Origin of the sequence: Pseudomonas sp. NFACC25 (assembly GCF_900100935.1) — a bacterium.
In the GTDB taxonomy this organism is placed as follows: Bacteria; Pseudomonadota; Gammaproteobacteria; order Pseudomonadales; family Pseudomonadaceae; genus Aquipseudomonas; species Aquipseudomonas marginalis.
In genome coordinates, this window is record NZ_FMUC01000001.1 from 230,494 (window position 1) to 286,115 (window position 55,622).

Consider the following 55,622-nt stretch of genomic DNA (forward strand, 5'->3'; position numbering starts at 1 on the left):
CATGGATGGCGCGTGGCGGCGGCCCCCCACATCACTGTCGGATTACGGGCACACCGAGCCTAGGCGAGGTGCCGAGTGGTGGGGCGAAGCGTTTTGCTTACTTTTGCGCTGTCCAAAAGTGAGCCGCCGTAAGGGCGGAACCCATAGCGGCCGTTACCGCAGCAACGGATATGTACCCGGTCCAATCCAAAAAAATGGTCGGCCCAGAGGCCGCCATCGGGGGCAAGTCGAATCGTCGCACCGCCCCTCCCACATTTCAGTTAGCCGGCTTCAACAACTGCATCTGCTGGCGATAGTCATCCGTCACCTGCCGCGCCTGGCTGCTGCTGGTAATCACCCTAGGGGTAATCAGCACAATCAATTCCGTGCGGTCCTTGGACTTGCTGGTATTGCCAAACAACCAGCGCAACCCCGGAATTTTCCCAAGGTAAGGCACCGCACTGACACTCTCCGCGTTGTCCTGCTTGATCAACCCGCCCAGTAGCACTGTCTGCCCGCTCTGCACCGCGACCTGGGTGGATACCGAACGCGTGGAGATACGCGGGTTGGCCTGGGTGTCGTTGCTGGACGCCTGCTGGTCCTGGGCATCGCTGACCTGCTGCTGGATGTCCATGTACACCAGTCCACCCGGATTGATCCGCGGCACGACGTCGAGGATCACCCCGGTCTGCACGTATTCAACACTGCTCAAGGTGGTGTCGGAGGTGCCGGTGTTGACCGTGGTCTGGCTGATCGGGATGTTGTCGCCCACCTGGATCTGCGCCGGTTGGTTGTTCATCACCACCAGCGACGGCGCCGACAGCACCTGGGTGCGGCCGTTGGTTTCGAGGGCGTGCAGGGCCACTTGCAGGTTGGAGCTGACGAAGGAGTAGAACAACGAATCCGTCGCGCCCAACCCTGCCCCGCCGCCGCCCAACGCGCCCTGGCTGCCGGCGGTGTTGGCTACGGTGGTGCTGGTGGAATTACCAGCCAGGCGGCCGAGGTACCACTGCACGCCCAGGTCCAGTTCACCGGTGAGCTTGACCTCGAGGATGCGCGTTTCGATCTGCACTTGCAGCGGTGGGTTGTCGAGGCGTTTGATCGCCGATTCGATCTCTTTCCACTGCACCGGGCGGGTGCGGACCAGCAGTTGGTTACTGCTTTTTTGCGCGGTGATGCGGGTGCCGGCGTCGAGGCTTTTGGCCGGGGCGTCTTCGCTCGCGCCCTGCTCGGCGGTGTCCTGCTCGGCCTCGGGCTCCTGCTCCTCATCCTCGGCGGCGGGTGGGTTGCCATTGAGGTTGTTGCTCAGGCCACCGGGCGTGCTGCCGGAGGTGCTGTTGGTGCCCGGCGAGGACAAGGTCGCGGTGCGCAAACCGGGGGCGACCTTGGCCGGGGTATCGTCCTTGATCGCGCCCGTGCCGTAGATCTGGCGCAGGTACTTGGCCAGGTCGGTGGCCTTCATGTTGCGCACGTCGTAGACGTACATCTGCGGCTCGTTGCCGCCGCCTTCGTCGATGGTGTGGATCCAGTCGCCGACTTCACTGAGGTACTGCGGCTGCGACGAGATCGCCACCACCGAGTTGGTCCGCTCGATGGGCAAGAAGCGCACCATGCCGGCCAGGGGCATGCCGCTGTCGGGGCCGAACATTTTTTGCAACTCGGGCATCAGCTCGGCCACCGACGCCCGTTGCAGGCCGAACACGCCCACCGACATGCCCTTGAGCCAGTCCACGTCGAAGGTGTCGATGGTGTCCTGGTAATTGGCCAGTTCCTCGGGGGTGCCGGCCAGGCTCAACACATTGCGCGCCGGGTCCACCAGCAGGAACGCATTCTCGCGGGCGAACGGCTTGAGCAGTTTCTGCATCTCGGTGGCCGAGATATAACGCAACGGAAACAGGCGTGCCGACAAACCGCTGGAGGGCTGCGACACGCGCATCTCCGGCACCAGCTTGCCCGCCACCGCCTGGTTGGCCGGCAGGATCACATAGCGGTTGCCCTGTTTGATCATGGCGTTGTCGGTCCACGACAACAGGGTCTCCAGGATCGACAAGGCCTGCTGCTTGTTCACCGGCTTGGACGTGGAAAAGCTGACATTGCCCTTCACGCCCTGGGCGATGCTGTAGTTCTCGTGCAGCAGGTCGCCCATCACGCTGTTGATCACCGCTTCGATCGGCTGGTCGGCGAAGTTGAACACGATGTCGCCGCTGCCCTCCTCCTTGGCGGCCGAGACTGCTGCCGGTTGGCGCACGAACTGCTGGTTGCCGCGTATCAACTGGCGCTGGGGCGGTGTCTTCGCCTGGGGTTGGCCGCTGTCGACCGGCGCCTGTTCGCTGGCCGGGTCCACGGGTGGGCGTTGCGAACCGGTGCCCTGCATCGCCTCATGCAGCAGGGCCTCGTCCGGGTCGAGATGCTCGGGGAAGGTGCCGCAGCCACCGAGGGAAACGGCGGTGGCCAGGCACAACACGGTGGTGCGCAAGGCGCCAGGGAAGGTATCGATCAAGGGGTGGACTCGTGAGGAAGGGTAATCGGGGGTGTGGTGGACGGCGGCGGCAAGCGCAGGGCCCGCAGGCTCAGGGTTTGCGTACGGCCGTCGAGGACAAAACGGGCATCGCGGGGCGTCAGCTGTTCCAGGCGCCAGCCGTTGGGCAGGGTCTGGCCCTGCTGGACTTTGAGCGGCGGGCCATCGGCACGCTTGAGCAGCGCCACGCGCAGGTCGCCGTCGAGAACGATCCCGGTCAGCACCAGGCTCGACAGGCTGGAAACACCGGCCTGGCCCACGGCACGGTCGGGGCTGCGGTCGGGGCTGAACAGCGGCGCCTGCCAGGTGCCGGCCAGGCTTTCAAGGGTCGCGCTCGGCGCCACCAGCACCTTGGCGGCGGTGTTGGCGCGCGCATCGGGCTCTGGCGCCGGCAACCATTGCGGCGCATCGCCGATGCTGCTGAGGATGCCGACCATCAGCAGGCCCAACAGCCCGGCCACGCCGAGCAACAGCCATTCCAGGGGACGCAATGCATGGATCATCGTTGCACCTGCCGGGCGGCGGCCGGTTGCAGGTAACCGCGCACCAACAGGTGCACCACCAGTTGCCCGGCGCCGCCACTGGCCGGTGCGTTCGGTGGGCGGCGAATGCTCATCTCATCGACAAACAGAAACGGCCGCTGGTACTCCAACTCATGCAGGATCGCAGTCAAGGGCTCGATGGCGCAGTTAAGGGTCAGGCTGACCTTGACCTGACGATAGGGCTCGGCGTCGTCCTGCTCCGGGGTGATGGGCATGCGCTGGGTCAGGCTGCAACCGCCACCGAGGCCGGCGCGGCTGTTGATCAGGTCGGCGATGCGCTGCATCAGGTCCGCCGCCACCGCGCTTGGGTCGTCGCCGGGCAACAGGCTGGTGCTGCTGGCCGGGTCCTGCCGCGCCTGTTCCAACTGTTGGCGCAGGCTGTCGCCCTGGCGCAACACGCCGGCGTAGCGTTGCTGCTGTTCACGCAGCTGCTCGGCCTGCTCGCCCATGCTGCGCAAGGGGCCGGCGAACCAGCTGTCGATCAACAGCCAGTAACCGGCGCCGAGCACCAGGGCCAGGGCGATCAGGGCCGCGCCACGGCGCTCACGGGGTGTCAGTGGTCGGCGCATCGGCGGCCTCCTGGTGCAGGTGGGCGCGCAAGGAAAATTGATCCTTGCCGGTTTGCGCATCGGGTTGGATCACCCCTTCGAACTGGGCGTTTTCCAGGCTGCGGCAGCCCTTGATCCGAGTGATCAAGGCACTGGCCTTGGCGCTCTGCCCGGAGAAGGACACGTCGGCGCCGTCGTTGACTTCCAACTGGTCGAGCCAGGTGTCCGAGGGCAGGCACGCGGTCAGCTCGCTGAGCAGCGCCGCCAACGGCGGTTGGGCGGCCTTGCGGCGAATCAGGTACTGGGCGGCGCCACGGGTATTGAGCAATTGCTGGCGCAGGGCCTGGATCTCGGCGACCTGGGCTTTCTGCTCGCGCACGCTGTGTTGCATGGCATCGAGCACGCGCTGGCGGTCGTTGAGCCACAGCAGCATCGCCGCGATCAGCAACGCGCCGCACAACCACGGCAGGCTGCGTTGCAGGCCCTTGCCCTGGGGACGCTGACGGGGACGCAACGGCGCCGGCAGCAAGTCGATGCCCATGGGTTTGCCTGCGCTCTCTGCGACATCCACGGCATGGGGCTGCAAGCCGAGGACCGCGCAGTCATTGAGGATCTGATCGAGGCGCTCACGCAGGATCGCTACCAGCGTGACGTGCAGGTGCGTGGGGGTGCGGCGCTCCTGGCGCGCGACAAAGTACAACTGGGCGGCGTCGAACGGCGTGAAGCGGTCCAGTTCATAGCCCACCACTGTCGACAGGTTGCGCGCCGCCGCCGGGGGCAATTGCAGGGTTTGCACCAACACCGTTTCAGGCGGCAGCACCAGCACCTGACGCGCTTCGCCAGGCAGCTTTTCCACCGCGTCGGTCAGCGGCCAGGCGTAGGCATGCTCGGGGATCTCGGCAAAAGACAACCATGCCGGCAGGCAGCCACGCAGCTCCTTGAGCCACAGGCGCCAGCCCAATTGCAGCAGGCTGCCGCGCCAGCGCTGGGTGATGGGCTGCGCCAGCGCCTGAAGCCGTGCGGTTAACTGTTCGTTCATTCTTGCCAACGTAAGACTCGATAAGGTTGTGCGCTGCCTTGCGCGGGGCTCAATAACACGGTGGCCTGCACCTGGGCGTGGTAACCGCCGGGACGTTGGGCGCGGCTACTGACCACCAGCACGTCGCCGGGATCGGCCCCCACCGCGTTCTGGTGCGGCAGGTTCAGTGCGCGGCGCATCAAGGCACTGGCGAATGCCGGATCGGGCCGGTCCAGGCCGCTCCACAGGCTGATCTCGGGCACCAGTTCGCTGTACAACGCCTGGGTCATGCCCGGCAGTTGGCGCACCTCTTCCACCACCCGAAACGGCGCCAGGCCCTGGTTACGCCGCACCTCCAGGGCCCTGGCGAGGTGGTTGGCCTGGGCCTGGGTCGCACCGCAGGCCAGGGCCAGGCGGGCAAAATCACCCACTTCGGCGCTGTTCAAATACAACTTGCCGCGCTCGCTGTGCAGGCTGACGCGCAGCTGCGCATCGTCGAACACCAGCGGAATTTCACGCCCGTCGGCAATCCACTGCTTGCGCTGCAACGGGTCGGCGACGGCCTGCATCGCCAGCGCCACCCCGGCCTCGGCCGCCAGCACCGCCTGGGTATGCTGGCGGTGCCAGGCGGCCTGGCGTGTTTCCAGTTGCACCCAGCCGGCCAAACCGCCGAGCAACAGGCTGAGCAAGGCCAGCACCCACAGCACCAGCAGCAGGGCTACACCGCGTTGATGGCGGATCATTCGGGTGCCCCGCCGGACAGGTTCAGGCGCAAGGCAACCACCTGGGTCACCCACGGCACCGGCCCGTTCACCCGTGCGTCAATCCGCACTGCGTAAGGCAAGCGTTTGGTCCACGGCCACTCACTGATCCAGCCGGTGGCCTGGCCCTTGGGCGACACCCCGCGATAGCTGAATTGCAGGTCCTCGATATCCTTCAACAACACCTGCGGCTCACTGCGCGAGGCCGGGACGCTGACTTGCGCGGGGGACTCAAACCGCGCGAACGCCACCTGCAAATCGCGCTGCGATTCAGGGCCCACCAACTGCAAGGTGAAGCGCTGAATCCCGCCGCCGAGCACACCCGGCAAGGTCGCGACAAACTGCATGCGCTGGGGCCCACCGGCGAAAAAGCCATCGGTCTGGCTGTCGTCCTCGGTCACGTCCAGCGGCAACGCCTCGCTGATGGCGGTACGCAAAAACTGCTGCGCGGCACGCATTTCATCCAGGCTGACCGTGTAGCGCTGGGCCTTGAGCACGGCGCGATTGGCGCCCAGCAACGCACCGCCGACCAGGGTCAGCAACACCCCGAGCAGGCTCAGTACGATCATGATCTCAAGCAAGGTAAAGCCCTGCTGACGCGCCTTCACAAGCCGGCACCGACGCCGGCAGCGCGCAGTTTCAAGGTGCTGAAACGGGCCTGGCGCGGGCCTTCGCTGACGGTGAGGTCCAGGCGAAACAGATGGGCCTGGCCGATCCGGCTGGGCTGCTGGGCGATACGCAGTTGCCAGGCGATGCCGTCCAACTCGCCCTGCCGTGTACCGCTGGCCAAAGGGCCCATGCCTTCCTGATCCATCACACTCAAGGCGGCATGGGTCAAGCGGTCGCTGTGGGCCACCTGCAACAACGAGCGCGCGCTCTGGCCGAAGGCAACCAGCAGCACCGTGCTACAGATCGCCATCAGCGTCAGCGCGGCGAGCATTTCCAGCAGGGTGAAACCCGCCTGGCGCTTCATGGCAGGGCCTTGGATTCGACGCTGCCGGTCAGCCAGCCGATGTCGATGCGCCAACGCCGACTGCCGTTGGCCAGCAACACGTGGCCGCCGGTGGAGCTGCCATCGGGGTAGAAATCCACCGCCGCGCCGGCTTGCTCGGCGGTGTGCAGGGTCACTTGCAGCCCGGCCGGCCAATACTTTTTCGGACGGCCCGGCGCCTGCACGCTGAGGTTGCGCAAATCGAACACCGTGCTTTCGGTAGTGCCACTGACAATCGACCGCGCCCGCGTGCTGCGCAACGCCTCGACCACCTGCCCGACGGCCTGGCGCTCTTTGGCCGCGCGCAGGCCTTGTTGCAGGCCAAACCCTACCAAGCCGGCCGCGATGCTGATCAAGACGATCACCACCAGCATTTCCAGCAAGGTAAAGCCGCGTTGGGCGTTGGCCATGGTCGTGGGTTATTCCCAGTTGCCCAGGTCGGCGCTGTAGCCTTCGCCGCCGGGCTGGCCGTCCTGACCGTAGAAAATCAGGTCGAACGCACCGTGCTCACCGGGGAAGCGATAGCCGAAGGCATGGCCGAACGGGTCCTTGAGGTCCGACGGCTTGGCATACGGCCCGGCCCAACCGGCGCTGTTGCCCGGCTTGTCGACCAGTTGCTGCAGGCTCTTGGGCGGCGAGCCGACGTCCAGGCCGTAGCTTTCGATCTTCATGCTCAGGCTGGCCAGCTGGGCCTTGCCCGCGCCGTACTTGCCCTTGTCCACGTTGCCGCCGACCTGGCGTACCACGATGGTCGCGACAATGCCCAGCAGCACGATCACCGCGAGCATTTCCAGCAAGGTAAAACCGCCCTGGCGGCGGGCGGGCTTGAATCGGGTATGGCGCATCAGCGTGTTTCCTTAAGGGTTCATATATTGCTGGTCAGGCTCATCAGCGGCAGCATGATCGCCAGCATGATCACCGCCACCAGCACCGCCATGACCACGGTCAGGGACGGCACCAGCGCGGCGAGCAGGCGGTCGATGCCGCGTTTGGCCTCGACGTCGAACACCTCGGCGACCTTGAGCAGCATGCTGTCGAGTTCGCCGGCCTGTTCGCCGACTTCAATCATTTGCAACGCCAGATCCGGCAGCAACGGCTCGCTGCCGAAGGCGCTGGCCAGGGTGCCGCCGCCCTTGACCGACTCGGCGGCCTGGGCGACCTGGGCTTGCAGGGCGCGGTTGGTGCAGACCTGGCGGGCAATCACCAGCGCTTGCAGCAGCGCCACACCATTGCTCAGCAAGGTGCCGAGGGTGCGGGCCAGGCGGGCGGCTTCGACCCGTTGCAGCAACGGGCCGATGATGCGGATGCCCAGCACGCGGCGGTCATAACGTTCGCGGCGCTGGGGATCGCGCAGCCGCGCGGCCAGGGCCCAGGCGCCGACAATCAACCCGGCCAGCACCGCCAGGCCGTAGGCCCCGAGGAATTGGCCGAGGCCCAGGATCACCTCGGTAATCAGTGGAATCGGCACGCCCAGGTCCTTGAAGATCGGCACGAACTGCGGCACCACATAGGCCAGCAGCAACGCCAGCGAACCGAGCACGCCGACCACCAGAAACGCCGGGTAGATCAGCGCGTTGATCACTTCGCCCCTGAGCAGTTGGCTGCGCTCCAGGTAGTCGCTGAGCTGGCGCAGGGTGTCTTCGAGGGCGCCGCCCGCCTCGCCGGCGCGGACCATGCTCAGGTACAGCGGCGAAAACTGGCTGCCCTCCGCCTCCAGCGCCTTGGATAACGGCTGGCCGGCCTTGACCTGTTCGCGGATGCGCTCGATCAGCGCGCGGGTCTGGGGCTGGCCGGGCTGCTTGAGCAGGATGCCCAGGGAGCGTTCCAGCGGCTGGCCGGCGCCCAATAGCGTGGCCAATTGTTGAGTGAAACTGACCAGCGCCGCGCCATTCAACTGACCCCGGCCAAAGGCCTTGCGCAGGCCCTGGGCGCCCGCCACCTCGATCTGCAACAGCAGCAAACCGCGCTTGTGCAGCGCGGCGACTGCAGCGTCCTGGTCCTTGGCTTCGAGGGTGCCGTTTTGCGCCTGGCCCTGGCTGTCGAGGGCGCGGTATTTGAACAGGCTCATGCGCCCTCTCCCCGGGTGACGCGCAGCACTTCTTCAAGTGAGGTGACACCGGCCACGGCCTGGCGCAGGCCTTCTTCATGCAAGGTCCGCAGGCCGCCACGGCGGGCGGCCTGTTCGAGGGTGGCGGCGTCGGCCTGGCGCATCAACAGGCTGCGCAGTTCGTCGTTCATCACCAGCAGTTCAGTGATCGCACTGCGGCCGTGGTAGCCACCGCCCGGCGCATCGGCGCGGGGGCGATAAAGCATGATCGGACGCTGCTCGGTAAACCGGTCGAGGCCGTGTTCGGCGATCAACTCCGCGGGTGCTTCGAAGGCTTCGCGGGTGGCCGGGTCCAGGCGCCGCACCAGGCGCTGGGCGAGGATGCCGTTGACGGTCGAGGCAATCAGGTAGCTTTCGACACCCATGTCCAGCAAGCGCGTGATACTCGCCGCCGCGCTGTTGGTGTGCAGGGTCGAGAGCACCAGGTGGCCGGTGAGGGACGACTGGATGGCGATGCGGCAGGTTTCCAGGTCGCGGATTTCACCGATCATGATCACGTCCGGGTCCTGGCGCACGATGGAGCGCAGCGCGCCGGCGAAGTCGAGGCCGATGGCCGGTTTCACCTGGATCTGGTTGATGCCCTCAAGCTGGTATTCCACCGGGTCTTCCACGGTGATGATCTTGCGCTCGGCGGTATTGAGCCGCGACAGCGCGGTGTACAGGGTGGTGGTCTTGCCCGAGCCGGTGGGCCCGGTGACGAGCAGGATACCGTGGGGCCGTTCGAGCACTTCGAGGAAGGCTTCCAGGCGCTGGCCATCGAAGCCCAGGCTCTGAAAATCGAACTGCACGGTCTGGCGGTCGAGCAAACGCATGACCACCGATTCGCCAAAACTGGTGGGCACCGTGGACACCCGCAAGTCCAGCTCCTTGCCCTGGATGCGCAGCATGATGCGCCCGTCCTGGGGCAGGCGCCGCTCGGCGATGTCCAGGCGCGCCATGATCTTCACCCGCGAAATCACCGCCGCTGAAGAGCTGGACGGCGGCGCCTCGGCTTCATGCAGCACGCCATCGATGCGGTAGCGCACCTTGAGCTGGTTTTCGAAGGGTTCGATATGAATGTCCGAGGCGCGATGTTCCACCGCGCGCTGCAGGATCAGGTTGACCAGGCGAATCACCGGCGCTTCGGAGGCCATGTCCTTGAGGTGCTCGATGTCTTCCAGGGCACCGCCCTGCTCGTCGAGGTTTTCGATCAGGGTGCCCATGGCCGAACGGCCCTGGCCGTAGTAACGCTCGATCAGGGATTCGACTTCGTTGCGCGGCCCCACCGCCAGCCACACCGGCACGCCACAGGCATAGGCCATGGCCTGGAACGGATACACTAGCGACGGGTTGGCCGCCAGCACCCGCAGGCCGCCCTGGCTCCAGCCCACGGGCACCACCTGGTAGTGGCGCATGAAACGCTCGGTCAACACCGGCAACGGGTCCAACAGCGGCGGCGCGGCATCAGCCAACAGCAGCGGTGCGCCGAGCAGGTCGGCCCAGGCACGGGCCAGTTCCACTTCGGAAACCAGCCCCAGGCGCGTGAGCAGGCCCAGTAATTCGGTGTCACCGCCCTCCTGGGACAAGCGTCGGGCGCGCTCCAGGTCAACGGTTTTCAAGCCGGCATGTTGCATCAGCCACGCGCAGACCTGTTCGGTGTGCGGGATGTGCAGTTGGCAGGCATTGAGAGGTGTTGAGGAGCTGGGCATGGGTAAAAATCTGAGGGGCTATATGAGCCCCCTGTAGGAGCGAGCTTGCTCGCGAAAAAGGTACATCCGACGCCGCGATGCGCTTGGAATACTTTCGCGAGCAAGCTCGCTCCTACAGGGCGTCAGGCTTACTTGGTTGGCGCTGTTTTAGAGGTAGCAGATTGGCTCAGCGGCCGCCCACCCTTGGTGGTTTCAGCCTTCTGTTTTTTGACGGCCTTGGCATCGTGGGCCTGGGTCAGCACCGTGGAATCGGCGGCGCCGGATTTCGCATCGGCGTCCGTAGACTCCGCCGCCATCGCCGCGCCACTTAGCGCAACGCCCAATACAACACCGGCACCCAACAGGGAAATCTTCATCAACTTTCTCCAGATCAAAAACAGCAGATAGCCCAAGTGGCGCCTTGAACTCGATCAAGACCCTACACCAAAGCGTTGTGTATGACAGCTTGTGTAAACATGGCACTTTAGAACTACCGAGCAATGCCACTAGTTAGCCACGACTCGATAAATTTTCTTAAACCAATCGACTGGTAGGTTTAGCCTTAGTTCCGAAAGGTAAGAAAATATTTCTTATTTCACGCAAAAATTAGCTTTCGTTTGACTTATAACCGCAAGAATTGCCTTAATTATGCGGTTTTTGCGGTTCAAAATGCCATCTCGTGATATCGCTTAGACACTATCCACAACAATAACTAATACAATTATTACACTTATAAAACTGCGAAATTCGCCAAATAGTTGCAATTAGCCATCGCTTAAAAATTGCGATCACGGGCAACTATTGCCCGAAAAAAGTGACGAGGTGCAGTGCAACACGCACTTCTCGGCGCGCCCTGTTTACTGAACTGTTGTCGGAGAGACCCATGAATAAACGCAAAATGATCGGTGCACAGTCGGCTTTCGCCCTGCTGGCACTGGCCGTGTCCCAGGTGCATGCAGCCACCAGCCCGGCCCTGGATGAAGGTCGGGTCAGCCGCGCGGAAAAAGCCGCGGACAAGACCCTGGCGAAGATGACCCTGGAAGAAAAACTCGCCTACATCGGCGGCACCGGTGGCTGGGACGTCAAGCCACTGACCCAGTACGGTATCCCGCAGATCCACGGCGCCGATGGCGGTGTGGGCGTGCGCTACACCAGCGAAGGCAACGCCCAGGGCGTGGTCTACCCGTCGGGGCCGAACCTGGCCGCCAGCTGGAACCCACGGCGCGCCATCGACCTGGGCCGTGCCCTGGGCTATGACACCGCCAGCGGTGGTTATCAGTTCGTCACCGGCCCTGGGGTGAATCTGTACCGCATGCCGTACAGCGGCCGGGCGTTCGAGTACCTGTCCGGTGAAGACCCGTTCCTCGGCGCCAGCCTGGCGCCGGCCGTGATCAACGGCATTCAGTCCCGTGGCGTGTGGGCCAACGCCAAGCATTTCGCCGCCAATGACCAGGAAAGCAACCGCTTCCACCTCAATGAAATCATCAGCGAACGCGTGCTGCGCGAGATGACCCTGCCGCCGTTCGAGTCCGCCTCGAAGAACAGCAAAGTCGCGATGATGATGTGCGCCTTCCAGAAGGTGAACGGCGAGTTCGCGTGCCAGAACAAGCACCTGATGCGTGACATCCTCAAGACCGAATGGGGCTACCCGGGCTTCGTGCAGAGCGACTACAACGCGGTGGTCGACGGTTTGCCGGCGGCACAGGCGGGTACCGACCTGGACATGATGGGCTACCAGATGAACAGCACCATCCTCAAGCCGTACCTGGACAGCGGCGAGCTGAGCAGCGCGACCATCGATGACAAGGTGCGCCGCATCCTCAAGCAGATCTACCTGTACAAGTTCGACAGCAAGGCGCCGCTGACCAGCCACAACATGAACAGCGCCACCAGCAACCGCGTGGCCCTGAACGCCGCCCGCGAAGGCATCGTGCTGCTGAAAAACCAGAACAGCCTGCTGCCGCTGGACGCCAGGAAAGTCAAGCGCATCGCCGTGGTCGGCACCCTGGCCAAGTACGCGCCGCCTACCGGTTTCGGCAGCGCCAACGTCATGGCCGCCAACTACATCAGTGAGCTGAGCGGCTTGCAGCAACTGGCGCCAGGCGCCAAGGTCGAGTTCATCGACGGGCTGTCCCTGGACCCGGCCACCTCGACCTGGACCCATGCCGACGGCAATGGCAACAGCGTCAAAGGCCTGAAGACCGAGTTCTTCAGCAACACCAATTGGTCCGGCGACCCGGCCGCCAGCCGCACCGACCCCCATGTCGACCTGGACTGGTCCACCGACAGCCTGCCGGTGAACGGCGATACCGCCGCCACCTCGATTCGCTACAGCGGCCAGATCACCCCGACGGTCAGCGGCGAGCAGGTGTTCAAGGTGCGTGCCGACGGCGCCGTGCGCCTCTACGTCAACGGCAAGAAAGTCCTCGACAACGGCGACGGCAAACCGCTGCCGAACAACAGCATTCCGCCGACCATCCCGGTGTTTGCCAAGGTCAACCTGGAAGCCGGCAAACCGGTCGACATCAAGCTGGAATATTCACGCCGCAACGGCTACCTGTCGACCATGGGCGGCCTCGTCGGTGTGCAGATGAGCTGGGCGTCGCTGGTGGCACCGCAGGACCTGGCCAAGTACGACGCGGTACTGGTCGCGGCCGGTAACAGCAATGAGTACGAAGGCGAAGGCTTCGACCACAGCTTCGACCTGCCCGAATACCAGAACCTGCTGATCCAGAGCATCGCCAAGGTCAACCCGAATACCGTGGTCACCCTGCACGGCGGTACCGGCCTGAAGATGAGCGACTGGATCGATCAGGTACCGGTCGCGCTGCATGCGTTCTACCCTGGGCAGAACGGCGGCCAGGCCCTGGCGGAGATCCTGCTGGGCAAGGTCAACCCGTCGGCCAAGCTGCCGATCAGCATCGAGCGCAACATCGAAGACAACCCGATCTACGCGACCTTCCCCAAGTTCGACAACCAGGAAACCCTGGCCGAGATGAGCTACAAGGACGATCTGTTCCTGGGCTATCGCGGCTACGAGAAAAAGGGCATCAAGCCGCTCTACCCGTTCGGCTACGGCTTGTCGTACACCACCTTCGGCTACAGCAATATCAGCGTGACCCCTGGGGTGGCGGTGGCCGGTGCGCCGATCAAGGTGTCGTTCGACCTGGCCAACACCGGCAAGGTCGCGGGTGCCGAAGTGGCCGAGTTGTACGTGGGCCAGAACAACCCGAAAGTCGAACGCGCGATCAAGGAACTCAAGGGCTACAAGAAGGTGTTCCTCAAGCCGGGCGAGAGCAAGCGCGTGACCATCGAGCTCAACGATCGCTCGCTGGCCTACTACGACGTAGCGAGCAAGCAATGGGTGGTGGATGCCGACAGCTTCAACCTGTCGGTGGGCGCGTCGTCCCAGGATATTCGCCTGAACGCCAAGCTGGTCAACCCGTTCCGCCAGGAACTGTCGACCACCACCAGCAACCCGCTGCCGCGCTCGGCGCTCAACTCGACGCTGCGTGAATCGACGGTGAAGACCGGCGGTGTGCTGCATCAAAACGAAGGCGACAGCGGCACCAGCGACGGTGATGGCTATGACATGAGCGATGACAGCAGCCAGGGCAGTGCCACCGGCAACTGATCCCTGTGGAAGGGGGCTTGCCCCCGATGAGCATGGGTATCTACACAACTGTGTAGCAGCCAACGCTAACCACGATGCGAAGCGAGCCGCCCTTGATCTTGATCTTGCTTTTGATCTTGATCTCAGGCGCCCCGTTAACCACGCTGGCCGGAATTCGATAGTGATTTGGGGGGTAAACCGGCAGGGATGCCGGTTTAGCCGCCCCGCGCCATGGATGGCGCGTGGCGGCGGCCCCCCACATCACTGTCGGATTACGGGCACACCGAGCCTAGGCGAGGTGCCGAGTGGTGGGGCGAAGCGTTTTTGGTTACTTTTGGCGCTCTTCCAAAAGTGACCCGCTGTAAGAGCGGAACCCTAAGTAGCCGTTACCGCAGCAACGGATATGTACTCATTCCAACCCCAGCACATGGTCGGCCCAGAGGCCGCCATCGGGGGCAAGCCCCCTCCCACATGTTGACTGTGTTCGACTCAGGTTCTGATGGCTGCCTCGACCCGCGCGATGTAGCTGTCAAACCGCGCCACCAGGTCCACCTGCTCGGGAAACCGCAGCCACTGGATCTGCAGGCCATCCATCATGGCCAGGATTTCTTCCACCAGCCCGGCGATGTCCACATCGCTGCGCACCTCCCCCGCCGCGACCAGGTCGGCAAACTGCCCCTGCATGCGCTGGTGAATCGCCGCATAGCGCGCCTGGAACCAGGCCCAGGCCGGTTGGGTGTCCAGCAGGCTTTCGGCATTCAAGATGGTAAACGCGCGCACCACGCCCGGTGCCGTGGCATTCGAACGATTGATCGCACGCAGGCTGCCGAGCAGGCCATTGAGGGTTTTCTCCGCACGTACCTCATCGGCAATCCGTTGATTGACCTCATCGCGACGCTGCAACACCCCCATCAACAGCGAGATCTTGCTGGGAAAATGATGCAGCAGCCCGGCCACCGAAATACCCACGATCGCCGCCACCTGGGCCATCGAGGCGCCGCTGTAGCCTTCCAGGGAAAACACCTGCAGGGCCGCGTCCAGCAGCTCTTCGCGGCGTTTTTCACCTTTGGGGGCGCGGCGGGTCTTGGGGGCGGGTTCGGTCATGGGCAGGTCCTAGTGGGCGATAAAAAAGCTCAGGCGCTTTCCCGTTCGATCAAGCGGCAATCCAACAGGTTCAAACGCTGTACGGCATCCGGCAACACGCCGAGGCTTTCCAGCACGCGGGTTGCCGCCAGTACGCCGATCTCCAGGGCCGGCGGTTTGATTGTACTCAGGCTGGGCAACAGCATTTCGGCAAACGGGTAATCACCGAACCCGAGCACCGCGCACTTTAACCCGGAACGCTGCCCGGCCAGCAAACCACCGGCGGCGAGGTTGTCATTGGCGAAGAAGATCGCGTCAGGCGGGGTGGCGTGGTTCATCAGGGCTTGCATCGCCTGCTTGCCGGCCTCGAAAGGCGCGCTGTCGGCGTCCGGGACGAAGACCCGGGGCTGTACACCCAGTTCGATCAGGGTCGCGGCAAACCCATCGCCCCGCTCCAGCGCGCTGAAGTCGCCCGTGGCGCTGTTCTGCACGAAGGCCATGCGCCGATAGCCCTTGCCATGCAGGTAGCGCGCGGCCGTGACGCCGACGTCGTAGTGGGAAAAACCGATCTGCACCGGCGCGCGTTCGGGCACGTAGTCCCAGGTTTCCACCACCGGGATCTCGGTGTCGGCGATCATCTTTTCGGTGCCTGCACTGTGGAAGCGGCTGGTCAGTACCAGCGCCGCCGGCGACCAGCCGAGGAACGCGCGCACCGCGCTTTCTTCCTGCTCGGCGCTGAAGTAACTGGACGCCAGCAACAGCTGATACCCATGGCGACTGAGGGTGTCGCTGAAGCCCTGGATCGTGTTGGCGAAGATCGGCCCCGAGATGTTCGGGATCACCATCGCCACGATCCGCCCCCGCGCCGACGCCAGCCCGCCGGCCACCAGGTTGGGCACATAACCCAGCTCGGCCACCACCTCGGCGATGCGCTCGCGACGCTCGGGCGAGACCTGCTCCGGCTGGTTGAAATAGCGCGACACGGTGATCGCCGACACCCCGGCCTGGCGGGCCACGGTGTTCAAGGTGACGCGCCCGGCGCCACGGCGTTTACGCGGTTTGTCTTCGCTCACGGGACCATCCTGCTAACAACAAAAAAGAATATAGGAATAATTTTTAAGTCTTTGACGCTCTAAACCCGAGCTACCAATAATACCGATGTTAGCGCTAACAAAGCGCGCTGTCTGCTACTCGCTCAAGCGAATGCCCACGACAGTCTTACAGGCGCTGACGGTCGTGAGAGCCGCAGCGGTCCAGGGCATTTTTTCGAGCGAACACACCATGCACAGGCACACGCACTTATTCCTTCTCGCCGGTCTGACCGCCCTCCCCGTGCCCGGCGCCTTTGCCGCCGACGAGCAGGAACCCACGCTCAAAGCGGTGACGGTCACCGCCACCCGGCGTGAAGAATCCCTGCAAAAAGTCCCGGTGGCGGTCTCGGTGCTGGACGGCGAACAACTGGAGCGCGACAACCGCAACGGCGTGGCCAGCATCGCCCAGCAAGTGCCGTCGCTGAACTTCCGCACCGGCGCCTCGAACAAGGACACCTCGCTGTTCGTGCGCGGCGTGGGCACCATTTCCACCTCCCCTGGGGTGGAGCCGACGGTGGCCACGGTGATCGACGGCGTGGTCTATGCGCGCCCCGGCCAGGCCACCCTCGACCTGCTGGACCTGGAACGCATCGAAGTGCTGCGCGGCCCGCAAGGCACCTTGTTCGGCAAGAACGCCTCGGCCGGCGTGCTCAACATCACCAGCAAGGCGCCCACCGCCGAGACCCACGGCTATATCGACCAGGCGTACTACAGCGGCAACGAAAGCCGCACCCGTTTCGGCATCGGCGGCAGCCTGGTGCCGGAGGTGCTCAAGGGCTCGATCAGCACGCTGTTCGGCAGCTACGACGGTAACGTCGATAACCAGCACAACGGCCAGGAGGTCAACGGCTACAACCACAAGGGCATCCGCGGCAAGCTGGAATTCACCCCCAACGATGACGTGAAACTGACCCTGATCGCCGACTACATGCAGTCCCACGACGATGCGCCGAATGGCGTGGTCAGCAAGTCCCTGAGCCCGGCCTTCAGCAATGCCTTGAGCCCGGTGCGCGCCTCCGGCGACAACCGCGACATCAACACCGATACGCGCAGCCATGTCGAGGACACCAACAAAGGCTTGTCCGCTCAGTTGGACTGGAACCTCGGCGACTACACCCTGACCTCGATCACCGCCTGGCGCGGCTGGGACAACACCCAGTACCAGGACGGCGACCGCCTCGGCACAGTGACCGCCGCCTTCCCCGGCACCGCCGACAAGGGCGAGCTGGCTTTCGACCAATACTCCCAGGAACTGCGCCTGGCCTCGCCCAAGGGTGAGTTCCTGGAATACGTCGGCGGCCTGTTCTACATGCACGGCAAGGACGAGGAAACCTATCAGCGCACGCTCACGACCACCACGCGCACCGACCGTGGCATCGCCGACTACAGCACCACCAGCGACAGCTACGCGGTGTTCGGCGAGACCACGCTGAACTTCACCTCGCGCTTTCGTGGCATCGCCGGCCTACGCTACACCCACGATGAGCTGAAATACGATCACCGCCGCGTCTCCACCTCGGCCACCACGGTCAGCGGGATTCAACCGGCCACCTCCAGCTCCGGCTCGGTGGACGAAGACGGCTGGTCAGGCCGCCTCGGGGTGCAGTACGACCTCAGCGACAGTGTCACCAGCTACCTCACCTACTCGCGCGGCTACAAGGGCCCGGCCTACAACGTGTTCTTCAATATGCAGCCGCGCGACACCGACGCGCTCAAGCCGGAAACCTCCAACACCTGGGAAGCCGGGATCAAGGCCACCGCCTGGAACAACCGCCTGACCACCAACCTGGCGATATTCCGCAGCGACTACGACAACTACCAGGCGAACTTTTTCGACACCGTCGCCGGCCAGGTCGTGACCCGCCTGATCAACGCCGGCAGCGTCAGCACCGAAGGCGTCGAGCTGGATTACGCCCTGCAGGCCACCCAGCAACTCAAGCTCTCCGGCGCCCTGGCCTACACCCGTGCGCGCATTGATGAGTTCGCCTGCCCGGCCGGTGCAGCGGCGACGTGCAACGTGAATGGCAAGCCACTGCCCTTCAGCCCGGACTGGAAAAGCTACGTGCGCGCCGACTACACGATCCCGCTGGATAACGGCCTGGACATCGAACTGGGCACCGACTACAGCTGGCAGAGCGAAGTACAGTACGACATCAGTCAGAACGTCGACACCAAGCAAGGCGCCTATGGCATCTGGAACGCCAGCGTGGCCCTGGCCGACTACACCAACGGTTGGCGCGTGGCGTTGCTGGCCAAGAACCTCGCCGACAAGTCCTACTCACCGCTGCTGGCCAGTGGCGGCAACTACATCTACCGCGCCGTACCCCGTGACGATGAGCGTTACTTCGGCGTGCAACTGCGCAAGGATTTCTAGCATGAGCCGTCAACTGAAACTCGGCGCCTTTCTCATGGCCACCGGGCACCATGTCGCCGCCTGGCGCCACCCGGACGTGCCGGCGGATGCCGGGCTGGATTTCGCCCAATACAAACACCTGGCACGGGTGGCCGAAGCGGCGAAGTTCGATGCGCTGTTCGTGGCCGACAGCATCGCCGCTGCCACTGGTGAGATCGCCAGCCATATGGCGCGCTCGGATCATTTCGAGCCGCTCACCCTGCTCTCGGCACTGAGTGCGGTGACCGATAACATCGGCCTGATCGCCACGGCGACCACCAGCTACAACGAGCCCTACCATGTGGCGCGCAAGTTCGCTTCGCTGGATCACCTGTCCGGCGGGCGTGCGGGCTGGAACCTGGTGACCTCGGACAACGCCGCCGAAGCGCAGAATTTTGGCCGCGACGAACACCTCGGCCATGGCGAACGCTACAGCCGCGCCAGGGAGTTTCATCAGGTGGTGACCGGGCTGTGGGACAGCTGGGAAGACGATGCCTTTGTGCGCGACAAGGCCAGCGGCAACTATTACGACCCGACGAAACTGCATGTGCTGGACCACGTGGGCGAACACTTCCGGGTCAAGGGCCCGCTGAATGTGGCGCGCTCGCCCCAGGGCCAGCCGGTGATCGTGCAGGCCGGCTCGTCCGAAGCCGGCCGTGAACTGGCCGCGCAGACCGCCGAGGTGGTGTTTACCGCACAGACCTCGCTGGCCAATGCCCAGGCGTTTTATGCCGACCTCAAGGGCCGCTTGAGCCGGTACGGGCGCGGGTCGGATTCGCTGAAAATCATGCCCGGCGTGTTTGTGGTGGTCGGGGCGACCGAGGCCGAGGCCCAGGCCAAATTCGAGGCGTTTCAGGATCTCGTCGAACCTGAGGTGGGCGTCGCGTTGCTGGGGCGCATGCTGGGCAATTTCGACCTGTCCGGCTACCCGCTGGACGGGCCGTTGCCGGCGCTGCCGTTGACCGACAGCGGGCAACGCAGTCGCCAGCAACTGCTGAGTGACTTGGCCGATCGTGAGCAACTGACCCTCGCGCAATTGGGTCGGCGAATTGCCGGGGGCCGCGGGCATTACAGCCTGATCGGCACGCCTGCGCAGATTGCCGATGAGCTGCAGAACTGGTTCGAAAACGGCGCGGCCGATGGTTTCAATATCCTGGTGCCGCACTTGCCGGGTGGGTTGGAAGACGTCGCGCAAGGGGTGGTGCCGGAGCTGCAGCGGCGCGGCCTGTTTCGCACTGAATACAGCGGTTCCACCTTGCGCGAAAACCTCGGCCTGGCGCGCCCGGCCCATCGTTTTACAGAGGCTAGAGCATGAAAATCCCCGCACTGATTCTGGCCCTGCTGGCGGTGACGCAAACCGCCCTGGCCGCCGACCCCGCCACCCTGCGTATCGGCTACCAAAAAGGCTCCATCGCCCTGGTCCTCGCCAAGCAACACGAACTGCTGGAAAAGCGTTTCCCGAAGACGGAGGTGAAGTGGATCGAATTCCCCGCCGGCCCGCAGATGCTTGAAGCGCTGAACGTGGGGGCACTGGATGTGGGTTCCACCGGCGACATCCCGCCGCTGTACGCCCAAGCCGCCGGGGCCGACCTGGTCTATATCGGCGCCGAACCGCCCAAGCCCAGCGCCGAGACGATCCTGGTGCGCAATGACAGCCCGCTGCATTCGGTGGCGGACCTCAAGGGCAAGAAAGTGGCGTTCCAGAAGGGTTCCAGCTCCCACAACCTGATCCTGCGCGCGCTGAACAACGCCGGCCTGAGCTACAAGGACATCCAACCGGTGTACCTGCCGCCGGCCGATGCACGAGCGGCGTTCGAACAAGGCAGCGTCGATGCCTGGGCGATCTGGGAGCCCTACTCGTCACTCGCCTTGAGCCAGAGCCCCAGCCATGTGCTGGCCAATGGCGAAGGCTTGGGTTTGTCGGGTCCGGTGTACACCGCCCGGCGCGCGTATGCGCGGGACAACGGTGCCTTTATCCATGACCTGCTCGACGAACTCACCGCCGCCGAAGCCCTTACCCGCAGCCAGCGCGAAGACAACCTGAACGTACTGACCGAGTTCATGGGCCTGCCCGCCGAGGTGGTTGCGCGCTACATGGACAACCGCCCGCCTTCGCCGATTTTGCCGATTGATGACAAGATTATTGAGGCGCAGCAGGCGACGGCGGATCTGTTTTTCCAGAATCGGTTGTTGCCCAAGGCCATTGAGGTGAAGAAGGCCATGTGGAATTCCCAAGCCAACTGAGATCCAAATATGGGACGGGACTTGCCCCCGATAGCGGTGTGTCAGTCAAGGATGCTCCAACTGAACCGCCGCAATCGGGGGCAAGCCCCCTCCCACATTTTTAATCCGCGTCTAAAAGTCGACGGTGGCAGACAGCAGATAGGTGCGCGGGGTCGACAGGGTCAGCCCCGGCTCGCTGTCATCCGATGCGCCGGCCGAACTCCAGTAGCGCTTGTCGGCGACGTTTTCCACATTCGCCCGCAGGGTGATGTGCTTCTCATCGACCTTGAACGCATAGCGGGCGCCGACGTCGATGCGGTTCCAGGCGTCGATTTCCTTGACGTTGGACTGGTCCAGGTATTGAGAACTGGAGTGGATGCCACGGCTGGTCAGGGTCAGGCCTTCGAGGGTCGGGACATCCCACTCGGCACCGAGGTTGACGTTGTACTTGGGCGTGGCCGGCGCGCGGTTGCCGTCCCAGGCGCCATTGGTGGTGTCCTTCAATTTGCTGTCGATGTACATCACGCCGCCGAGCAGGCGCACGCCCTTGAGGGGTTCGCCGAACACGCTCAGCTCCGCACCGGTGTTCTGGCGCTTGCCATTGGGACCGAACAGCCGCGACGTGGCGTTGGTCTCGTAGGCCGGTTGCTTGATGCGGAACACCGCGGCGGTGACGGCGAAGGCACCGGCGTCGTACTTGGCGCCGACTTCCACCTGGCGGCTGATAAACGGCGGGAAGATCTGGTCTTCGTTTCTCGACGTGGACGGTGCGATCTTGCCCTGGCTCAACCCTTCCATGTAGTTGGCGTACAGCGACAGCTTGTCGGTGGCTTTGAACAGCAGGCCGCCCGAAGGCGAGATCTTTTCTTCGTCGTAGTTGGTCTTGCCTTTGATGCCGTTGCTCCAGTCATCCACGATCACGCGCTGCCAGCGCGCACCGAGGGTGAGCAACAGGCGGTCATCGAAGAAACCCAGGGTGTCGGACAAGGCCACGCCACTGAACGTGTTCTCGGTATAGACCTTCGCATCCTGGCGCGTGGCCACCGACGGCGTCGGGGTTTGCACGGGGTTGTAGAGATTGCTCGATGCGTTGGCATAACGCGCACCGCCGTTGGTGAAGTCCATATAGAAGTAGCTGGCGGCCAGGTTGACCTCATGGCTCACCGGCCCGGTGTGGAACCAGTTACGCACGCCGGCCGTGGCGGTACGGACGTTTTCATCGCGGGTGAAGTCCCGGGGCTGCACGGTGAAATCACCGGCCGCATTGGTCACCGAAACAGCATGGCGCAGGAACTCGTGGTTGCTTTTGCGCGCGCCGACACCGCCGTAGAGCATCACCGAATCGCTGAGGTCATATTCGGCATTCAGCGTACCGAAGGTGTCCTTGGTGCGGGCCTTGCTCCAGGACTGCGCATAGTTGCGGCGCACATCGTTGGCGCTGGGCACCGGCGCGGCAGCCGCGACTTGCACACGCTCCTGCGGCGCATCGGTGTCGCGCTCGGTGCGGCCGATATCGGTGGAAAGGCGCAGGCGCTCGCCACGAAAATCCAGGCCCAGCACGGCCATCTCACGGTCGACGCTCTGGTGGTCCCATTCGGTATCGCCGGACTGCTTCACGCCGTTGAAGCGCAGGCCGAACTTGTTGTCCTCGCCAAAGCGCCGGCCCACATCCACGGCGCCACCGGCCTGGCTGTCGGAGGCCCAGGTGCCGGTGAACGAGGTGATGTCCTTGTCGGTGGCGCGCTTGGGCACCACGTTGATCCCGCCGCCCACGCTGCCGCGCGGCGAGATGCCGTTGATCAACTGGGTGGGGCCTTTGAAGATGTCGACGCGGTCGGCCATCTCCATGTCGATGGTGTAGGTCGGCAGCACGCCGTACAGGCCGTTGTACGACACATCACTGTTGAACAGGCTGAAGCCGCGAATGGTGAACTGCTCATACCGCCCGCCGGCCGGGTTGGTGGCGCGTACCGACGGGTCGCTGGCGATCAGGTCGCCAAGGGTGCGCGCCTGCTGGTTTTTCACCGCGTCCTGGGTGTAGGTGGTCATGCTGAACGGGGTTTCCATGAAGTCCCGGGTGCCCAGCAGGCCTTGCGAGCCACGCCGCGCCACCTGGCCACCGGCGTAGGTGTCGCCGTCGTACAGGCCGGTGGTACCGAGAATCGACGTGGGCGCCAGCTCCAGGCTGCCGCCCTCCGGCACCGGCACCAGCATGTAGGCCTGCTCCCCCATGGGCTGCAATTGCAGGCCGGAGCCTTGCAGCAAGCGGGCAAAGCCCTCTTCCACGCCATATTCGCCGGATAAACCGCTGCTGCTGCGCCCGCTGACCAGCGCCGGGTCCACCGACAGGTTGACCCCCGACAGCCCGGCAAAACGGGTCAACGCCGCACTCAGGCTGCCGGCCGGCACCTGGTAGCTGCGGCGCGCGGCGCTGTCTTCGGCATAGCTGACGGGGACGAACAAGGGGCTGGCGCTGAGGCTCAGCATCAGGCTCAGTTTGAGCAACGGGCGCAAGCGCAAGGTGTGGACTGCGGGCATTGGAAGAAGCTCTCGATTTTGTTCACTTGCCTGGAATGACAGGCGAGGTGAAAAAAGGGGACAGGCTTCGACCAACTTTTTTCAAAATGGCAGGGCAATGGCGGCGCCATGCCCTGCCCTGGTTACCATACCGCGATATGGGAATCCGCACGCGGTTCGGTGCCGCCGCACAGCACGCCGCTGACCGGGTCGCGCAGGATGATCTGCCCACGGCCGTAGTCGGTGAGGTCGCTGGCGATCTGCACCTGGTGACCACGCCGGGCCAGGGCATTGGCCAGGTCGCGGGAGGCACCCTGCTCGATGCCGACCTTCATGTCGCCCAGCCATTGCCAGCGCGGCGCATCCAGTGCGGCCTGGGGGTTGAGGCCGAAGTCCACCAGGTTCATCACCATCTGTACGTGACCCTGGGGCTGCATGTAGCCGCCCATCACGCCGAACGGGCCCAGGGCCTGGCCGTCCTTGGTGAGGAAACCGGGGATGATGGTGTGGAAGGTTTTCTTGCCTGCTGCCAGGCAGTTGGCGTGGCTCGGGTCGAGGCTGAATTCCTGCCCACGGTTCTGCAACGCAATGCCGCTGTCGGGCAGTACCACGCCGGAGCCGAAGCCGTGGTAGTTGCTCTGGATGAACGAGACCATATTGCCTTCGGCGTCCGCCGTGGCCAGGTACACCGTGCCGCTGGCGTGCGGGTCACCGGGCTTGGGCGCCTGGGCCTGTTCGCCGATCTGGCTGCGACGGCGCGCGCTGTAGTCGTCGCTGAGCAGGTCGGCCACTGCCACGCGCATGTGCAGCGGGTCGGTGATGTAATGCAGGCCGTCGCTGTAGGCGAGCTTCATGGCCTCGAGCTGGCGGTGCCAGGTCTGTTGGCTGTCGCGGTGATCGAAGGTGAAGCCTTCGAGGATGTTCAGTGCCATCAGCGCCACCAGGCCCTGGCCGCTCGGCGGGATTTCCCAGACGTCGACACCGCGATAATTGATGTGGATCGGGTCCACCCACTGTGCGCGGTAGTCCTTGAGATCACTGGCGCGCAGGTAACCCCCGGTGGCCCGTGAGTGGGCGTCCAGGCGTGCGGCCAGGGCACCGCGATACAGGCTTTCGCAACGGCTGGCGGCGAGTTCTTCCAGGGTGCGCGCCTGGGCCGGGTTGCGGAAAATCTCGCCCGCTTGGGGTGCGCGCCCATCGATGAGGAACGTGTCGAACCAGGCTTGCAGCACTTCATCGCGGTGCGGGCTGAATTCGTTCAAGGAGATCTGCCATTGGTGGGCAACCACCGGTGACAGCGGGAAACCCTCGCGGGCCAGGCGGATGGCCGGTTGCAGCAACTCGGCAAACGCCAGCTTGCCGAAGCGTTGCGACAGCTCCGCCCAGGCCGATGGGCAGCCGGGCACGGTCACCGGGGTCCAGCCGTACAGCGGCATCCGATCGTGCCCGGCAGCCTTGACCGCCTCGACACTCAAGGCGCCCGGCGCATGGCCATTGCCGTTCAGGCCATGCAACTGGCCCTTGCACCACACCAGGGCAAACGCATCGCCGCCCAGGCCGCAGCCGGTGGGCTCCACCACCGTGAGCGCGGCCGCCGTGGCGATGGCCGCGTCGATGGCGTTACCGCCCTTTTGCATGATCTCGATACCGGCCTGGGCAGCCAGGGGCTGGGACGCGGCGACCATGCCACGGCGGGCAAATACGCTCTGGCGCTGCGATGGATAGGGATACTCGTGAGCAGAAAATTTCAACATGGCAAAGGCTCTTCAAAAAAAGTCATAACACACGGCTGAGAAACGCCCGGGTCCGGGGATGACTGGGGTGGCTGAAGATCTGTTCCGGCGGCCCTTGTTCGATGAGTTCGCCCTGGTCGAGAACCACCACGCGGTCTGCCACTTCCCGGGCAAAGCCCATTTCATGGGTGACCACCACCATGGTCATGCCCTCCTCGGCCAGCTCTTTCATCACCTGCAGCACTTCGCCGACGGTTTCCGGGTCGAGGGCGCTGGTGGGTTCGTCGAACAGCATGGCCTGGGGTTTCATCGCCAGGGCGCGGGCGATGGCGACCCGTTGCTGCTGGCCGCCGGAGAGCATCGACGGGTAATGGCTGGCCTTGTCCGCCAGGCCGACCCGCGCCAACAGGCCACGGGCCTGTTCCAGTGCTTCGGCACGTGGCGTGCCGAGGACCTGGATCGGCGCTTCAATGATGTTTTCCAGCGCCGTCATATGGGGGAACAGGTTGAAGCGCTGGAACACCATGCCAATGTCGCGGCGCTGGCGGGCGATGTTGCGCTCCGAATCACGCACCAGGCTGCCGTCGCTGCGCTCGCGATAGCCCATGGCGCGGCCGTTGACGCGGATGCGCCCGCCCTGGATGTCTTCCAGCAGGTTGATGCAGCGGATAAAGGTGGTCTTGCCCGAGCCAGAGGCGCCGATCAGCACCACCACTTCGCCGCGCCGTACTTGCAGCGAGATACCCTTGAGGATCTGCAACGCGCCGAACGACTTCTGAATATCCAGTGCCTCAATGATCAGCTCTTCACTTTGGTGCGCCATGGTTATCGTCCCCTCAGCAGTTTCAGGGTGCTGCGCCCGAACATGCGGCTGGCTGCCGGTGGTGGCGCGGAAGGCCGGTCGGACTGGCTGAAACGGGCTTCGAGCCAGCGCTGGAAAAAGCCCCAGAGGGTGGTCAGCGTCAGGAAGTACAAGGCAACCACCAGGTACAGCTCGAACACCCGGAAGGTGGCCGAGGTGATCATCTGGGTGCTGAGCAGCAGTTCCTGCACACCGATCACGCTGACCAGGGTGGTGTTCTTGAGCATCACGTTGAACTCATTGCCCAGCGGCGGCACGATCACCCGGAACGCCTGGGGCAGCACGATGCGCCGCATCAGCTTGGCGAAGCCCATGCCCAGGGAGCGCCCGGCTTCATATTGGCCCTTGTCCACCGCGCCGATGCCGGCACGGATGATCTCGGCCATGTACGCGCCTTCGTTGAGCCCCAGGGCAATGATCGCCGCCTGGATATTGCCGGGGACGATCAAGCCGAACAGCTCGATATCCTCAAAGCGGAAAATCCCGCCCGCCGCCAGTGCCGTGTACAGAAACACGATCTGCACCAGCAGCGGCGTGCCGCGCATCAGCCACACGTAAAAACGCACCGGCAGATGCAACAGCGGGTTCTTCGACAAGCGCAACAACGCCGCCGCCAGCCCCAGCGCGCAGCCCAGCAGCATCGCCAGTACGCTGATCAGGCAGGTCAGCCACAGCCCCGTGAGGTAAACCCCGCTGGGCTGCAGCAGGTACTGCCAGAACACATCCCAATTGAAATTCATCGCAGGTACGCCTCAGTCGAGTGTGTCGCTGCTGACATGCCATTTGTCCAGCAACTGCACATAGCTGCCATCGCTGCGCATATCGCTGATCACCTGCTGCACGGCGGCGGTCAGTTGCGGGTCGTCCTTGCGTATGCCCAGGCCGGTGAGGATGCGGCTGAACGCCGGAACGCCTTCCTGGAACAGGTCCGGGGCCATTGCTGCGTAGTAACCGGCGGTTTCCACGGTGGTGCCGTAGGCGTCGACCTGGCTGATGCGCAGGGCCTGGAACGCGTCGGTGTCGGTGTTGTAGACCACCAGTTTCATCGGGGGCTTGCCGGCCTTGGCCAGGCTTTCATTGTGGGCATCGAGCAGGGTCTTGATGGTGGAGCCGTTGAGCACCGCGACCTTGTGCGCGGACAGGTCATCCAGCGCCTTGATGCCCTTGGGGTTGCCCTTGGGCACCACCACCGACTGGCTGGAATACATGTAGTTGACGATGTCGATCACCTGGCGCCGCTCGGGTTTGTCGAACAGCTGGTCGACGATCATGTCGCACTGCTGGGCGAGCAGCGCCGGCACCAGGCCAGAGAACGGAATCACCCGCCATTGCACTTGCTTGTCGCCCAGGCGCCTGGCGATTTCCAGGCCCAGGTCGACGGTGAGCCCGCGGGGTTTCTGGGCTTCGTCGAAGGACACCAGGGGCGGGGAATCCATCCCCGAGCAATAGACAAGTTTGTCGACTTTTTGCAGACGATCCGGCACTTGAGGCGCAGCAAAGGCCCCTTGTGCGCAGAGACCGAAGGAGACAGCCACCAGCAAGGCGCGGCATTTATGCATGACCAGACACTCCAGTTCGTTGAATAACGGGGCAGGACTAAAGTCAAAACACAGCGGGTGTTTCTTATTGTTCGGTTTGCAGGAACTGGATCAGCGCCGGCACGGTGCCTTCGATGTGTTCGCGCACCACGGCTTCGGCGCGGGCGGCGTCGCCGGCGCGGATCGCATCGAGGATCACCGCGTGTTCCTGGCGGGCACTGAGGGGTTTTTCGCCGTGCTGCAACCACAAGCGCATGGGCGCCTCGACCAGCGAGTACAGCGCCGAAATCTGCTTCATCAAGCGTGGGCGGCCGCTGAGGCTGCACAGGTATTCATGGAACGCGCGATGGCGGCTGACCCAGGCGGCGCTCTCATCGCGGTAGTCGTCCATCGCGTCGAGCATGCGCTCCAGGGCCGCCAGTTGACGCTCACCGATACGGCCGACGGCCACGCGCACCGCCAGGCCTTCGAGGGCGCTGCGCATCTCGAACACTTCGTGCAGCTCATCGATATCCAGACCGCTGACGATCGCGCCACGGTTGGGCCGCAGGGTCACCAGGCCCTGGGCATCAAGGCGGCGAAAGGCTTCGCGCACCGGCATGCGGCTCATGCCGATCTCGCTGGCGATGTCTTCGGCGATCAGCCGGTCGCCCTTGCGGTAGCGGCCGCCGCAAATGGCATCGAGCAGAAAGTTGTAGGCCTCCTCCTCGGCGGTGAGGGGCTGGCGGTCAACGTAAGCGGGAGCGAATTGCATCGGCAGCACCTTTTGAATTTTTGTATCCAATTATCCACGAATACAAAAAAGCAGAATGCGTGCCAACGGCCTGGGCCAGGAGCCAAGTGATTGATTCAGATCGGATAGAAGGGAAAAAGCTGGCGCTGGCGTTGAAAAGTCGCGTGGGAATTTGCTACCCAATGGCGCAGAAGATGCCCCATTGGTGGGCGGAAGTAACAAGCAGGACGTGGGTGAGATGCTTTTGCTTGAGGCGAATCCAGCCCACCGTTGGCGTTATGGCTCGGCCGAATAGATGACGGTTTGCGCGCTGTTTTCGCCGACCGCCTGGCGGGTGAAATAGGTGTCGCCTTCGTCGGTGAGGATCTCGTAGTCGGCCTTACGGGCCGGGCTGGCGTGCTTGATGATTTTCAGCACGCGCTGGAATTTCACGCTTAGCGTGCCGTTGTGGCTGGGCCCGGTGAGCACATTGACGCTTTGAAACCAGCCGGCGTGCCGCTGGTTGCTCACCAACGCGTGGCTCATCGCCTCAAAACGTTCCAACCGAGTGAAGCCCCACAGGGTCTGTTCTTCGACGGTGGCGCCCGGCGTAGCGGCGCCGGTAAACACAAACAGATTGATCGCCGGGCTGTCTTCGCAAAAGAAGTCGTAAGGGACCAGGCCGTCGACCATTTTCCTGCCGGGCACGAAGCCCTTTTTATGCACCTGAAACATCGCCACCTCCACTCAATCAATGGCGACAAGTCTAATGAGGCGCGACGTACAGGGCGGTCAAGCCAATGTAATGTCGTGTAAAGATCGCGCGCTGTGCAGGGTGATCTCCACTGTCAGCCCGCCGCCCGGCTCGTTGCGCGCGAGGATGTGGCCGCCGTGCATCTGGACGGCCCTCGCAGCAATGGCCAGCCCCAGGCCAAACCCCACGCTGGCATCGCCCACACCACGTTCGAACGGCTGGAAAATGCTGTGCAGCCGGTCATTGTCGACGCCCGGCCCTTGGTCGGTGATCTGTACCGTGAGGCGGTTCGCATCCTGGTTGACCTGCGCCGACACGCACACGGTGGTGTCCGGCCGGGTGTAGCGCACGGCATTGCGAATCACGTTCTCGAAGCAGCGGTACAACAACTCACCGCTGACGCAGGCGATAAACGGCGGGCACGCCTGCAGGTGCACGCGACAGCCTTTGATGCCGGCTTCGAACTGCGCATCTTCAACGATCATCGCCAGCAATTCGACAATATCCACGGGCTCGCGCTCGATACTTTCCGGGCGGCCTTGCAGGCGCGCCAGGGTCAGCAACGCCTCGATCAGGGTGTCCATGCGCTCGGATTCGCGCTCGATGCGTTCGAGCATTTCCAGGCGGGCGGCGTCCTGGCGCAACAGGCCGATGGCCGCCTGCATGCGCGTCAGCGGGGAGCGCAGTTCATGGGAGATGTCGTGCAGCAGTTGCTGCTGGGCCTCCACCAGCCCCTTCAACTGGTTGGCCATGCGGTCGCAGTCTTCCGCCAGGTCGACGATCTCGTCGCGACGCTTGCCCATGGCCGGCTTGACCCGGGTTTCGAAGCGTCCCTGGGCCGCGTCGCTCATGGCGCGCTTCAGGTAAGCCAGGGGCCAGGCCAGGTAATAGGCCATGTAGCCGCTGAACAGCGCACTCATCAATGTGCCGATGATCAACGGAATCTGGTGCCAGGGCCGGCCGGGCGGGTTACCGGGCGCGTGGGTCGACCTGATCGACAGCGCCAGGCCTTCCTTGCTGACGACCGCTCGCTCATAGGCCGGCTGCGTCACCGGCCCACCTATCAGCAATTGCCCGGCACTGTTGTAGACACCGATGGCCTCATCCGCCGGGCGCTCCCACACCGCCAGGAGCTGGCCGCCCGCCTCGACACCGAACGTTTGCAGCAGCTTGTCTTCGGCCGCCAGCATGGCTTCCACATGCGGGTCATTCGGCTGGAAACGGCCCAGTTCAAGCACGCCGACGCCCACCAGGAAGGTCAAGGTGGTCGCCAGCCAGAAGGCCAGGAACAGTTTCCAGAACAGCAGGCTGGGCCTGGTCATTCGGCAATCAACAAATAGCCGAGGCCACGTACGCTCTGGATCCAGGCCTTGGCGTCCGGGCGCGGCCCGAGTTTTTGCCGGATGCTGCTGATATGCACGTCGATGCGCCGGTCGTAGCGGGTCAGCGGGCAACCGAGGGCATTGAGTGACAGATCCTTTTTACTCACTACCTGGCCGGCACTGCGGGCCAGCTCTTCCAGCAGGCTGAACTCGGTGCTGGTCACACCCAGCTCGAGGCCGTTCCACAGGGCCTGGCGCCTGCCGGGCCACAACACCAGCGCGCCGGTCTTGATCACTTCGGTGGTCGGCTGGCCCACCGGCTGCACCCTGCGCATGATGGCGCGCAGGCGCGCGACCAGTTCGCCGGGGGAGCTGGGCTTGGGCACGTAATCATCGGCGCCGAGTTCCAGGCCGGTGATGCGGTCGATGTTGTCACCACGGGCGGTGAGCAGCACTACGGGTACCTGGCTGACGACGCGGATGCGCCGGAGCACTTCGATGCCCGAGCGCTGGGGCAGCATCACGTCCAGCACCACAATGCTGTAGCGCCCCGACAGCGCCTCCACCTCGCCCTCCTCCCCCGTGTGCACGGCCGCGGCCTCAAAGCCTTCGCGCGCGAGGTATTGGCTCAGCATGTCAGTCAGTTCCTGGTCGTCGTCGACCAACAATACGCGGATCATCTCGGGCTCGTCGGTGGGGGGTTGCGCATTATCGGCCCGGCATCGGCATCCCAGGCCAAACTTTACCTAACTTGACATTCGGTTAACCGCACCAAACGCCCCTCGCTCGTATGCTGGATGTTCACCAGTCCGGCCGCGCGGCGAGTTGTCCATGCGTGCCGGCGCTGCTTGTCGATGTGTTCTGGAAAAGATCTTGATGAATTTTTCGCGCCTGCTCTGCTCGGTTGCGCTGCTGCTCAATGCCTCACTGGCACTCGCCCAAGGCTTCAAAATCTCGGATATTCGAATCAACGGCCTGCAACGGGTCTCTGCAGGCAGCGTGTTCGGGGCATTACCCCTGAACGTCGGCGACGAAGCGGATGACCGGCGCCTGGTGGACTCGACCCGCGCGCTGTTCAAGACCGGTTACTTCCAGGACATCCAACTGAGCCGCGAAGGCGATGTGTTGATCATCAATGTAGTCGAGCGTCCTTCGGTTGCCAGTATCGAGTTCGAGGGCAACAAGGCGATTGCCACCGATGACCTGATGAAAGGCATGAAGCAATCGGGCCTTGCCGAGGGCGAGATTTTCCAACGCGCCACCCTGGAAGGGATACGCAACGAGTTGCAGCGCCAGTACGTTGCCCAGGGCCGTTACTCGGCGTCGGTCGACGCGCAGGTGGTGGCTCAGCCGCGTAACCGCGTGGGCTTGAAAATCAAGATCGACGAAGGTGAAGTGGCATCGATCCAGCACATCAACGTCGTGGGCAACACGGTGTTCGCCGACGACGCCCTGATCGACCAGTTCACCCTCAAGACCAGCAACTGGCTGTCGTTTTTCAAGAACGACGACAAATACGCACGGGAGAAGCTGTCGGGCGACCTTGAACGCTTGCGCTCCTATTACCTGGACCGTGGCTATATCAACATGGATATCACCTCGACCCAGGTCTCGATGACCCCGGACAAAAAGCACGTCTACATCACCGTGAACATCCAGGAAGGCCAGAAATACACGGTGCGCGAGGTGAAGCTCAGTGGTGAGCTGAAAGTCCCGCAGGACCAGGTCCAGTCCTTGCTGCTGGTGCAGAAGGGCCAGGTGTTCTCACGCAAACTGATGACCACCACCTCGGAGCTGATTACCCGTCGCCTGGGCAACGAAGGCTACACGTTCGCCAACGTCAACGGCGTGCCGCAGGCCCACGATGAAGACCACACGGTTGACGTCACGTTCTCCGTCGACCCCGGTAAGCGGGCCTACGTCAACCGTATCAACTTCCGTGGCAATACCAAGACCGACGACAAGGTGCTGCGGCGGGAAATGCGCCAGATGGAAGGTGGCTGGGCGTCAACCTACCTGATCGATCAGTCCAAGGTGCGCCTGGAGCGCCTGGGGTTCTTCAAGGAGGTGAACGTCGAGACGCCTGCGGTGGCCGGCCTCGATGACCAGTTGGATGTGAACTACGCCGTGGAAGAACAGGCGTCCGGTTCGATTACCGCCAGTGTCGGCTTTGCCCAGAGTTCGGGGCTGATCCTCGGCGGCTCGATCACCCAGAACAATTTCCTCGGCACCGGCAACTACGCCAGCCTGGGGCTGACCCGCTCGTCCTACCAGAGCAAGTACAACATCGGTTTCACCGATCCCTACTTCACCACCGACGGGGTGAGCCTGGGTTACAACGCGTTCTACAGCAAGACCGACTACAACAAGTACTACGATGACGGGGTTTCCTATTACGCCATCAATAGTTTTGGCCTGGGCACCACCCTCGGTTACCCGATCAATGAAACCTCGCGCTTGAACTTTGGCCTGACCGTACAACACGACAGCATCGAACCGGGCACCTACAGCGCCGACGAGATCTACGACTTTATCGAGCGCGAAGGCAAGGAATTCACCAACTTCAAGGCCAACCTTGGCTGGTCGGAGTCGACCTTGAACAAAGGCGTGCTGGCGACTCGCGGGCATTCGCAAAACCTCAACCTGATGGTGACGGTGCCCGGCAGCGACCTGAGTTTCTACAAAATCGACTACACGGGGCAGACGTTCCTGCCTGTCAGCAACACCACATCACTGCGCTTTCACACCAAGCTCGGCTACGGCAGCGGCTACGGCTCCACGGACGGGCTGCCCTTCTATGAAACCTACACCGCCGGCGGCGAAGGCACGGTGCGCGGCTTTGAAAGCGGCACCCTCGGCCCGCGCAACACCCCGGCAACCGGTGCCTACGCCAGTGCCGGGCAGGCGTACTACTCGGACCGGGACACCGAGTCGCTGGGCGGCAATATCCTGATAACCGGCGGCGCGGAGTACCTGTTCCCGGTGCCGTTCATCAAAGACAACAAATCCGTGCGAACCTCGTTGTTCTGGGACGTAGGGACGGTGTATTCGGACAAGTGCTACCTCAGCACGACCCAGGGCTGCGGCAGCGTGGACCTAAGCCAGATGGCCAGTTCGGTGGGAGTTGGGGTGACATGGTACAGCCCGCTGGGGCCGCTGAGTGTGAACTTGGCCTACCCGATTCGCACGCCGGAGAACGCGGACAAGCAGGTGTTTCAGTTCTCCATGGGGCAGACGTTTTAAAGGTTGCGGCGTGTTGATGCGTTTCCCCCTTCTCGGAAAGGCCCTACACAAATACCGGACGTCTGGCGAAGCCGCGTTTATGTATTGTTTTTTATAAAGGAACTCCGCTATCGAGCCTTGGTCGGCTGATGTGTGGATTTTCCTTTCACTACGCGGATAGATCGGATGAAACAGATGCCCTTCGTCGAGGCCAAGCCTGTTGCCGACAAAAAGCTGGCTTTGTTTGCACCCGTGCCAGCGCCATGGCGTTCAAGCGCACACCCGCTGCACCTGCACGATTTTGCTGCCTGTCGGAATGTCGAATCAGGCGCGGTTTTTATTATCGCTTCCGGCCTGTCAGCCAAATCATTCCCCCTCGAAAAGTTCGCGCACGTGCCCATGATCACCATGAATGGCGCGATTTCGATGTTTATGAACACCGACATCAAGCCGAGTTTTTACGCCTGCACGGACAGAAGCTTTTCCAAACAGCAGCCGGATTTATTCAACTACGCCATGGCTGTCAGCCAAAGGGTCGCGCTGTGGGAAGACCATGCGCAATCCTCCCATGCTCGTCCAACCGGGCAGCTCTACCCGCTGTCCAAGGCGCCAAAACCGTCGTGGATCGATGTGGCGCTCGGAAGATCAAAAGAGCTGGTTACTGATCACTCCTTGATCGCCTTTCGGAAACGGTCCATCGGGTTCAGCAAGGACATGAGCCAGGGCTTTTTTGATGCCCGAACCGTGGCCTACCTGGCCATCCAGCTGGCATTCCACGTCGGGTTCTCCAAGGTTTTCCTGGTGGGCGTCGACCTGGACGAAAAGTCGGGGAGGTTTTACGAAACGAAGGACTCCATAAACTCCCCCTGCGGGCTCGACCAGCACTATTACACCCGCATACTGCCGTCGTTCGAGTTGATGTCCAAGAAAGTCATCGGGGATGACTTCATGGTTTACAACTTATCCGATATTTCGAAGATTCCGGCGAGTGTGATTCCGCGTATCAGCGTCGCTCAAGTGGAAGCGATGCTCCACCAGTAGACACACAGTCGGCCTGGAGGCCTTCGCCAACTCCCTGCACTACACACATTGGGTGTCGGCAGCTGAGGGCCCTTCTCAAAAAATCCGAATATCAGCCCGGATACTTCAGTCTTTTTTAGCAGGAGATTGAAGGAGTTATCTGGATTGGGTTCCACGGCCAGCGAGAAGAATGGCGGGGGCCTTCTGTTGCATAGTGAGCACTATGCCCTGGGCCATTTGGGGCTTACGCTGAAGCGTATGCGCTGATCGTACTTCAGATCTGCCTATGCTCAATGAACCTGTGTGGGTTTAAAAAGAATTTTCAGAATCAGCAGACGTAACTCATCCAGGACCTTGATGGCCGGAAGCTTTCAGTGCATTGGCTGGATCCAAGCGTGGGGCGGTGACGATCTTGAGGAGGAAGTTGGGATGATCCCCCGCAAAAGTCCCTATGCGTAAAAAAGCCGAACTGGCTGGAGTTCGGCTAAGTCACTGAAAAATATGGTCGGGACGGAGTGATTCGAACACTCGACCCCTAGCACCCCATGCTAGTGCGCTACCGGACTGCGCTACGCCCCGACTAGGCGTGTTACTGGGTTCGCTTCGCAACGAAGCGATCAGGAATATACCGCAAGCTTTTGAAATGTGGAAGTATTTTAAAAGCCTGAATCATTTTTTCAAAACCACCAGCACATCTTCCAGTTCGGAGATCATCTGGCGGATCAGTTGCTTGTACTGGGTGGTGTCGTCTTTGGCTTCATCACCGGACATACGCTGGCGCGCGCCGCTGATGGTGAATCCCTGATCGTAAAGCAACGCACGGATCTGTCGGATCATCAGCACATCCTGGCGCTGATAATACCGACGGTTCCCGGTGCGTTTGACGGGGTTGAGTTGAGGAAACTCCTGCTCCCAATAGCGCAGCACGTGCGGTTTTACCGCACAAAGCTCGCTGACTTCACCAATGGTGAAGTAGCGTTTGCCTGGGATGACGGGTAGCTCGTCGTTATGACTTGGTTCCAGCATAAGCCTCAACTCGGGCCTTCAACTTCTGCCCTGGACGAAAGGTGACCACACGGCGAGCCGTGATCGGGATTTCTTCTCCCGTTTTTGGATTGCGGCCAGGCCGCTGGCGTTTGTCCCGCAGATCAAAATTGCCGAAACCGGACAATTTGACCTGTTCGTTGTCTTCCAGAGCGTGTCTGATCTCTTCAAAAAACAGCTCGACCAATTCCTTGGCCTCGCGCTTGTTCAGACCCAACTCTTCGTACAGACGTTCCGCCATCTCAGCTTTCGTCAAAGCCCCCATACGTCACTTCCTTAACGTGGCGTTCAACCTTTGTTCGAGCGAGGTGAGGATATTTTGTGTCGTGGCATTCACCTCATCGTCATTAAGAGTGCGCGATGGATGCTGCCAGGTCAAGCCAACTGCAAGGCTTTTTCTATGCGGATCAATGCCTTTACCCTGATAGACGTCAAATAGCCTGAGGTCTGTCAGCCATTCCCCTGCATTTTCACGGATTACATCCAGAACAGCAGTAGCGGCGACTTCACGATCGGCGATCAGGGCCAGGTCACGACGCACTTCAGGGAAGCGCGACAACTCGCTGAATTTAGGCATCTTGCCCGAGGCCACCTCGGCCAGCACCAGTTCGAAGACGAAGACCGGGCGGTCGAGACCAAGGGTTTTCGACAGTTCCGGGTGGATGGCGCCGACGAAGCCCACCAGACGACCCTCGCGCTCGATACGCGCAGTCTGACCTGGGTGCAGCGCCGGGTGGTTGCCTGGCACAAATGTGAAGTCGTCCAGTGCACCGGCAAAACCCAGTACCGCTTCCACGTCCGCTTTAACGTCGAAGAAGTCCACGGCATCCCGGCCTTGCGCCCAGCCTTCCGGCAAGCGGCTGCCGCAAACAACACCGGCCAGCATCGGCTCTTGCTTCAGGCCGTCGAGTTGACCGACAAACCGCAGGCCGCTTTCGAACATGCGCACGCGGTCTTGCTGACGGTTCAGGTTATGGGAAAGGGCTTTCACCAGGCCTGGCCACAGGGATGAACGCATGGCGGCCATGTCGTTGGAGATCGGGTTGGCCAGCACCAGCGGCTCGACGCCCGGGTTGAACAGTTCGAACTGCTTCGGATCGATGAAGCTGTAGGTCACCGCTTCCTGATAGCCACGGGCGACCAGCAGACGACGCAGCTCAGGCAGGTGCGCACGCGCTTCTGCCTTGGGTTGCGGCGCCAGGCGCGCTTGCGGGTAACGAACCGGCAGGCGGTTGTAACCGTACAGGCGAGCCAACTCTTCGATCAGATCGACTTCCAGGCTGATATCGAAGCGATGGCTTGGCACTTCAACATGCCACTGCCCTTCCCCACCCGCAGAAATGTTCAACCCGAGGGCCGACAGCAGTTGTTCGATTTCAGACGGGGCGATGACCAGGCCAAGCATTTGCTCAACGCTTTTGGCGCGCAGGGTGATCGGCGCAACGGACGGCAGATGCTGTTCGCTGACAATCTCAGTGATCGGGCCGGCTTCGCCACCGGTGATTTCCAGCAGCAGGCCAGTGGCGCGCTCCATGGCTTCACGGGCGAGCTTCCAGTCCACACCGCGCTCATAGCGATGTGACGCATCGGTGTGCAGGCCGTAGGAGCGGGCCTTGCCAGCGATAGCAATCTGGTCGAAGAACGCACTTTCAAGGAATACGTCTCGCGTGGTCGCGGACACACCGCTGTGCTCGCCCCCCATCACACCGGCAATCGCCAGGGCGCGGGAATGGTCAGCGATCACCAGGGTGTCGGCGCGCAGGCTGACTTCCTGGCCGTCGAGCAGAACCAGCTTCTCGCCTTCTTCGGCCATGCGCACGCGAATGCCGCCATTGATTTCAGCGAGATCGAAAGCGTGCAGCGGCTGGCCCAGTTCAAGCATCACGTAGTTGGTGATATCGACGGCCGCGTCGATGCTGCGCACGTCGGCGCGACGCAGGCGCTCAACCATCCACAGCGGGGTTGGCCTGGACAGGTCGACGTTGCGGATCACACGCCCCAGGTAACGCGGGCAGGCGTTTGGTGCCAGTACTTCGATCGGTCGCACTTCATCGTGCACCGCAGCCACTGCGGCCACCACTGGACGAGTGACTGGCGCGTTGTACAGCGCGCCCACTTCACGTGCCAGGCCAGCCAGGGACAGGCAGTCGCCACGGTTCGGAGTCAGGTCGACCTCGATGCTGGCGTCTTCCAGCTCCAGGTAGACGCGAATGTCCTGGCCCACTGGCGCATCGCCCGGCAGTTCCATCAGGCCGTCGTTGCCCTCGCCTACTTGCAGCTCCGCCTGGGAGCACAGCATGCCGTTGGACTCGACGCCACGCAGCTTGGCTTTCTTGATCCTGAAGTCGCCCGGCAGTTCGGCACCGATCATGGCGAACGGGATCTTCAGGCCCGGGCGCACGTTAGGCGCTCCGCACACGACCTGGAACGTTTGTGCGCCATTGCTGACCTGGCACACACGCAATTTGTCAGCATCGGGGTGTTGCTCGGTGCTCAGCACCTCGCCCACCACCACACCACTGAAAACACCGGCGGCCGGCGTAACGCTATCGACCTCAAGACCGGCCATCGACAGACGCGCAACCAGCGCATCGCGATCTACCTGCGGGCTTACCCAGCCGCGCAGCCATTGTTCACTGAATTTCATCCTGCTCTCCTAAAGATTCGTTACGACTAGCGAAATTGCGCGAGGAACCGCAAGTCGTTGTCGAAGAACAGACGCAAGTCGTTCACGCCGTAACGCAGCATGGCCAGACGCTCAACGCCCATGCCGAAGGCAAAGCCCGAGAACTCTTCCGGATCGATCCCGGACATGCGCAGCACGTTGGGGTGAACCATGCCGCAGCCCATCACTTCCAGCCAGCCAGTCTGCTTGCAGACGCGGCAGCCTTTACCACTGCACATCACGCATTCCATGTCGACTTCTGCGGATGGCTCGGTGAACGGGAAGAATGATGGACGGAAACGCACCGCCAGCTCTTTCTCGAAGAACACTCGCAGAAACTCTTCGATGGTGCCCTTGAGGTCGGCGAAGTTGATGTCGCGATCAACCAGCAGGCCTTCGACCTGGTGGAACATCGGCGAGTGGGTGATATCTGAGTCGCTACGGTACACACGGCCTGGGCAGACAATGCGGATCGGCGGCTTGTTCGCTTCCATGGTGCGGACCTGTACCGGCGAGGTATGGGTGCGCAACAGCATGTTTGCATTGAAATAGAAGGTGTCGTGCATCGACCGGGCCGGGTGATGGCCTGGGATGTTGAGCGCCTCGAAGTTGTGATAGTCGTCTTCGACCTCAGGGCCTTCGGCAATGCCGTAGCCGATGTGGGTGAAGAACTGCTCGATGCGTTCCAGAGTCCGGGTGATCGGATGCAGACCGCCCGAGGCCTGGCCGCGACCAGGCAGGGTTACATCAATGGACTCGGCGGCGAGTTTGGCCGCGAGATCGGCCTCCTCCATGGTCGCCTTGCGCGCATTGAGCACCTCTGTGACACGCTCCTTGGCAACGTTGATCAGCGCGCCGACTTGCGGGCGCTCTTCAGCCGGCAAATTTCCCAGGGTCTTCATCACCTGAGTCAATTCACCCTTTTTGCCAAGGTAGTGAACCCGGATTTGCTCCAGGGCATTGATATCTTCAGCGCTTTGCACAGCCTCAAGAGCTTGAGCGACGAGCGCGTCCAGGTTTTCCATGTACAGACTCCAGATACAAAATAGGGGAAGAGCTTGAAGGCTCTTCCCCTATTTATGACGTTTACCACCTTGGGCTACAGGCGCAGCCCAGGGTGACTGTCGGGGGTACTTAAGCCAAGGTGGCTTTAGCTTTCTCGACAATCGCAGCAAACACCGCTTTTTCGTTCACGGCCAGTTCAGCCAGAACCTTACGGTCGATTTCGATGGACGCTTTTTTCAGGCCAGCGATGAAACGGCTGTAGGACAGACCGTTAACACGTGCACCAGCATTGATACGAGCGATCCACAGAGCGCGGAACTGACGTTTTTTCTGACGACGGTCGCGGTAGGCGTATTGGCCTGCCTTGATTACCGCTTGCTTGGCAACACGGAATACGCGTGAGCGTGCGCCGTAGTAGCCTTTAGCGAGTTTCAGAATTTTTTTGTGACGTTTACGGGCAATGACGCCACGCTTTACACGAGCCATGAGTTACTTCCTCTATTCTTGATCCAAAAATTAACGAAGGCGCAGCATGCGCTCGACTTTTGCCACGTCAGACGGATGCAGCAAGCTGCTACCGCGCAGTTGACGCTTACGCTTGGTCGACATTTTGGTCAGGATGTGGCTCTTGAAAGCGTGCTTGTGCTTGATACCGTTAGCAGTTTTCAGAAACCGCTTAGCAGCACCACTTTTAGTCTTCATCTTTGGCATGTTCGGATACTCCGCATTCAGTTGATAAACATAATCAGAAGGCCTGCCGTGCCCTGTTGATTACTTCTTCTTTTTCGGGGCGATGACCATGATCAGCTGGCGTCCTTCCATCTTAGGATGCTGTTCGACCGAACCGTACTCGAGCAGGTCAGCTTCAACCCGCTTGAGGAGTTCCATCCCCAGCTCCTGGTGGGCCATCTCACGGCCGCGGAATCGCAAGGATACCTTGGCCCTGTCCCCATCACTCAGGAAACGTACCAGGTTGCGCAGTTTTACCTGGTAATCCCCTTCCTCCGTCCCTGGACGAAACTTGATTTCTTTTACTTGAATCTGCTTCTGGTTCTTCTTCGCCGCGGCAACCTGCTTCTTCTTTTCGAAGATCGACTTGCCGTAGTCCATCACCCGGCAAACGGGTGGGATTGCATCGGCGGAGATTTCCACCAGGTCCAACTTGGACTCTTCTGCAATACGAAGCGCTTCATCAATCGAGACGATGCCAATCTGCTCGCCGTCAGCGCCAATTAACCGAACCTCGCGTGCCGAGATATTCTCGTTGATCGGGGCTTTCGGTGCAGCTCGTTTATCTTGTCTCATTTCACGCTTAATAATAATTACTCCGAATCTGGGCGACCACGCCGGGAAACCGCTTGCGCGAGGAACTCAGCGAACTGGGCGACGGGCATCGAGCCCAGGTCAGCACCTTCACGAGTACGCACAGCGACAGTCTGCATCTCGACTTCCCGATCTCCGATAACCAAAAGATAGGGAACCTTGAGCAAAGTATGCTCGCGGATTTTAAAGCCGATCTTTTCATTTCTCAAGTCGGACTTGGCACGAAATCCGCTTTCGTTGAGAGTTTTTTCAACTTCAGCAGCAAAATCCGCCTGTTTATCAGTGATATTCATGATCACTGCCTGAGTCGGAGCCAGCCACGCAGGGAACGCACCCTCGTAGTGCTCGATCAGGATACCGACGAACCGTTCGAACGAGCCGAGGATCGCCCGGTGCAGCATAACCGGGTGTTTACGACTGTTATCTTCGGAGACGTATTCGGCTCCCAAACGGATCGGCAGGTTAAAATCGAGCTGCAAGGTACCACATTGCCAGACACGGCCAAGGCAATCTTTCAACGAGAACTCGATCTTCGGCCCGTAGAAGGCCCCCTCACCCGGCTGCAGATCGTACGCAAGGCCCGCACTGTCTAGCGCTGCGGCCAGGGCCGCTTCGGCGCGATCCCACAGCTCGTCGGAACCGACGCGCTTTTCCGGACGAGTGGACAGCTTCATCTCGACTTCGGTAAAGCCGAAATCACGATAAACGTCCATGGTCAGCTTGATGAACGCGGCGGATTCGGCCTGCATCTGCTCTTCTGTACAGAAGATGTGGGCGTCGTCCTGGGTGAAGCCGCGCACACGCATGATGCCGTGCAGCGCACCCGATGGCTCGTTACGGTGGCAGGCACCGAACTCGGCCAGGCGCATCGGCAACTCGCGATAGCTCTTCAGGCCTTGATTGAACACCTGCACGTGGCATGGGCAGTTCATCGGCTTGATGGCGTAGTCGCGGTTTTCCGACTGGGTGGTGAACATATTGTCGGCGTAGTTGGCCCAGTGCCCGGATTTCTCCCACAGGCTGCGATCAACGACCTGCGGGGTCTTGATCTCCAGGTAACCGTTGTCGCGCTGCACCTTGCGCATGTACTGCTCGAGCACCTGGTACAGGGTCCAGCCGTTCGGGTGCCAGAACACCATGCCCGGCGCTTCTTCCTGGAGGTGGAACAGGTTCAGGCGCTTACCGATCTTGCGGTGGTCGCGTTTTTCGGCCTCCTCGATGCGCTGGATATAGGCGGCCAGCTGCTTCTTGTCAGCCCAGGCAGTGCCGTAGATCCGTTGCAGCTGCTCGTTCTTCGCGTCGCCGCGCCAGTAGGCACCGGACAGCTTGGTCAGCTTGAACGACTTGAGGAAGCGCGTGTTCGGCACGTGGGGACCACGGCACATGTCGACGTATTCTTCGTGGTAGTACAGGCCCATGGCCTGCTCGTCCGGCATGTCTTCCACCAGGCGCAGCTTGTAGTCTTCGCCACGCGCAGTGAACACGTCGATCACTTCGGCGCGCGGGGTGACTTTCTTGATGACGTCGTAATCTTTTTCGATCAGGGCGTGCATGCGCTGTTCGATAGCGGCCAGATCGTCCGGGGTGAAAGGACGCTCGTAGGCGATGTCGTAATAAAAGCCTTCGTCGATGACCGGGCCGATCACCATCTTCGCAGTCGGATACAGCTGCTTGACCGCATGGCCAATCAAGTGCGCGCAGGAGTGGCGAATGATCTCCAACCCCTCTTGATCCTTGGGCGTGATGATTTGCAGGCTGGCATCGGAGGTGATCAGGTCGCTGGCGTCAACCAGCTTGCCATCGACCTTGCCGGCCACGGTGGCCTTGGCCAGGCCAGCACCAATGGATGCGGCGACCTCGGCTACGGAAACCGAATGATCGAATGAACGTTGACTGCCGTCGGGAAGAGTAATAGTTGGCATGGCGCCTCCTCTCCTAGTGGTGACCCCTACCAAAGGTCACGTGGGTTGGGATGAGCCAGTACAAGATCCAACACCAGGCCGTTCAATGATGAACGCCTGCCTTACAGCGGCAGGAGCCTTTCGGCCAACCGATAATCGAACCACAGTGACTGGAGTGAGCAGAAAAGAAACATGGCAAGGCGGCAAATGGCGCACCCGGAATTAGCCAAGCCAAGGATGCTAGCACAGATGAACGGTCACCGCGCCGGCAGTATCCGCTGCAAAGACAAATTCCAGCCTTTATAGCTGCAAAAGTGAACTTGAGCTGTACGCCACACCTCAAACCCACTGAGAATCGCCGTTCGTCCTCGAATCAAAGGAGCATCCCATGATGCGTTTTACCTCGACCCTTGCTTTCGCCGCTACCCTGAGCCTCCTTTCCCTCGGCGCGCAGGCTGCCGCTCCATCCAATTGGCCAGCCGGTGCCCGTGACAGTTTCGTCAGCGACTGCAGCGCGGCCGCCAGCCAGAACGTAGACGTCAAGACTGCCAAGGCCCACTGCGAATGTGGCGCCGACAAGATCAACGCCGAATTGAGCACTGCGGAAATCAAGGAGCTCATGACTAACCAGAACGCCAGCCCGGAGCTTAAAAACAAAGCAGTCGCGGCTATTTCGTCCTGCAAAGTCGTGAAGAAAAAGTAAGACCGGCCTGGGATCAGACGACCGTTTTGCCAGGAAAACAGCCCGAAAACTGCCATTTCGCACAAATTACGCAGCTTTTACGGCTTTTTTTACCAGCTGATATTTCACGCCGAAGCCCCGTAGATCGGGGCTTTCAGCCGACACAAGTAGCAAACGCAACGCTATTGATTAGCAAACAATGCCTTGGGGGGGCTCCCAAGCCGAACATTTCGACTATGATAGCCCGGTGTGCCCAGTTGGCCTGAGCAGCACAGCACTACTGAAAATATATGTTTCTTGGAGATACACCATGTCTAATCGCCAAACCGGCACCGTTAAATGGTTCAACGATGAAAAAGGCTTCGGCTTCATCACTCCTCAAGGTGGCGGTGACGACCTGTTCGTACACTTCAAAGCTATCGAAAGCGACGGTTTCAAAAGCCTGAAAGAAGGCCAAACCGTTTCCTTCGTGGCTGAGAAAGGCCAAAAGGGTATGCAAGCTGCACAGGTTCGCGGCGAGTAATTCTCCGCTGAGCTAAAAAAACCCCGTCCATGTGACGGGGTTTTTTATGGGCGTTGCAAAAGCCTGGAAACGATCAGCCGCAATTAACGCGCGTGATCACCAGGTTGTCATCGGTGTTCAGGTTCAGGCGGTCGGAGCGGTATTCCAGCGTGATCATATCGTTGGGCTTGAGGATCCGCGCGTTCTGTGCGCCAGCACGGGTACGGGCCTGCTCCAGCAACTGCGGCGAGGCTTTCTGGCCAATGCTGAATTCGGCGGCCTTCGACTCACAGCGGCTATGACCGGCATCGGTCACGGCGGCGTCTTTGGCTGGCTCAGAGGCACCCGGGGTGCTGCAACCCGCCAACGCGAGTGCTGCCAACAAAGTACCGAATGATGCGAGCTTCCAAGGCATGAAGCCTCCTATTGAAAAATGAACAGAGATCGTGCGACAGCGGTCTGGCTGATAGGTTTCAAAACGTAAACCGCCGATAGGTAAGTCTGCCCGACTATCAGCAGGCATTCGCCCGATCAATCGTGACCAAATATGAGCGTAATCAGTAGATGTCGATGTAATCGAACGGCGGCTTCGGCCAGTTCTGCTTCAGCGCATTGAAAATCTGTGTAACCCAGACCTCGTCGCTGGCCGCGACGTTGCCGACGTAACCGGAACCCTTGGCCCAGGTCTCCAGGCGGAACAGCAGGCCATCGATGTCAGTGCCTCCCACCACCCCGGAAGATATGTAGGCAATTCCGGCCCTGGTCACACGCAACTGGGTATGCTCGTCATCACTGGCACTGGCGATCAGTTGACGCACGGCGGCCAGTGTCAGGTTCTCGGGGTTATTCAAATCGATCTGCACGCGGGGTCCCCCGGCAATTAAACAGGGAGACAGTGTCGCACAGCACCTGCTTCATGCCTAAGTAGCAGTGCCAAGCGCCGCGCAAAATGATTAACTGCGCCGGTTAGAGCCGCGTTCCAGCGCATTGCCCAGCATTTCAACCCGTGAGACTTCCATGACCACCGTAACGCTCCAAGCCGACATCAAAGCCAAATGGCCCCAAGGACAAAGCTCCTACAGCCCAGGAAGCCCGGAAGAACTGGCAATCATCGGTATCGACCTGCTGGTCAAGGAACTCGGCACCCAGGCGGCACAGGCATTCATCGGCCAGGTATTCGAAAAATACCCGGCCGATCACATGGGGGCACCAGACCCCGAGCGTGAATAAGAACCGGCTGGCGAACGTCGACCGGGTTACTTCAGGCGTGCCAGGCGCTCGGTGAGCAGATCGAAGAAGCCCTGGGCGTCGCCGTTCTCAACCCAGAACACATTTTTTGTCTGCTTCAGGCCGTCGTACCAATCAACGATGGTCTGGCCGAAGGTCGGGCCTTCGCGGCTGTCCACCACCATATTGGCCTGACGCCCTGTGAACAAGGACGGCTTGAGCAGGTAGGCGATGACAGTGGCGTCATGTACCGGGCCGCCCGGGATGCCGTAGTGTTCCATATCGCCCTTGACGTATTCATTGAGAATATCGCCGACGACCTTGCTCGCGTTGTTATTGATGTCGGCGATCTTCTTCAGGCGCGCCTCGCTGGTCAGCACCTTGTGGGTCACATCCAGCGGCAGGTAGGTCAGCTTGACGCCACTCTTGAGCACAATCTCGGCTGCAATCGGATCGGCGAACAGGTTGAACTCGGCAACCGGGGTGATATTGCCGCCGTTGAAGTGCGCGCCACCCATCACCACCACTTCCTTGATGCCTTGGGTGATTTCCGGGTCCTGGGTCAAGGCCAGCGCCAGGTTGGTCTGCGGACCGAGCATGGCAATGGTGATGCTGTGAGGCTTGGCCGCACGCAGGGTCTTGATCAGGTAATCAACGGCGTTGCCTTCAGCCAGGCCCTTTTTAGGCTCATGGACGGTGACGCCGGAAATACCTTCTTTGCCATGGATGTTCTCGGCATAGATCGGTGTGCGCAACAGCGGCTTGGGTGCTCCGGCGTACACCGGGATTTCTTCACGCCCGGCCCACTCGCGGGCCAGGCGCGCGTTACGCGAGGTCTTGTCCAGGCGTACGTTGCCGGCGACGGTGGTCAGCGCACGAATGTTCAATTCGTCCGGGGAAGCCATGGCGAAGAGCAAGGCTACCACATCGTCGGCACCTGGGTCGGTGTCGATGATCAAGTCGATTTTTTCCGCCGCTTGGGCGCTGGCAGCAGTGAGTGCGGACAAAAGCAGGACACTCCGAAACAGATTTTTCAGGGTTGGCAGACCACGTTGCATAAAACACTCCTTGTCGTTGGGAAACTCTAGAAGGTTACGCCGGAGACCAGCGCGATATTGCAGTAAGGCTGGCACTCGCCGGTACGCACGACAGCGCGCGCGCTACGGCTCAGTTGCTTGAATTGTTCATGGCTGAGCAGACGTCGCTCGCCGAGGGCGGCCTGTTCAGCCAAAGCATCCAGCTCCGTCAGCGCGGGTGGCTGCTTGAGCAGGATTTCTTCCGCCAGCACGTGGCTTTCCACCTGCATTTCACTGAGCACGATACGCAAGGTGCTGATGAAGTCGGGAATGCCCTGGGTCAGCGCCAGGTCGATCAACTCGACCCCGGGCGGCACTGGCAGGCCGGCGTCGCCGATCACCAGGATGTCACCATGGCCCAGGGATGCGATCAAACGCGACAAGGCGATATTGAGCAGAGGGGTCTTTTTCATAAAAGCACAAAACCTTGAACGTCATGCAGCGTAGGAATGGAGGGTTGCGCACCGGCACGGGTGACTGACAAGGCTGCCGCGACCTGGCCGAAACGGATGGCCTCGGCTTCGCTTTTGCCACTGGCCAGTGCTGCGGCAAAACCACCGACAAAGGTATCGCCGGCAGCGGTGGTATCCACCGCCTTGACCTTGGGCGCCACCAGGTGCTCAAAGCCCTGGCCATCGGCAAACAACGCCCCCTGGGCGCCCAGGGTGATGATGACTTTGCCCGCCCCCGCCTTGATCAGGTGGGTCGCCGCGACCTTGGCACTGTCGAGGGAGTCGACTGTCACGCCGCTCAGTGCGCTGGCTTCGCTTTCGTTGGGAATCAGGTAGTCGACCGAGGCGTACCAGTCGGCAGGCAACGGGCCGCTGGCCGGCGCCGGGTTGAGGATCACGGTCTTGCCCAGTTCACGACCGCGCTTGAGGGTATAGCCCACGGTATCCATCGGCACTTCCAGCTGGCAGATAATCACATCGGCGGCCTGCAGCACCGCATCGGACGCCTGCAGTGAGGCGGGGGTCAGCTCGCCGTTGCTGCCGGCAACGATCACGATCGCGTTCTGGCTGCTGTCGTCCACCACAATCAAGGCCACGCCACTGGAACCGTCCACGGTGCTCACCGCCTGGCAATCGATACCTTCCACCAGCAAGGCGCCACGCAGTTCAGTGCCATAGGCATCACTACCGACACAGCCGATCATTGCCACATCGGCCCCCAGTCGCGCCGAGGCCACGGCCTGGTTGGCGCCCTTGCCGCCAGGCACCGTGGAAAACGTCTGGCCGACCAGGGTCTCACCGGCACGGGGCAGCCGATTCGCGCGGGTGACCAGGTCCATGTTCAAGCTGCCTATTACCACTACTTTTGCTGGCATACATCAGTACTCATCAATTCGGTTCAGCGGTATTGGGCGAACACACCGGCGACGGGCGCCGTCGATTCACGCAACACGATGCTCGGCGTCACGATGCGTTGATCGATCGGCAGTTGGGGGGTTGCAATTCGTCGCAGTAAAAGCTCGGCCGCGGTCTCGCCCAGTTGCAGGATCGACTGCCCGACCGTGGTCAGCGCCGGGTACACGTAGCGGCCCATTTGAATGTCATCGAAACCGATCACCGACAGTTCACCGGGCACGCGGATATTGCGCTCCGCCGCCGCGCGCAACACGCCGAAGCCGATCATGTCGTTGCTGGCAAAAATCGCGCTGGGCGGGTTCTGCGCCAGCAATTGCACGGCAGCAGCATAACCGCCGGTGCTGGTGAAGTCGCTTTCCTGGATGCGATTGGCCACCACCGCCACACCGGCCTCATGGAGCGCACGCTGGTAACCCGCCAGGCGCATTTGCGCGACGCGGGTGTGGGCCGGGCCGCCGATGCAGGCGATGTCCCGATGCCCCAGCTCAAGCAAGTGCCGGGTCGCCAGGTAGGCGCCTTCCTCGTGGTCGATGCGTACCAGGTCGACATCGATGCCATCCAGCGCCCGGTCGACAATCACCATGGGCGTGCGCACGGCGCTCAAGCCTGCGGCGAGGCCGCTGTCATCACCGCCTACCGAAGTCACGATCAAGCCATCAACACGCTTCTCCAGCAACACCCGCAAATAGCTGCGTTGTTTTTCCGCGTTGTCGTCGGAGTTGCAGAGAATCACGCAGTAGCCGTTACGCTCACAATAATCCTCGATGCCCCGGGCCAGCTCGGCAAAATACGGGTTGAGGCTGTTGGGCACCAGCAATCCGATGGTGGCCGTGGTCTTGGCCTTGAGCGAACGCGCGACGGCACTGGGCACGTAGTCGAGTTGCTTGATCGCCGCTTCAACCTTGATCCGTACCGGCTCGCTCACCGGGCGCGTCTTGTTCACCACATGGGACACGGTGGTGTAGGAAATACCTGCAATCGCGGCCACATCCTTGATCGTTGCCATGGTTCAGCCTCGCCGACTGGCACGACGGCTGCGATAAGTATCCAGGACCACGGCAATCACGATCACGGCACCGGTTATGATGCGCTTGGTGGGTTCCGTGGCACCGATCTGCGCCAGGCCGGCGGCCAATACCGAAATAATCAACACACCGAAGAAGGTACTGATCACCGAACCACGCCCGCCCATCAGGCTGGTGCCGCCGATCACCACTGCGGCGATCACTTGCAGCTCGAGGCCGGCACCGGCATTCGGGTCTGCCGCTTCCAGGCGCGAAATCTGGAACAGCGCCGCCACACCGGCCAGCAGGCCCATGAGGCTGAACACCAGGATCTTGTACGGCTTGGGATTGATCCCGGCCAGGCGTACAGCTTCTTCGTTGGTGCCGATACCGATCAGGTAACGACCGAATACGGTGCGGGTCAATACCAGCTGGGCGGCAATGATCACCAGCAAAGCGATGATAAACGACGGCGAAATGCCGAAGGCGATCGGGTTGGACAGCCAGGCAAACGAATCGCCGATATAGGCCGTGCGCGAGCCGGTCATCTGGTACGCGACGCCCCGGGCCATTTCCAACACGCCGAGGGACACGATAAACGAGGGAATGCGCCAGGCCACCGTGATCGAGCCGGTGATAGTGCCGGCCAACGCGGCGCAGCCCATGCCGAGCAAGGCCGCCGGCAAGACACTCCAGCCCCACCCGAGAATCGCCACGCTGACCGCCGATGCCGCCAACGCCAGTACCGAGCCCACCGATAGGTCGATACCGCCGATGATCAGGATGAAGGTCATGCCCACCGCCAGCACCATCAGGTCAGGAATCTGGTTGGCCAGGGTGCTGAACGTGTCATAGGACAGGAAGTGATCACTGAGCACCGAAAACAGCGCGATCATCGCCAGCAATGCACCGGCCAGCCCCAGGTAGGTGCCAAGGCCGTAGAAGTTGCCGCCGGTTTTACCGGGGAAAGTTGTTAGTTTCATGGGGTATCCCTAAGCACTGCGTCGTTGAGCAGCGCATCACGTTTCTGATAGCCGGCAAAGGCGGCGGCAAGCAATTCGTCCTGGGTCCAGCTGTCGCGCTCGAAGGTTTCGATCAAGCGCCCGGCGGACAGCACGCCGATGCGGTCGCAGATCAGCATGAGTTCACGCAGGTCGCTGGACACCACCACCAGCGCCTTGCCCTGGCGAGTCAATTCACCCAGCAAGGCATAAATGTCGAACTTGGCACCGACATCGATGCCGCGGGTGGGCTCGTCGAACAGCATCACCGAGCAGTCGCGCTCCAGCCAGCGGCCGATCACCACTTTCTGCTGGTTGCCACCGGACAGTTCGGACACCAATTGCGCCGGGCTGGAACTGCGGATCCGCATGGCATCGATCTGGCGCTTGGCCAAGGCAGTTTCATCGCGGCTATTAACCAGGCCGCCAGCGGAAATTTCCGGCATGTTGCCCAATGCGATATTCGCACTGATCGACTGGGTCAGCAGCAGCCCTTCGCCCTTGCGGTCTTCGGTGATCAGGGCAATGCCATGACCCACGGCATCCACTGGCGAGCGAATACTCACCACCCGGGCCGGCGAACCCAAAGCCACAGTGCCGCTGTCGGCCAGGTCGGCACCGAAGATAAGACGCAGTAGCTCTGTACGACCGGCGCCGATCAGGCCGGAGATGCCATAGATCTCACCGGCACGCACTTCAAAGGATACGTCGCGGACCTTGTCCGAGCGGGTCAGGCCCTTCACGGTCAGGGCCGGGCCGCCGAGGCTGCGCGGCCCCAGGTCGATGTGTTCACCCAACTCCCGGCCCACCATCAAGGTGACCAGTTGTTCGCTGTTGTAATTGGCCATCGGCTCGACGCAGACCAGCTTGCCGTCGCGCAGTACCGCAATGCGCTGGGCGACACGGGCCAGTTCTTCGAGCCGGTGCGAAATATAAATGATCGCCACGCCCCGGGCCTGCAGGCGGGTGATTTGCTCAAACAGCATCTCTACTTCGCGGGCCGTGAGCATCGCGGTGGGCTCGTCGAGGATCAGTACATGGCAGTCGCCGATCAGGTTGCGGGCGATCTCGACCATCTGTTGATGGCCGATGCCGAGGCTACCGACCAGAGTGTCCGGGTCGATGGCGTCCAGGCCGACTTGAGCCATGGCCTCGATCGCAGCCTTGCGCAATTGCTTGCGGCTGATCCAGCCACAGTGGCTGGGCAGGTTATCCAGAAACAGGTTTTCAGCGACGGTCAGCGTCGGCAGCAGATTGAGTTCCTGCATGACCATGCGCACGCCCAACGCTTCAGCCTGGGTACGGCTGGCCGGACGGTAATCCTGCCCCTGGAATTGCATGTGCCCGGTGGTCGGGGTGACCAGCCCACCGACGATCTTCGACAAGGTACTCTTGCCCGCGCCGTTTTCACCGGTCAGCGCCAGTACTTCACCCCGGTTAAGCGTGAGGGTAATGTCGGCCAGAACCGGTTGGGCATAGGTCTTACCGATACCGCTGACCGAGAGGACAGCGTTCGGGGCGGAAGATGACATAGGAAAATCTCCAGGCGTCCGCCCAGGACGGGCGGACGCTGTTGGGTGCTGCCAGGATTACTTCTTGAGGACGAGTTCGACCGGGGTTTCGATCATGCCGTCCTTGGCATCGACTTTCTCACCCTTGACCAGCTTGAGGGCGTTCTGGATACCGAACACCGCTTGCTGCGCAGCCGCCTGGTCGGCGGTCGCCAGCACACGACCGTCCTGCAGCATCGGCTTGATGGCGTCGATGTTGTCATAACCCACCACCAGCACCTTACCGGCCTTGCCTGCCGCACGTACGGCGGAGACGGCGCCCAGGGCCATGTTGTCGTTACCGGCCAGCAGCGCCTTGAGGTCCGGGTGTTCGCTGAGCATGGCCGAGGCCACTTTCTGGCCCTGGTCAATTTCCCAGTTGCCGGACTGGGTGGAAACGATCTTCATACCGGCAGCGTCCATCGCATCCTTGAAGCCCGCGGTGCGCTGCTGGGCGTTGGTGGTGGTCGGTACGCCTTCGATAATGCCGACCTTGTCGCCGGCAGCCAGTTGCTTGGCCAGGTAGTCGCCCACCAGTTTGGCGCCTTTGCGGTTGTCGGGGCCGACGAAGGGAATATCGAGGTTTTTGCTTTTCAGCACGTCCGGGTCCAGGCGGTTATCGATGTTGACGATCTTGATCCCGGCTTTAGAGGCATCCTCCAGCACTTTTACCAGGGCCTTGGAATCAGCAGGCGCGATAACGATGGCATTGACCTTGGCCAGGATCATCTGCTTGACGATACCGATTTGCGCGCTGGTATCGGTTTCGTCCTTGATGCCGTTGGTGATCATGTCGAAATCGGCGGCGTGGTCTTTCTGATACGCCTTGGCACCGTCCTGCATGGTCACGAAAAATTCGTTGGCGAGGGACTTCATCACCAGGCCGACCTTGGGTTTGGCGGCAGCGTCATCAGCGAATGCAGGGGAGAAAGGTAAGGCGGCGGATGCGGCAGCAAGCACAGCGACAGCAAGAAGACGTCCGGCGAATGGCAGCTTCATGGGTTCACTCCGATCTTATGATTATTGTGAGCAACGCGTGCACCGAAGTGTGCTTCGGCGGCCCTCCCACCCGGGTGGCTGATACGAGCTGACAGGAGACTCTAATGAGGGTCTCGTGAAACATCTCGCAAACGTTTGCGTTAGCCAAACTATGAGAACCTTGTCGAGATTTGTCAACGGTAGAACATGGCCTTTCATGCAAGACCTACAGCCCCGGCTCTCCCGTCCTGCGAAGGCCGCTCCTAAACATCTGCCACGTTCGGTCGTTCTCTGAAACGACAGGTTTGGCGCGGCACTCAGGATTCTTTCGTCATAACTTTCGGACAACCGAACGCCACACCCCAGGTTGTTCGGAAAGCCGGACACCCAGCAAGCAAAACCTCATCGCTCAATCAGTAAAAATTTATATATATCAACAAGTTAATTTATATGCTCGAACATATTCGGCATGGTACAGATCCTGCTCCTACACAGCGCCTGGAGGCATTCAGCAATGCCCAGGTGTTCTAGATGAACCTGCTACAGCACTCATCAAAAACCAGAGAGAAAAATAATGAAATCTGCATTGAAGAACTTTGTTCCGGGGGCGTTGGCCCTTCTGCTGCTGTTCCCCGTTGCCGCCCAGGCAAAGGAGGTTGAATCCAAGACCAAACTGTCCAACGTGGTGATCCTCGCCACCGGCGGCACCATTGCCGGCGCGGGCGCCAGCGCCGCCAACAGTGCGACGTACCAGGCTGCCAAAGTCGGTATCGAGCAATTGATCGCCGGAGTTCCTGAGCTTAGCCAGATCGCCAATGTGCGTGGCGAGCAAGTGATGCAAATTGCGTCCGAAAGCATCAACAACGAGAACCTGCTGCAACTGGGTCGCCGCGTCGCCGAACTGGCCGACAGCAAGGACGTGGACGGCATCGTGATCACCCACGGTACCGACACCCTGGAAGAGACCGCCTACTTCCTGAACCTGGTGGAAAAAACCGACAAGCCTATCGTGGTGGTCGGCTCCATGCGCCCAAGCACCGCCATGTCGGCCGACGGCATGCTCAACCTGTACAACGCCGTCGCCGTGGCCGGCAGCAAGGATGCACGCGGAAAAGGCGTACTGGTGACCATGAACGACGAGATCCAATCGGGTCGCGACGTCAGCAAGATGATCAATATCAAGACCGAAGCCTTCAAGAGCCCATGGGGCCCGCTGGGCATGGTCGTTGAAGGCAAGTCCTACTGGTTCCGCCTGCCGGCCAAGCGTCACACCATGGACTCGGAATTCGACATCAAGAACATCAAGAGCCTGCCCGATGTTGAAATCGCCTACGGCTACGGTAACGTGAGCGACACCGCCTACAAGGCACTGGCCCAGGCTGGCGCCAAAGCCATCATCCACGCCGGCACCGGCAATGGTTCGGTGTCGTCCAAAGTGGTTCCTGCGCTGGTGGAATTGCGCAAGCAAGGTGTGCAGATCATCCGTTCTTCCCACGTGAATGCCGGGGGCATGGTGCTGCGTAATGCCGAACAGCCGGACGACAAGTACGACTGGGTCGCCGCCCTCGACCTGAACCCGCAGAAAGCGCGGATTCTGGCGATGGTCGCCCTGACCAAGACCCAGGACAGCAAAGAACTGCAACGGATGTTCTGGGAATATTGATTCCTATTGGCATCTCTGTAGAGGCGGGTTTACCCGCCTCTACTTCATGTGTAAATCCCGCAACCAACACCTCCCCGCCTTACACCAACTCGCCTAAACCGCCGTCAGACGAACTTATTGAATTTTAAGCAGTTGCGAAATTGCCTACAGTTAAATACTGTATGCACGTACAGCTTATTAAGGAACACTCCGTGGCAAAGTCCTCTTCCGTAGCCCTAACCCCACCTGATGCCTACGAACGCCTGGCCATTCGTGTGCAAAAGATCATCAACTCCACCAACGCTCAAAAAGCCAAGGCAGCCTTGATCTTCCGCTTGCCGGACGAGCCAGAAGACGAGTGGCAGCGCTTGCTGGAGGAAATCGCGGAGAACGACAACGTCACCCTCGCCTATCGGGATGACGGCGGCGTGCAGATTTTCTGGGTTGTGCCGAAGGAAGATTGATTCAATGAGTGCCCGTTTTATTGCTGTGTGCTGCCTGCTTTTTGCTGTCACTGCCCATGCCCAGGCGCCCCGAACCTTCAGCGAAGCCAAAAAGGTTGCCTGGAAGTTGTACGCGCCACAATCCACCGAGTTCTATTGCGGCTGCAAATACACCGGCAACCGCGTTGACCTGAAAGCCTGCGGCTACATCCCACGCAAAAACGCCAACCGTGCCGCGCGCATCGAGTGGGAGCACATTGTTCCAGCCTGGCAGATCGGCCATCAGCGCCAGTGCTGGCAAGACGGTGGACGCAAGAACTGCACCCGCCATGACGACGTATTCAAGCGTGCCGAAGCGGATCTGCACAACCTGGTGCCGAGCATCGGCGAGGTCAATGGAGATCGAAGTAACTTCAGTTTTGGCTGGCTGCCGGTGCAAAGCGGGCAATACGGTTCGTGCCTGACCCAGGTGGATTTCAAGGCCAAGAAGGTCATGCCGCGCCCGTCCATTCGCGGGATGATCGCACGCACGTATTTCTACATGAGCAAGCAGTACGGCTTGCGCCTGTCGAAACAGGATCGCCAGTTGTACGAAGCCTGGAACAAGACCTATCCGGTACAAGCCTGGGAGCGCCAGCGGAACCAGACGGTGGCGTGCGTGATGGGGCGCGGCAATGAGTTTGTCGGCCCGGTTAACCTGAAAGCCTGCGGTTGAACAGGGGCGGCACTGCCGCCCAATCAGCGGTTACTGCGCGGTCTTGTGCTCGATGATCTCGGACACCGTGTCGGTTTTCTTGGCCCGCGCCATCTTCTCGTTGAGCAGCGTCTGCTTGGCTTCGGCCTCGGCCCTGGTTGCAAATGGCCCCAGCAGCACTTCGTCCTTGCCGTCGACCTTCACGATGTAAAAACTGAACCCGTGTTCGAGCAACCAGGCGGTCAGGTCGGTGATTGCCTGCAGCTTATGGTCCGGCGGGCCTACTCGCAGGTCCCATTCCTGGGCAGCAATCGCGCCGGTTTGTGGCTGGCTTTCGGTTACGGCAGGCTTGGCCTTGGCGGCATCGACGCTTTTGCCTTCACCGCAACCGGCCAATGCCAACACCGCAATTGCCATCGCTACTTTACGCACTGCCCTGCTCCTTCAACGGATAAAGAGGCGACTTTATCATTCACTGTCTATTCTGGCCGTCATAAACATTGGCTTAAACAATGCGAATGATGTATCCCAGACCTGTATGATGCCGCCATGGGAATTAATGTCGCCTCTATGCGTCCTAAAAGAGGCAGTCACAGGGACGCGCTTAGCAGTAAGCTACACACATACGACACCTGCCCTGTCTGAAACATGTGTCCTTAAAAGTAATCAAGGAGAAGTCCATGCTTATACTCACCCGCAAAGTCGGTGAAAGCATAAACATCGGTGATGACATTACGATCACCATCCTGGGCGTCAGCGGCCAGCAAGTACGAATCGGCATCAACGCACCCAAGGATGTTGCCGTGCATCGCGAGGAGATTTACCAGCGCATCCAGGCCGGCCTGTCCGCTCCGGACAAAAACCAGACGCCTTGAAGCGCCCTCAGTAGCCAGCCCTTTCGTTCACTGTAACGGCTGGCGAAAACCTCATCGGTCTGCTTTTGTCTGTGTCGCGCGAAGCGCTTTTTGCCGCATGCCCATCCATGCATCAAGATGAAACTATCTTCACGCCTGGAACTTATTACACCCTTTGCAACCGAATCCTCTGACTGATACCCCGCCATCCGTGTGCACTTAGGAGCACGTCGATGCTGCCAGGCAATGCCCAGCCATTTTTCTCCAGATCCTGGATGATCGCCCTGCTGACGGGGCTGGTCTTTGTCGGCTTGGAATATGGACTGAAGCTTGAAATAGAGGGCGCCGAAGCGCCCCGTTCGCGGCTGGACCTGGTACTCCTGCTGTGTGGCTACCTGTTCATGTTCTGCCTCAAGCCCATCCAGATGGCCGTGCAGCGCAAGTTGTGCCA

Annotated in this window: 55 protein-coding genes and 1 tRNA gene (1 of these 56 running past the window's edge); 14 read left to right on the forward strand and 42 right to left on the reverse strand. The window is 61.5% G+C overall.

Features of this window, described 5'->3' with window-relative positions; all coding sequences use genetic code 11:
• Positions 1-256 precede the first annotated feature (256 nt).
• The 12 genes from gspD to BLQ09_RS01115 all read right to left on the reverse strand — a co-directional run bounded on the left by gspD (position 257) and on the right by BLQ09_RS01115 (position 10,508).
• The gene (gene gspD, locus BLQ09_RS01060) at positions 257-2,479 is read right to left on the reverse strand and encodes a type II secretion system secretin GspD (RefSeq protein WP_027607422.1); all 2,223 of its coding nucleotides are present in this window, start codon (positions 2,477-2,479) and stop codon (positions 257-259) included.
• Entirely contained in the window at positions 2,476-3,000 is a 525-nt protein-coding gene (locus BLQ09_RS01065; RefSeq protein WP_092354849.1) for a general secretion pathway protein GspN, read from the reverse strand. Before BLQ09_RS01065 ends, gspD begins: the two co-directional genes overlap by 4 nt.
• Positions 2,997-3,608: a type II secretion system protein GspM gene (gene gspM / locus BLQ09_RS01070; RefSeq protein ID WP_024076406.1), complete on the reverse strand. Its 612-nt coding sequence runs from the start codon at positions 3,606-3,608 to the stop codon at positions 2,997-2,999. The genes BLQ09_RS01065 and gspM overlap by 4 nt, the downstream gene beginning before the upstream one ends.
• A complete protein-coding gene (locus tag BLQ09_RS01075; protein ID WP_027607420.1) occupies positions 3,583-4,626 on the reverse strand; it encodes a type II secretion system protein GspL in 1,044 nt (347 codons plus the stop codon). The genes gspM and BLQ09_RS01075 overlap by 26 nt, the downstream gene beginning before the upstream one ends.
• On the reverse strand, positions 4,623-5,348 hold the full coding sequence (locus tag BLQ09_RS01080) for a hypothetical protein (protein WP_043293746.1): 726 nt from the start codon (positions 5,346-5,348) through the stop codon (positions 4,623-4,625). Before BLQ09_RS01080 ends, BLQ09_RS01075 begins: the two co-directional genes overlap by 4 nt.
• Positions 5,345-5,974 (reverse strand): prepilin-type N-terminal cleavage/methylation domain-containing protein, encoded by a 630-nt coding sequence (locus BLQ09_RS01085; protein WP_092354852.1) that lies wholly within the window; start codon positions 5,972-5,974, stop codon positions 5,345-5,347. Before BLQ09_RS01085 ends, BLQ09_RS01080 begins: the two co-directional genes overlap by 4 nt.
• Positions 5,971-6,339, reverse strand: coding sequence for a type II secretion system protein (locus tag BLQ09_RS01090; protein ID WP_092354855.1), 369 nt, complete (start codon positions 6,337-6,339; stop codon positions 5,971-5,973). The genes BLQ09_RS01085 and BLQ09_RS01090 overlap by 4 nt, the downstream gene beginning before the upstream one ends.
• Complete coding sequence (locus BLQ09_RS01095) at positions 6,336-6,767, reverse strand: type II secretion system protein (protein WP_092354858.1); 432 nt, start codon at positions 6,765-6,767, stop codon at positions 6,336-6,338. The genes BLQ09_RS01090 and BLQ09_RS01095 overlap by 4 nt, the downstream gene beginning before the upstream one ends.
• Before the next feature lie 9 nt (positions 6,768-6,776).
• Positions 6,777-7,202, reverse strand: coding sequence for a type II secretion system major pseudopilin GspG (gene gspG, locus BLQ09_RS01100; RefSeq protein WP_027607415.1), 426 nt, complete (start codon positions 7,200-7,202; stop codon positions 6,777-6,779).
• Between the two features lie 20 nt (positions 7,203-7,222).
• Positions 7,223-8,425: a type II secretion system inner membrane protein GspF gene (gspF, locus tag BLQ09_RS01105; protein WP_027607414.1), complete on the reverse strand. Its 1,203-nt coding sequence runs from the start codon at positions 8,423-8,425 to the stop codon at positions 7,223-7,225.
• Positions 8,422-10,152 carry a type II secretion system ATPase GspE gene (gene gspE, locus BLQ09_RS01110; RefSeq protein ID WP_027607413.1) on the reverse strand — a complete coding sequence of 577 codons (1,731 nt, stop codon included), beginning with the start codon at positions 10,150-10,152 and terminating at the stop codon, positions 8,422-8,424. Before gspE ends, gspF begins: the two co-directional genes overlap by 4 nt.
• 128 nt (positions 10,153-10,280) lie before the next feature.
• Positions 10,281-10,508 (reverse strand): hypothetical protein, encoded by a 228-nt coding sequence (locus BLQ09_RS01115; protein ID WP_065927288.1) that lies wholly within the window; start codon positions 10,506-10,508, stop codon positions 10,281-10,283.
• A gap of 506 nt (positions 10,509-11,014) precedes the next feature.
• Between BLQ09_RS01115 and BLQ09_RS01120 the strand changes: the two genes are divergently transcribed.
• Positions 11,015-13,765, forward strand: a complete 2,751-nt coding sequence (locus BLQ09_RS01120) for a beta-glucosidase (RefSeq protein ID WP_092354861.1) — start codon at positions 11,015-11,017, stop codon at positions 13,763-13,765.
• A gap of 468 nt (positions 13,766-14,233) precedes the next feature.
• On the opposite strand, the gene BLQ09_RS01130 is transcribed toward BLQ09_RS01120, so the two are convergent.
• Together BLQ09_RS01130 and BLQ09_RS01135 are read right to left on the reverse strand one after the other, a co-directional pair.
• Positions 14,234-14,848 carry a TetR/AcrR family transcriptional regulator gene (locus BLQ09_RS01130; protein WP_027607410.1) on the reverse strand — a complete coding sequence of 205 codons (615 nt, stop codon included), beginning with the start codon at positions 14,846-14,848 and terminating at the stop codon, positions 14,234-14,236.
• Between the two features lie 29 nt (positions 14,849-14,877).
• The gene (locus BLQ09_RS01135) at positions 14,878-15,900 is read right to left on the reverse strand and encodes a LacI family DNA-binding transcriptional regulator (RefSeq protein WP_092354864.1); all 1,023 of its coding nucleotides are present in this window, start codon (positions 15,898-15,900) and stop codon (positions 14,878-14,880) included.
• 208 nt (positions 15,901-16,108) lie between these two features.
• On the opposite strand from BLQ09_RS01135, the gene BLQ09_RS01140 reads away from it, so the two are divergent.
• From BLQ09_RS01140 to BLQ09_RS01150, 3 genes are read left to right on the forward strand one after another with little or no spacing between them, the layout of a single operon-like run.
• Entirely contained in the window at positions 16,109-18,292 is a 2,184-nt protein-coding gene (locus tag BLQ09_RS01140; RefSeq protein ID WP_043293743.1) for a TonB-dependent receptor, read from the forward strand.
• Positions 18,285-19,625, forward strand: coding sequence for an LLM class flavin-dependent oxidoreductase (locus BLQ09_RS01145; RefSeq protein ID WP_175472289.1), 1,341 nt, complete (start codon positions 18,285-18,287; stop codon positions 19,623-19,625). Before BLQ09_RS01140 ends, BLQ09_RS01145 begins: the two co-directional genes overlap by 8 nt.
• Positions 19,622-20,554, forward strand: coding sequence for a sulfonate ABC transporter substrate-binding protein (locus BLQ09_RS01150; protein WP_092354870.1), 933 nt, complete (start codon positions 19,622-19,624; stop codon positions 20,552-20,554). Before BLQ09_RS01145 ends, BLQ09_RS01150 begins: the two co-directional genes overlap by 4 nt.
• A 111-nt stretch (positions 20,555-20,665) precedes the next feature.
• On the opposite strand, the gene BLQ09_RS01155 is transcribed toward BLQ09_RS01150, so the two are convergent.
• The 9 genes from BLQ09_RS01155 to BLQ09_RS01195 form a co-directional block, all read right to left on the reverse strand.
• Positions 20,666-23,071, reverse strand: a complete 2,406-nt coding sequence (locus BLQ09_RS01155; RefSeq protein ID WP_092354873.1) for a TonB-dependent receptor — start codon at positions 23,069-23,071, stop codon at positions 20,666-20,668.
• 122 nt (positions 23,072-23,193) lie between these two features.
• Positions 23,194-24,804, reverse strand: coding sequence for a gamma-glutamyltransferase family protein (locus tag BLQ09_RS01160; protein WP_027607404.1), 1,611 nt, complete (start codon positions 24,802-24,804; stop codon positions 23,194-23,196).
• Between the two features lie 22 nt (positions 24,805-24,826).
• Positions 24,827-25,606: an amino acid ABC transporter ATP-binding protein gene (locus BLQ09_RS01165; protein ID WP_027607403.1), complete on the reverse strand. Its 780-nt coding sequence runs from the start codon at positions 25,604-25,606 to the stop codon at positions 24,827-24,829.
• Positions 25,607-25,608: 2 nt separating this feature from the next.
• A complete protein-coding gene (locus tag BLQ09_RS01170; RefSeq protein WP_027607402.1) occupies positions 25,609-26,385 on the reverse strand; it encodes an amino acid ABC transporter permease in 777 nt (258 codons plus the stop codon).
• A gap of 12 nt (positions 26,386-26,397) precedes the next feature.
• A complete protein-coding gene (locus BLQ09_RS01175; protein ID WP_027607401.1) occupies positions 26,398-27,204 on the reverse strand; it encodes an ABC transporter substrate-binding protein in 807 nt (268 codons plus the stop codon).
• A 64-nt stretch (positions 27,205-27,268) separates the two neighbouring features.
• A complete protein-coding gene (locus BLQ09_RS01180; RefSeq protein WP_027607400.1) occupies positions 27,269-27,937 on the reverse strand; it encodes a GntR family transcriptional regulator in 669 nt (222 codons plus the stop codon).
• 255 nt (positions 27,938-28,192) lie between these two features.
• Positions 28,193-28,630 carry a hypothetical protein gene (locus BLQ09_RS01185; protein ID WP_027607399.1) on the reverse strand — a complete coding sequence of 146 codons (438 nt, stop codon included), beginning with the start codon at positions 28,628-28,630 and terminating at the stop codon, positions 28,193-28,195.
• A gap of 57 nt (positions 28,631-28,687) precedes the next feature.
• Positions 28,688-29,971 (reverse strand): HAMP domain-containing sensor histidine kinase, encoded by a 1,284-nt coding sequence (locus tag BLQ09_RS01190; protein WP_027607398.1) that lies wholly within the window; start codon positions 29,969-29,971, stop codon positions 28,688-28,690.
• Entirely contained in the window at positions 29,968-30,651 is a 684-nt protein-coding gene (locus BLQ09_RS01195) for a response regulator transcription factor (RefSeq protein WP_092354876.1), read from the reverse strand. The genes BLQ09_RS01190 and BLQ09_RS01195 overlap by 4 nt, the downstream gene beginning before the upstream one ends.
• Before the next feature lie 196 nt (positions 30,652-30,847).
• On the opposite strand from BLQ09_RS01195, the gene bamA reads away from it, so the two are divergent.
• Both bamA and BLQ09_RS01205 read left to right on the forward strand, forming a co-directional pair.
• Complete coding sequence (gene bamA / locus BLQ09_RS01200) at positions 30,848-33,214, forward strand: outer membrane protein assembly factor BamA (protein ID WP_092354879.1); 2,367 nt, start codon at positions 30,848-30,850, stop codon at positions 33,212-33,214.
• A 165-nt stretch (positions 33,215-33,379) separates the two neighbouring features.
• A complete protein-coding gene (locus BLQ09_RS01205; RefSeq protein WP_092354882.1) occupies positions 33,380-34,234 on the forward strand; it encodes a lipopolysaccharide biosynthesis protein in 855 nt (284 codons plus the stop codon).
• Between the two features lie 481 nt (positions 34,235-34,715).
• Here the strand turns inward: BLQ09_RS01205 and BLQ09_RS01215 are convergent.
• From BLQ09_RS01215 to thrS, 9 genes are all read right to left on the reverse strand, one after another.
• Positions 34,716-34,792: transfer RNA gene (locus BLQ09_RS01215), tRNA-Pro, on the reverse strand.
• Between the two features lie 90 nt (positions 34,793-34,882).
• Positions 34,883-35,239, reverse strand: a complete 357-nt coding sequence (locus BLQ09_RS01220; protein ID WP_003174972.1) for a MerR family transcriptional regulator — start codon at positions 35,237-35,239, stop codon at positions 34,883-34,885.
• Positions 35,220-35,522, reverse strand: coding sequence for an integration host factor subunit alpha (gene ihfA, locus BLQ09_RS01225; RefSeq protein WP_002553164.1), 303 nt, complete (start codon positions 35,520-35,522; stop codon positions 35,220-35,222). The genes BLQ09_RS01220 and ihfA overlap by 20 nt, the downstream gene beginning before the upstream one ends.
• A gap of 3 nt (positions 35,523-35,525) precedes the next feature.
• On the reverse strand, positions 35,526-37,904 hold the full coding sequence (gene pheT / locus BLQ09_RS01230) for a phenylalanine--tRNA ligase subunit beta (RefSeq protein WP_092354885.1): 2,379 nt from the start codon (positions 37,902-37,904) through the stop codon (positions 35,526-35,528).
• Positions 37,905-37,930: 26 nt separating this feature from the next.
• Positions 37,931-38,947, reverse strand: coding sequence for a phenylalanine--tRNA ligase subunit alpha (pheS, locus tag BLQ09_RS01235; RefSeq protein WP_017737822.1), 1,017 nt, complete (start codon positions 38,945-38,947; stop codon positions 37,931-37,933).
• A gap of 109 nt (positions 38,948-39,056) precedes the next feature.
• Positions 39,057-39,413 (reverse strand): 50S ribosomal protein L20, encoded by a 357-nt coding sequence (gene rplT, locus BLQ09_RS01240; protein ID WP_003174975.1) that lies wholly within the window; start codon positions 39,411-39,413, stop codon positions 39,057-39,059.
• Positions 39,414-39,443: 30 nt separating this feature from the next.
• Entirely contained in the window at positions 39,444-39,638 is a 195-nt protein-coding gene (gene rpmI, locus BLQ09_RS01245; protein WP_002553160.1) for a 50S ribosomal protein L35, read from the reverse strand.
• Between the two features lie 60 nt (positions 39,639-39,698).
• Positions 39,699-40,250, reverse strand: coding sequence for a translation initiation factor IF-3 (gene infC / locus BLQ09_RS01250; RefSeq protein ID WP_015884933.1), 552 nt, complete (start codon positions 40,248-40,250; stop codon positions 39,699-39,701).
• Positions 40,250-42,172 carry a threonine--tRNA ligase gene (gene thrS / locus BLQ09_RS01255; RefSeq protein WP_048719014.1) on the reverse strand — a complete coding sequence of 641 codons (1,923 nt, stop codon included), beginning with the start codon at positions 42,170-42,172 and terminating at the stop codon, positions 40,250-40,252. The genes infC and thrS overlap by 1 nt, the downstream gene beginning before the upstream one ends.
• Before the next feature lie 367 nt (positions 42,173-42,539).
• Here thrS and BLQ09_RS01260 point away from each other — a divergent pair, with 367 nt between their 5' ends.
• Together BLQ09_RS01260 and BLQ09_RS01265 are read left to right on the forward strand one after the other, a co-directional pair.
• Positions 42,540-42,854, forward strand: coding sequence for a hypothetical protein (locus tag BLQ09_RS01260; protein ID WP_027604109.1), 315 nt, complete (start codon positions 42,540-42,542; stop codon positions 42,852-42,854).
• A 289-nt stretch (positions 42,855-43,143) separates the two neighbouring features.
• Positions 43,144-43,356, forward strand: coding sequence for a cold-shock protein (locus BLQ09_RS01265; RefSeq protein ID WP_003234260.1), 213 nt, complete (start codon positions 43,144-43,146; stop codon positions 43,354-43,356).
• Positions 43,357-43,429: 73 nt separating this feature from the next.
• Here BLQ09_RS01265 and BLQ09_RS01270 read toward each other — a convergent pair whose 3' ends face one another.
• Both BLQ09_RS01270 and BLQ09_RS01275 read right to left on the reverse strand, forming a co-directional pair.
• The gene (locus BLQ09_RS01270) at positions 43,430-43,750 is read right to left on the reverse strand and encodes an I78 family peptidase inhibitor (protein ID WP_027604108.1); all 321 of its coding nucleotides are present in this window, start codon (positions 43,748-43,750) and stop codon (positions 43,430-43,432) included.
• A 142-nt stretch (positions 43,751-43,892) separates the two neighbouring features.
• Complete coding sequence (locus BLQ09_RS01275; RefSeq protein WP_027604107.1) at positions 43,893-44,198, reverse strand: hypothetical protein; 306 nt, start codon at positions 44,196-44,198, stop codon at positions 43,893-43,895.
• A 154-nt stretch (positions 44,199-44,352) separates the two neighbouring features.
• Here BLQ09_RS01275 and BLQ09_RS01280 point away from each other — a divergent pair, with 154 nt between their 5' ends.
• On the forward strand, positions 44,353-44,565 hold the full coding sequence (locus tag BLQ09_RS01280) for a hypothetical protein (protein WP_027604106.1): 213 nt from the start codon (positions 44,353-44,355) through the stop codon (positions 44,563-44,565).
• 26 nt (positions 44,566-44,591) lie between these two features.
• Here BLQ09_RS01280 and BLQ09_RS01285 read toward each other — a convergent pair whose 3' ends face one another.
• Genes BLQ09_RS01285 through BLQ09_RS01315 form a run of 7 tightly spaced genes read right to left on the reverse strand, consistent with a single transcriptional unit; the run spans position 44,592 to position 51,559 of the window.
• The gene (locus tag BLQ09_RS01285) at positions 44,592-45,620 is read right to left on the reverse strand and encodes a nucleoside hydrolase (RefSeq protein WP_027604105.1); all 1,029 of its coding nucleotides are present in this window, start codon (positions 45,618-45,620) and stop codon (positions 44,592-44,594) included.
• A 26-nt stretch (positions 45,621-45,646) separates the two neighbouring features.
• Positions 45,647-46,051, reverse strand: a complete 405-nt coding sequence (gene rbsD / locus BLQ09_RS01290; protein WP_027604104.1) for a D-ribose pyranase — start codon at positions 46,049-46,051, stop codon at positions 45,647-45,649.
• Complete coding sequence (rbsK, locus tag BLQ09_RS01295) at positions 46,048-46,965, reverse strand: ribokinase (protein ID WP_027604103.1); 918 nt, start codon at positions 46,963-46,965, stop codon at positions 46,048-46,050. Before rbsK ends, rbsD begins: the two co-directional genes overlap by 4 nt.
• 23 nt (positions 46,966-46,988) lie before the next feature.
• On the reverse strand, positions 46,989-48,011 hold the full coding sequence (locus tag BLQ09_RS01300) for a LacI family DNA-binding transcriptional regulator (protein WP_027604102.1): 1,023 nt from the start codon (positions 48,009-48,011) through the stop codon (positions 46,989-46,991).
• Positions 48,012-48,014: 3 nt separating this feature from the next.
• Positions 48,015-48,992, reverse strand: coding sequence for an ABC transporter permease (locus tag BLQ09_RS01305; protein ID WP_027604101.1), 978 nt, complete (start codon positions 48,990-48,992; stop codon positions 48,015-48,017).
• Positions 48,989-50,542, reverse strand: a complete 1,554-nt coding sequence (locus BLQ09_RS01310; protein WP_027604100.1) for a sugar ABC transporter ATP-binding protein — start codon at positions 50,540-50,542, stop codon at positions 48,989-48,991. The genes BLQ09_RS01305 and BLQ09_RS01310 overlap by 4 nt, the downstream gene beginning before the upstream one ends.
• A 57-nt stretch (positions 50,543-50,599) precedes the next feature.
• The gene (locus BLQ09_RS01315; RefSeq protein ID WP_027604099.1) at positions 50,600-51,559 is read right to left on the reverse strand and encodes a sugar ABC transporter substrate-binding protein; all 960 of its coding nucleotides are present in this window, start codon (positions 51,557-51,559) and stop codon (positions 50,600-50,602) included.
• Positions 51,560-52,112: 553 nt separating this feature from the next.
• On the opposite strand from BLQ09_RS01315, the gene BLQ09_RS01320 reads away from it, so the two are divergent.
• The 3 genes from BLQ09_RS01320 (at position 52,113) to BLQ09_RS01330 (ending at position 54,338) form a co-directional block, all read left to right on the forward strand.
• On the forward strand, positions 52,113-53,201 hold the full coding sequence (locus BLQ09_RS01320) for an asparaginase (protein ID WP_092354888.1): 1,089 nt from the start codon (positions 52,113-52,115) through the stop codon (positions 53,199-53,201).
• A gap of 191 nt (positions 53,202-53,392) precedes the next feature.
• Positions 53,393-53,644 carry a DUF1654 domain-containing protein gene (locus BLQ09_RS01325; protein WP_027604098.1) on the forward strand — a complete coding sequence of 84 codons (252 nt, stop codon included), beginning with the start codon at positions 53,393-53,395 and terminating at the stop codon, positions 53,642-53,644.
• A gap of 4 nt (positions 53,645-53,648) precedes the next feature.
• A complete protein-coding gene (locus BLQ09_RS01330) occupies positions 53,649-54,338 on the forward strand; it encodes an endonuclease (protein WP_027604097.1) in 690 nt (229 codons plus the stop codon).
• Between the two features lie 30 nt (positions 54,339-54,368).
• On the opposite strand, the gene BLQ09_RS01335 is transcribed toward BLQ09_RS01330, so the two are convergent.
• Positions 54,369-54,734 (reverse strand): hypothetical protein, encoded by a 366-nt coding sequence (locus tag BLQ09_RS01335; protein WP_043293337.1) that lies wholly within the window; start codon positions 54,732-54,734, stop codon positions 54,369-54,371.
• A gap of 263 nt (positions 54,735-54,997) precedes the next feature.
• On the opposite strand from BLQ09_RS01335, the gene csrA reads away from it, so the two are divergent.
• Together csrA and BLQ09_RS01345 are read left to right on the forward strand one after the other, a co-directional pair.
• Entirely contained in the window at positions 54,998-55,192 is a 195-nt protein-coding gene (gene csrA / locus BLQ09_RS01340; protein ID WP_027604095.1) for a carbon storage regulator CsrA, read from the forward strand.
• 212 nt (positions 55,193-55,404) lie between these two features.
• Positions 55,405-55,622: the 5' portion of a hypothetical protein gene (locus BLQ09_RS01345; RefSeq protein ID WP_027604094.1), read on the forward strand. The gene runs 28 nt beyond the window's last position; only the first 218 of its 246 coding nucleotides appear in the window; the start codon lies at positions 55,405-55,407; its stop codon lies off the right edge, out of view.

What these genes read in the sequence shown, in the direction of transcription:
- BLQ09_RS01330 (WP_027604097.1), top strand. Translation starts at nt 53,649, where the DNA reads ATGAGTGCCCGTTTTATTGCTGTGTGCTGCCTGCTTTTTGCTGTCACT.
- thrS (WP_048719014.1), bottom strand. Translation starts at nt 42,172, where the DNA reads ATGCCAACTATTACTCTTCCCGACGGCAGTCAACGTTCATTCGATCAT.
- BLQ09_RS01155 (WP_092354873.1), bottom strand. Translation starts at nt 23,071, where the DNA reads ATGCCCGCAGTCCACACCTTGCGCTTGCGCCCGTTGCTCAAACTGAGC.
- BLQ09_RS01280 (WP_027604106.1), top strand. Translation starts at nt 44,353, where the DNA reads ATGACCACCGTAACGCTCCAAGCCGACATCAAAGCCAAATGGCCCCAA.
- rpmI (WP_002553160.1), bottom strand. Translation starts at nt 39,638, where the DNA reads ATGCCAAAGATGAAGACTAAAAGTGGTGCTGCTAAGCGGTTTCTGAAA.
- BLQ09_RS01065 (WP_092354849.1), bottom strand. Translation starts at nt 3,000, where the DNA reads ATGATCCATGCATTGCGTCCCCTGGAATGGCTGTTGCTCGGCGTGGCC.
- BLQ09_RS01120 (WP_092354861.1), top strand. Translation starts at nt 11,015, where the DNA reads ATGAATAAACGCAAAATGATCGGTGCACAGTCGGCTTTCGCCCTGCTG.
- BLQ09_RS01335 (WP_043293337.1), bottom strand. Translation starts at nt 54,734, where the DNA reads ATGGCAATTGCGGTGTTGGCATTGGCCGGTTGCGGTGAAGGCAAAAGC.
- rbsK (WP_027604103.1), bottom strand. Translation starts at nt 46,965, where the DNA reads ATGCCAGCAAAAGTAGTGGTAATAGGCAGCTTGAACATGGACCTGGTC.
- BLQ09_RS01305 (WP_027604101.1), bottom strand. Translation starts at nt 48,992, where the DNA reads ATGAAACTAACAACTTTCCCCGGTAAAACCGGCGGCAACTTCTACGGC.
- BLQ09_RS01160 (WP_027607404.1), bottom strand. Translation starts at nt 24,804, where the DNA reads ATGTTGAAATTTTCTGCTCACGAGTATCCCTATCCATCGCAGCGCCAG.
- BLQ09_RS01115 (WP_065927288.1), bottom strand. Translation starts at nt 10,508, where the DNA reads ATGAAGATTTCCCTGTTGGGTGCCGGTGTTGTATTGGGCGTTGCGCTA.
- BLQ09_RS01185 (WP_027607399.1), bottom strand. Translation starts at nt 28,630, where the DNA reads ATGTTTCAGGTGCATAAAAAGGGCTTCGTGCCCGGCAGGAAAATGGTC.
- BLQ09_RS01175 (WP_027607401.1), bottom strand. Translation starts at nt 27,204, where the DNA reads ATGCATAAATGCCGCGCCTTGCTGGTGGCTGTCTCCTTCGGTCTCTGC.
- BLQ09_RS01095 (WP_092354858.1), bottom strand. Translation starts at nt 6,767, where the DNA reads ATGGCCAACGCCCAACGCGGCTTTACCTTGCTGGAAATGCTGGTGGTG.
- BLQ09_RS01265 (WP_003234260.1), top strand. Translation starts at nt 43,144, where the DNA reads ATGTCTAATCGCCAAACCGGCACCGTTAAATGGTTCAACGATGAAAAA.
- BLQ09_RS01195 (WP_092354876.1), bottom strand. Translation starts at nt 30,651, where the DNA reads ATGATCCGCGTATTGTTGGTCGACGACGACCAGGAACTGACTGACATG.
- BLQ09_RS01150 (WP_092354870.1), top strand. Translation starts at nt 19,622, where the DNA reads ATGAAAATCCCCGCACTGATTCTGGCCCTGCTGGCGGTGACGCAAACC.
- BLQ09_RS01260 (WP_027604109.1), top strand. Translation starts at nt 42,540, where the DNA reads ATGATGCGTTTTACCTCGACCCTTGCTTTCGCCGCTACCCTGAGCCTC.
- gspG (WP_027607415.1), bottom strand. Translation starts at nt 7,202, where the DNA reads ATGCGCCATACCCGATTCAAGCCCGCCCGCCGCCAGGGCGGTTTTACC.
- pheS (WP_017737822.1), bottom strand. Translation starts at nt 38,947, where the DNA reads ATGGAAAACCTGGACGCGCTCGTCGCTCAAGCTCTTGAGGCTGTGCAA.
- gspM (WP_024076406.1), bottom strand. Translation starts at nt 3,608, where the DNA reads ATGCGCCGACCACTGACACCCCGTGAGCGCCGTGGCGCGGCCCTGATC.
- BLQ09_RS01090 (WP_092354855.1), bottom strand. Translation starts at nt 6,339, where the DNA reads ATGAAGCGCCAGGCGGGTTTCACCCTGCTGGAAATGCTCGCCGCGCTG.
- BLQ09_RS01075 (WP_027607420.1), bottom strand. Translation starts at nt 4,626, where the DNA reads ATGAACGAACAGTTAACCGCACGGCTTCAGGCGCTGGCGCAGCCCATC.
- csrA (WP_027604095.1), top strand. Translation starts at nt 54,998, where the DNA reads ATGCTTATACTCACCCGCAAAGTCGGTGAAAGCATAAACATCGGTGAT.
- BLQ09_RS01080 (WP_043293746.1), bottom strand. Translation starts at nt 5,348, where the DNA reads ATGATCCGCCATCAACGCGGTGTAGCCCTGCTGCTGGTGCTGTGGGTG.
- BLQ09_RS01170 (WP_027607402.1), bottom strand. Translation starts at nt 26,385, where the DNA reads ATGAATTTCAATTGGGATGTGTTCTGGCAGTACCTGCTGCAGCCCAGC.
- pheT (WP_092354885.1), bottom strand. Translation starts at nt 37,904, where the DNA reads ATGAAATTCAGTGAACAATGGCTGCGCGGCTGGGTAAGCCCGCAGGTA.
- BLQ09_RS01165 (WP_027607403.1), bottom strand. Translation starts at nt 25,606, where the DNA reads ATGGCGCACCAAAGTGAAGAGCTGATCATTGAGGCACTGGATATTCAG.
- rbsD (WP_027604104.1), bottom strand. Translation starts at nt 46,051, where the DNA reads ATGAAAAAGACCCCTCTGCTCAATATCGCCTTGTCGCGTTTGATCGCA.
- BLQ09_RS01270 (WP_027604108.1), bottom strand. Translation starts at nt 43,750, where the DNA reads ATGCCTTGGAAGCTCGCATCATTCGGTACTTTGTTGGCAGCACTCGCG.
- BLQ09_RS01180 (WP_027607400.1), bottom strand. Translation starts at nt 27,937, where the DNA reads ATGCAATTCGCTCCCGCTTACGTTGACCGCCAGCCCCTCACCGCCGAG.
- BLQ09_RS01205 (WP_092354882.1), top strand. Translation starts at nt 33,380, where the DNA reads ATGAAACAGATGCCCTTCGTCGAGGCCAAGCCTGTTGCCGACAAAAAG.
- BLQ09_RS01285 (WP_027604105.1), bottom strand. Translation starts at nt 45,620, where the DNA reads ATGCAACGTGGTCTGCCAACCCTGAAAAATCTGTTTCGGAGTGTCCTG.
- BLQ09_RS01130 (WP_027607410.1), bottom strand. Translation starts at nt 14,848, where the DNA reads ATGACCGAACCCGCCCCCAAGACCCGCCGCGCCCCCAAAGGTGAAAAA.
- BLQ09_RS01315 (WP_027604099.1), bottom strand. Translation starts at nt 51,559, where the DNA reads ATGAAGCTGCCATTCGCCGGACGTCTTCTTGCTGTCGCTGTGCTTGCT.
- BLQ09_RS01140 (WP_043293743.1), top strand. Translation starts at nt 16,109, where the DNA reads ATGCACAGGCACACGCACTTATTCCTTCTCGCCGGTCTGACCGCCCTC.
- rplT (WP_003174975.1), bottom strand. Translation starts at nt 39,413, where the DNA reads ATGGCTCGTGTAAAGCGTGGCGTCATTGCCCGTAAACGTCACAAAAAA.
- ihfA (WP_002553164.1), bottom strand. Translation starts at nt 35,522, where the DNA reads ATGGGGGCTTTGACGAAAGCTGAGATGGCGGAACGTCTGTACGAAGAG.
- BLQ09_RS01190 (WP_027607398.1), bottom strand. Translation starts at nt 29,971, where the DNA reads ATGACCAGGCCCAGCCTGCTGTTCTGGAAACTGTTCCTGGCCTTCTGG.
- bamA (WP_092354879.1), top strand. Translation starts at nt 30,848, where the DNA reads ATGAATTTTTCGCGCCTGCTCTGCTCGGTTGCGCTGCTGCTCAATGCC.
- BLQ09_RS01310 (WP_027604100.1), bottom strand. Translation starts at nt 50,542, where the DNA reads ATGTCATCTTCCGCCCCGAACGCTGTCCTCTCGGTCAGCGGTATCGGT.
- BLQ09_RS01300 (WP_027604102.1), bottom strand. Translation starts at nt 48,011, where the DNA reads ATGGCAACGATCAAGGATGTGGCCGCGATTGCAGGTATTTCCTACACC.
- BLQ09_RS01220 (WP_003174972.1), bottom strand. Translation starts at nt 35,239, where the DNA reads ATGCTGGAACCAAGTCATAACGACGAGCTACCCGTCATCCCAGGCAAA.
- gspF (WP_027607414.1), bottom strand. Translation starts at nt 8,425, where the DNA reads ATGAGCCTGTTCAAATACCGCGCCCTCGACAGCCAGGGCCAGGCGCAA.
- BLQ09_RS01320 (WP_092354888.1), top strand. Translation starts at nt 52,113, where the DNA reads ATGAAATCTGCATTGAAGAACTTTGTTCCGGGGGCGTTGGCCCTTCTG.
- gspE (WP_027607413.1), bottom strand. Translation starts at nt 10,152, where the DNA reads ATGCCCAGCTCCTCAACACCTCTCAATGCCTGCCAACTGCACATCCCG.